The organism is bacterium (assembly GCA_024228115.1).
GTDB lineage: Bacteria > Myxococcota_A > UBA9160 > UBA9160 > UBA6930.
In genome coordinates this window covers 57672-99064 of the sequence record JAAETT010000234.1, presented here as the reverse complement: position 1 = coordinate 99064, position 41393 = coordinate 57672, and the positions used below count along the sequence as shown (strand labels likewise).

At 65.8% G+C, this 41393-nt stretch carries 32 protein-coding genes, 1 tRNA gene, 2 pseudogenes and 1 other annotated feature (1 of these 36 only partly in view); of the genes and pseudogenes, 23 read left to right on the top strand and 12 right to left on the bottom strand.

The genetic code is table 11. The features are described 5' to 3' along the window. On the bottom strand, positions 1 to 690 hold a 690-nt coding region (locus GY937_11120; protein MCP5057261.1), incomplete at its 3' end, for a transposase. Between the two features lie 1612 nt (positions 691 to 2302). Between GY937_11120 and GY937_11115 the strand changes: the two are divergent. Further along, a pseudogene (locus GY937_11115) lies at positions 2303 to 3184 on the top strand (site-specific integrase). A 185-nt stretch (positions 3185 to 3369) separates the two neighbouring features. Here the strand turns inward: GY937_11115 and GY937_11110 are convergent. Continuing rightward, positions 3370 to 3445 (bottom strand) — tRNA-Phe (locus GY937_11110). Positions 3446 to 3525: 80 nt separating this feature from the next. Beyond that, a complete protein-coding gene (locus GY937_11105; protein MCP5057260.1) occupies positions 3526 to 4089 on the bottom strand; it encodes a peptidylprolyl isomerase in 564 nt (187 codons plus the stop codon). Positions 4090 to 4301: 212 nt separating this feature from the next. On the opposite strand from GY937_11105, the gene ggt reads away from it, so the two are divergent. Continuing rightward, the gene (gene ggt, locus GY937_11100; protein MCP5057259.1) at positions 4302 to 6086 is read left to right on the top strand and encodes a gamma-glutamyltransferase; all 1785 of its coding nucleotides are present in this window, start codon (positions 4302 to 4304) and stop codon (positions 6084 to 6086) included. On the opposite strand, the gene GY937_11095 is transcribed toward ggt, so the two are convergent. From GY937_11095 to GY937_11085, 3 genes are all read right to left on the bottom strand, one after another. Next, positions 6064 to 8670, bottom strand: a complete 2607-nt coding sequence (locus tag GY937_11095) for an insulinase family protein (protein ID MCP5057258.1) — start codon at positions 8668 to 8670, stop codon at positions 6064 to 6066. The two genes, ggt and GY937_11095, sit on opposite strands and share 23 nt — an antisense overlap. An 87-nt stretch (positions 8671 to 8757) precedes the next feature. Further along, the gene (locus GY937_11090) at positions 8758 to 9591 is read right to left on the bottom strand and encodes a phytanoyl-CoA dioxygenase family protein (protein ID MCP5057257.1); all 834 of its coding nucleotides are present in this window, start codon (positions 9589 to 9591) and stop codon (positions 8758 to 8760) included. Continuing rightward, positions 9588 to 10337: a thiamine biosynthesis protein ThiJ gene (locus GY937_11085; GenBank protein ID MCP5057256.1), complete on the bottom strand. Its 750-nt coding sequence runs from the start codon at positions 10335 to 10337 to the stop codon at positions 9588 to 9590. Before GY937_11085 ends, GY937_11090 begins: the two co-directional genes overlap by 4 nt. 180 nt (positions 10338 to 10517) lie before the next feature. On the opposite strand from GY937_11085, the gene hemW reads away from it, so the two are divergent. The 15 genes from hemW (at position 10518) to GY937_11010 (ending at position 28262) form a co-directional block, all read left to right on the top strand. After that, on the top strand, positions 10518 to 11690 hold the full coding sequence (gene hemW, locus GY937_11080; GenBank protein MCP5057255.1) for a radical SAM family heme chaperone HemW: 1173 nt from the start codon (positions 10518 to 10520) through the stop codon (positions 11688 to 11690). 27 nt (positions 11691 to 11717) lie between these two features. Then, positions 11718 to 12854: a heat-inducible transcription repressor HrcA gene (gene hrcA / locus GY937_11075; protein ID MCP5057254.1), complete on the top strand. Its 1137-nt coding sequence runs from the start codon at positions 11718 to 11720 to the stop codon at positions 12852 to 12854. A gap of 5 nt (positions 12855 to 12859) precedes the next feature. Beyond that, a complete protein-coding gene (grpE, locus tag GY937_11070) occupies positions 12860 to 13543 on the top strand; it encodes a nucleotide exchange factor GrpE (GenBank protein ID MCP5057253.1) in 684 nt (227 codons plus the stop codon). A 44-nt stretch (positions 13544 to 13587) separates the two neighbouring features. After that, entirely contained in the window at positions 13588 to 15423 is a 1836-nt protein-coding gene (dnaK, locus tag GY937_11065; protein MCP5057252.1) for a molecular chaperone DnaK, read from the top strand. A gap of 71 nt (positions 15424 to 15494) precedes the next feature. Beyond that, positions 15495 to 16610 (top strand): molecular chaperone DnaJ, encoded by a 1116-nt coding sequence (gene dnaJ / locus GY937_11060; GenBank protein ID MCP5057251.1) that lies wholly within the window; start codon positions 15495 to 15497, stop codon positions 16608 to 16610. Further along, on the top strand, positions 16607 to 18715 hold the full coding sequence (locus GY937_11055; GenBank protein ID MCP5057250.1) for a tetratricopeptide repeat protein: 2109 nt from the start codon (positions 16607 to 16609) through the stop codon (positions 18713 to 18715). The genes dnaJ and GY937_11055 overlap by 4 nt, the downstream gene beginning before the upstream one ends. Before the next feature lie 32 nt (positions 18716 to 18747). Further along, on the top strand, positions 18748 to 21171 hold the full coding sequence (gene lon, locus GY937_11050) for an endopeptidase La (GenBank protein MCP5057249.1): 2424 nt from the start codon (positions 18748 to 18750) through the stop codon (positions 21169 to 21171). Positions 21172 to 21214: 43 nt separating this feature from the next. Then, positions 21215 to 22168, top strand: coding sequence for a thiamine-phosphate kinase (gene thiL / locus GY937_11045; protein MCP5057248.1), 954 nt, complete (start codon positions 21215 to 21217; stop codon positions 22166 to 22168). A 123-nt stretch (positions 22169 to 22291) separates the two neighbouring features. Then, positions 22292 to 23524: a hypothetical protein gene (locus GY937_11040; protein MCP5057247.1), complete on the top strand. Its 1233-nt coding sequence runs from the start codon at positions 22292 to 22294 to the stop codon at positions 23522 to 23524. Continuing rightward, positions 23521 to 24021, top strand: a complete 501-nt coding sequence (locus GY937_11035) for a chemotaxis protein CheW (GenBank protein MCP5057246.1) — start codon at positions 23521 to 23523, stop codon at positions 24019 to 24021. Before GY937_11040 ends, GY937_11035 begins: the two co-directional genes overlap by 4 nt. Beyond that, positions 24018 to 24386 carry a response regulator gene (locus GY937_11030; GenBank protein ID MCP5057245.1) on the top strand — a complete coding sequence of 123 codons (369 nt, stop codon included), beginning with the start codon at positions 24018 to 24020 and terminating at the stop codon, positions 24384 to 24386. The genes GY937_11035 and GY937_11030 overlap by 4 nt, the downstream gene beginning before the upstream one ends. A 2-nt stretch (positions 24387 to 24388) precedes the next feature. Then, entirely contained in the window at positions 24389 to 24880 is a 492-nt protein-coding gene (locus GY937_11025) for a hypothetical protein (GenBank protein ID MCP5057244.1), read from the top strand. Between the two features lie 71 nt (positions 24881 to 24951). After that, complete coding sequence (locus GY937_11020) at positions 24952 to 26091, top strand: hypothetical protein (GenBank protein ID MCP5057243.1); 1140 nt, start codon at positions 24952 to 24954, stop codon at positions 26089 to 26091. Continuing rightward, complete coding sequence (locus GY937_11015; GenBank protein MCP5057242.1) at positions 26088 to 26657, top strand: hypothetical protein; 570 nt, start codon at positions 26088 to 26090, stop codon at positions 26655 to 26657. The genes GY937_11020 and GY937_11015 overlap by 4 nt, the downstream gene beginning before the upstream one ends. Before the next feature lie 111 nt (positions 26658 to 26768). Next, positions 26769 to 28262, top strand: a complete 1494-nt coding sequence (locus tag GY937_11010; GenBank protein ID MCP5057241.1) for a hypothetical protein — start codon at positions 26769 to 26771, stop codon at positions 28260 to 28262. A gap of 71 nt (positions 28263 to 28333) precedes the next feature. On the opposite strand, the gene GY937_11005 is transcribed toward GY937_11010, so the two are convergent. Continuing rightward, the gene (locus tag GY937_11005) at positions 28334 to 28738 is read right to left on the bottom strand and encodes a hypothetical protein (protein ID MCP5057240.1); all 405 of its coding nucleotides are present in this window, start codon (positions 28736 to 28738) and stop codon (positions 28334 to 28336) included. A gap of 68 nt (positions 28739 to 28806) precedes the next feature. Between GY937_11005 and GY937_11000 the strand changes: the two are divergent. Then, positions 28807 to 30036: pseudogene (locus GY937_11000) on the top strand (IS3 family transposase). Further along, positions 29086 to 29202: a sequence feature (AL1L pseudoknot), on the top strand. (Overlaps the previous pseudogene by 117 nt.) Here GY937_11000 and GY937_10995 read toward each other — a convergent pair. Beyond that, positions 30029 to 32614 carry a hypothetical protein gene (locus GY937_10995; GenBank protein ID MCP5057239.1) on the bottom strand — a complete coding sequence of 862 codons (2586 nt, stop codon included), beginning with the start codon at positions 32612 to 32614 and terminating at the stop codon, positions 30029 to 30031. The pseudogene GY937_11000 and the gene GY937_10995 sit on opposite strands and share 8 nt — an antisense overlap. A 125-nt stretch (positions 32615 to 32739) precedes the next feature. Beyond that, the gene (gene lnt, locus GY937_10990; protein ID MCP5057238.1) at positions 32740 to 34275 is read right to left on the bottom strand and encodes an apolipoprotein N-acyltransferase; all 1536 of its coding nucleotides are present in this window, start codon (positions 34273 to 34275) and stop codon (positions 32740 to 32742) included. A 207-nt stretch (positions 34276 to 34482) separates the two neighbouring features. Between lnt and larB the strand changes: the two genes are divergently transcribed. The 3 genes from larB (at position 34483) to GY937_10975 (ending at position 36752) form a co-directional block, all read left to right on the top strand. Continuing rightward, on the top strand, positions 34483 to 35238 hold the full coding sequence (gene larB / locus GY937_10985) for a nickel pincer cofactor biosynthesis protein LarB (GenBank protein MCP5057237.1): 756 nt from the start codon (positions 34483 to 34485) through the stop codon (positions 35236 to 35238). Between the two features lie 2 nt (positions 35239 to 35240). Beyond that, positions 35241 to 36452, top strand: a complete 1212-nt coding sequence (gene larC, locus GY937_10980; protein MCP5057236.1) for a nickel pincer cofactor biosynthesis protein LarC — start codon at positions 35241 to 35243, stop codon at positions 36450 to 36452. Positions 36453 to 36539: 87 nt separating this feature from the next. Next, complete coding sequence (locus GY937_10975; GenBank protein ID MCP5057235.1) at positions 36540 to 36752, top strand: hypothetical protein; 213 nt, start codon at positions 36540 to 36542, stop codon at positions 36750 to 36752. A gap of 7 nt (positions 36753 to 36759) precedes the next feature. On the opposite strand, the gene GY937_10970 is transcribed toward GY937_10975, so the two are convergent. The 3 genes from GY937_10970 to GY937_10960 all read right to left on the bottom strand — a co-directional run bounded on the left by GY937_10970 (position 36760) and on the right by GY937_10960 (position 40185). Then, positions 36760 to 38121 (bottom strand): response regulator, encoded by a 1362-nt coding sequence (locus GY937_10970; GenBank protein ID MCP5057234.1) that lies wholly within the window; start codon positions 38119 to 38121, stop codon positions 36760 to 36762. A gap of 114 nt (positions 38122 to 38235) precedes the next feature. Next, positions 38236 to 39891: a chaperonin GroEL gene (gene groL, locus GY937_10965; protein MCP5057233.1), complete on the bottom strand. Its 1656-nt coding sequence runs from the start codon at positions 39889 to 39891 to the stop codon at positions 38236 to 38238. Between the two features lie 6 nt (positions 39892 to 39897). Next, the gene (locus GY937_10960) at positions 39898 to 40185 is read right to left on the bottom strand and encodes a co-chaperone GroES (protein MCP5057232.1); all 288 of its coding nucleotides are present in this window, start codon (positions 40183 to 40185) and stop codon (positions 39898 to 39900) included. Between the two features lie 244 nt (positions 40186 to 40429). Between GY937_10960 and lexA the strand changes: the two genes are divergently transcribed. Continuing rightward, on the top strand, positions 40430 to 41032 hold the full coding sequence (gene lexA / locus GY937_10955) for a transcriptional repressor LexA (protein ID MCP5057231.1): 603 nt from the start codon (positions 40430 to 40432) through the stop codon (positions 41030 to 41032). Positions 41033 to 41087: 55 nt separating this feature from the next. Then, positions 41088 to 41393: the 5' portion of a GTP cyclohydrolase I FolE gene (gene folE, locus GY937_10950; protein ID MCP5057230.1), read on the top strand. It continues 282 nt past the right edge of the window; 306 of the gene's 588 nt are visible here — the first part of the coding sequence; it begins with the start codon at positions 41088 to 41090; the stop codon falls past the right edge of the window.

Here is a 41393-nt window from a genome sequence, read left to right as displayed (position 1 = left end):
TACGCGCGCCACCTCGTCCGGGCTCGGCGGGGGGAGAGGAAGGAAACGGGTCGTGTTGCTCTCGTCGCGGGTGTAGACGCCGTCGAGCGCGAGGGTGTGGAAGTGGAGGTTGAGGTTCAGGGCCGAGCCGAAACGTTGGACGAAAGTGACAGAGCCGCACTGGCTTCGCGGTATGCCCCACTGCCTCTTTGCGCGCCGGCGAAGCGCAGCGAAGAGCGCACGGAGAAAGGCACGCAGGACTTCGCTGGTGAGTGCAGCGTCGTAGGCGCAGCGGAAGCGGAGCGCGTAGGGCAACGTGAGCACCCACTGGCGGATGGGTACTTCCGGAAGGACGCAATCGACGAGATGTGCGGCGGTGTCCGCCATGCGGCGGCCGCCGCATGACGGGCAGAAACCGCGGCGTTTACACGAGAAGGGCACGAGGCGATCGTGGCCGCAGGCGTCGCAGTGGAGCTTCAGGAAGCCGTGAGCGAGGATCCCGCATCGGAGGTACGCGCGCAGCTCCTGCTCGATGAAGCGGGGCGCGGGGTGATCGCATTCGCGGGCGCTTGCCAGGAAGCTCTCGAGCTGCTCGCGGACGACCTCGTGTAATACGGTCTCCTCGGGTCGGTGCCGCTCGTATGCCGGTGCAACACCGGAGGTGCGATGGCCCGGGTGCGAGGGGGAGCCGGTTGCGAGCTCGGTATCCACACCCGGCGAACTCTGCGAACGGTATACCGCCCCAGGAAGAGCCTGTGGAATGCGGGAATTGCCGACCGGGCCAATACGAGGACCGGGCTTCACGCCCACGGGTTTCCCTGGGTTCACGCCGACCGAGGAGGCCTCTCATCTCGGGAGTCCCCAAGAGGCCGAGCAATGCCCAGGCGGCAGCTTTCTCATTCACATCGAGCCGCACGGCGATGGCGCCTCCGGCGGGCTTCCGGTTCGGCGCGTTACTTCGGGCCCGGCGACTTCCATTGCGCCGTCAGTCGTACGCTGTCTCCCCGATACCCCTCGTTCCCGATGTCATCCGACTCCTCGAAGAAAGCGACCCTCTGACTCGCGAGCGCGCAATTTGGGAGCCAGGAGGAGCGCGGCGCGAGCACTGCCACCGCGCGATGAAGAGTGGTGAGCGCACCTTCAATCGGCCCACCGGATGGATCTGGGATGATGTTCGCTACGAGCTCGATCTTTCTAGGTGCAAGGGCACTTCCAGGCGCCGAATCTCTGCGGATTCCCCGCGTGGTGCAGCCTTCCGGGGAGGAACGCGCGGGGTTCTTTCTGGATACGCGTATGGGCGACCCGATGCACCCCATCAGGCCTCCGAAGGTTGCGGCCTCGCGGCGCTCGCGTCGAAGTCGTGGCCGACGACTGATGGGCCAGATTGGGGATTCTGGGGGTTGATGGAGGCGGCAAATCGTAATGCAAGATAAACAGATGGAGGATTCGCTGAGATCCTGAGCTGCAGCGCGGGGTTAGTGCGTGGAGACTGGAATTCCGGCGCGGTGCCGACTCCATCACGTCGGAGGGAAGAAGTGCCGAGGGATTTCGGTGGATCCCGTTGGGTGGATTGTCAACGCATCGCGGCTCTGGTACACCCGATGTGAGCCCGCCAGGAGCCCGTGTTCCGCGCCTTCTCGAGGTGGAACATGAGATCCTTCGCTCCGTCTACGATCGATCCTTCACAACCGGTTTTCCGTTGCCAGCTGGGGGCGTCGGAATGAGCGGGGATCGCGCACAGCACTCGCCCCGCCACCAGCCCGATCTGGCGAAGAGCAGCCCGCTGAATCTTGATGCTCGGCTCGCGCTTTCTCTGGCTGAAGCCGCCCGGACGCTTGGCGTATCCGAGCGTCACCTCCGGAGCATCCTCCCAGAGCTTCCTCACCTCCATCTGGGTGCCCGGGTTGTGATCCCCGTGGACGCGCTTCGCGAGTGGCTCCGGGGCAGGGCAGAAAACGAAGACGCGGCGTCGCAGGGGCTTGCGGACGAAATCCTCCGTGAGCTCGAGAGGTAGCGCGGCAATGACCGAATCCGTCACCGTGGAGTACGATGATCCCCCGCAGAGCAGGGGGGACGAACCATGGCCGCCAAGGTGCGCTGGATGCGCGAGGCCTGGTGGGTCGTCATCCACAAACAGGGGCAGCGACGGAAGAAGCGCATCGGTTCGACGAAGAGGGATCAGCGTCAGGCCCGGGAGATCGCTGAGAGGATCAACGCGGCGCTCATTCTCGGCGTTTCGCCGGGCCAGGAAGAGGAGCAGAAGCCACCGGCGCTCTCCACAGCCGAGGCTCTGGAGAGCTGGCATGCGGCCTATGCGGCGACGATGAAGCCCTCCTACCGCGTCAGCTCGAAGGCGGTGATTCGGCTCCATCTCGAGCCGTTCTTCGGGCACCTCGACGTGCGGGAGATTCGCGAGGAGCACCTGCTCGAGTTTGTGCGCGTGAAGCTCTCCGAGCCGCGCCCAACCCACGCGGAGAAGAGCGTGCCAGCGCCTCCTCTCAAGCCCGCCACGGTGAGGCTCCACCTGGCGATTCTTCGGCGCGTTCTGGGCCTGCTGGAGCGTGAGCAGGTGATCCCGAGAAACCCGGCCAGAGGCATCGGGGAGATCATGCGCCGGGTCGGGCGTGCGGCAGCCACGGAGACCGTGGAGGTCGATCACTGGACCCGCTGGGAGGTCGAGACGCTGCTCACGCTGGCGCGCCGCCGAGAGCCGGGTTTCGCGCCTCTTCTGGTTCTGCTGTTCGCGACAGGGTGTCGCCGTGGCGAGGCGCTCGGGCTTCGTTGGGCCGACGTCGATTTCGATCGCCGGCACCTGACGGTTCGGCGGGCGATCACGAAGGAGGGCACCACGACACCGAAGAGCGGCAAGGCGCGCCGCGTTCCGATGACGCAGGAGCTCGCTGAAGAGCTGTTCGATCTTCTCGCCCAACGCCGGCGGGATTCGATCACACGGGGATGGAGCGACGTTCCCTCGTGGGTCTTCTGCTCAAAGGTCGGAGGAGCTCCCGATCCGAGCAACACCGAGCGCACCTGGTTGCGGCTCCGTCGCCACGCCCAGAAGCACGGTGTGCGGCCGCTCAAGCTCCACTGCGCTCGTCACACATGGGCCACCTTCGCCTTGGCAGCAGGTCGCAACGTTCGTTGGGTGGCGGACGTTCTCGGGCACGCGGATCCCGCTCTCACGTTGCGCGTGTACGCCCACGCGATGCCGGTCGAAGCCGCCGATCTCTCGTTCGCCGAGTTCGGGCGGGGCTCGGAGCGGGAGCGTGGCGACCCCGGACGGCCCTATACGGCCCCTGCATCACAGCCGAGCAATGATGCGTCGCTCGACGAGAAGACCGCCGACGCTGGAAACCCCAACGATTCCGATCCCGTTGCCGACGTTAAGGATGGTGGCCCAGGCCAGAATCGAACTGGCGACACCCGCATTTTCAGTGCGGTGCTCTACCAACTGAGCTACCGGGCCACGGGGCCGCGTAGCGTAGCCACAAAGCTGCGGGCGAGCCAGCGGGGTGAAAGGGCACTGTCCCCTGCGAAATCAAAGGGTTACGAGCTGCCCTCGTCCCATTCGCGGCCTCCTCGGGAGGGCGCCTCGGGCTCGGTTGCTTCCTCTGGAGCGGCGCTCGCAGAGCCGCTTTTTTCGATTCTTGCGTCGAGGAGGACCACGTTGGTCTGGGGGCGGTTCCCCGTGCCGGTTGGAACCCGGCTGATTGCATCGACCACGTCGATCCCTGCCGTGACCTGGCCGATCACGCTGTACTGGCCATCGAGATGGCGGCTGTCTTCGTGGACGATGAAGAATTGGGAACCTGCACTGTTGGGCTGGGCCGTGCGCGCGAGGGCGACGATGCCTCGCACGATGGAGACCTGGCTGAACTCGTCGGGGAGTGTGTAGCCGGGGCCGCCCATTCCATCGTTGGACGGATCGTCGTCCTTGGAGTTGGGGTCGCCCCCCTGGATCATGAAGCCGGGGATCACCCGGTGGAAGAGGGTGCCGTCGTAGAAGTCAGCTTCGGCCAGGGAGATGAAGCTCTCGACGTTCTTCGGGGCGAGGCCGGGGAGGAGTTCGATCCGGATCTCACCGAGGTCGGCGATCTCGAGGATCGCGATGTCTCGAGGCGCTGCAGCTTCGGGCACGGGGATGACCGGCGCGGCGGCGCGGGGTTCCGGATGTTTCGTGGCAGCCGCGTCCGTTTCGACGTTGTCCTGACTTCCGCAGCCGATCGCAAACCCAATTGCCAACAGGCCGACAAGCGCCAAGAGGCCTCCCAGCCAACCGCGTCTTTCTCGCTTCACTCCCCACCCCCTGGTAGCGTTCCCTCATGCAAGGTCCCACGTCGAGTCTCTGGAGTGTAGGGAGGAGCGCCGCGTTTGCCGGCCTCCTGATCGCGTTGTCGTTGGCGCAGGGCGCCCAGGGGGCTGCGCCTGCGCCGACGCGTAGCCGCGGCGGAATGGTTGCAAGCCCCCAGAAGGATGCGACGCGCGCCGGGGTCGAGATGCTCGAGGCCGGCGGCAATGCGGTCGATGCCGCGGTCGCCACGGCTTTCGCGCTTTCGGTGACGGATGCCCATCACTCCGGAATCGGCGGCGGAGGCTTCCTGCTGATTCGATTGGCCGATGGACGCACCATTGCTCTCGATGCTCGCGAAACCGCGCCCGCTGCAGCCACAGCGGAGATGTATCTGGCGGAAGGTCTTCCCGAGCATGCTTCGCGCATTGGTGGGTTGGCCGTGGGCACGCCAGGACTCGTGCGCGGGTTGACTGAGGCGCTCGCTGAATACGGCACGCTGCCCCTTGCGCGGGTGATGGAGCCGGCAATCCGGCTGGCTGAGGAGGGCTTCGCGGTCGGGCCTCGCCACACCGCGAGCATCGCGTTCTGGCAAGGGCTGGGCATCGCCGCGCATTTCCCGGAGACGGCGCGCATCCAACTTCCCGCCGATGGCAGCCCGATCGAGCCTGGCTTCCGGCTGGTGCAGACCGACAAGGCGAAGACCTTGCGCGCAATCGCGGCGCGAGGAGCTGACGCGTTCTATTCCGGTGAGATTGCCGAGGCGATCGTCGCCGCCACACGCGCCTACGGCGGCATCCTCACGCTAGAGGATCTGGCGGGCTACACCACGCGCACGCGAGAACCCATTCGCGGCAGCTACCGCGGCCATGAGGTTCTCTCCTTCCCTCCGCCGTCGTCCGGCGGTGTCGCCCTCGTCGAGATGCTGAACATCGTCGAGCCCTACGATCTGGGAGCGATGGGGGCAGGGTCTTCCGCCAGCCTGCACCGGATTGCCGAAGCGATGAAACTCGCCTTCGCCGATCGGAACACCTTCCTGGGTGATGCAGATTTCGTGGACGTTCCCGTTGCCTGGCTGATCTCGAGTGAGCGGGCTGATGCGCTGCGTTCGCTCATCAATCCGGCCTGGTGGAAGCGTGCGCCCTGGACCTGGGGACGCCCGGAAAACGCGATCCAGGTCGAAGCACCTGGCGAGCCGCCCCATGGCGGAGGGACGACCCACCTCTCGGTCACCGATGCAGCGGGCAACGCAGTTTCCATCACCCAGACGATCAATCTGATCCTCGGCTCCGGGATCACCGTACCCGGCACGGGAATCCTGTTGAACGACGAGATGGATGATTTCTCGATCGCGCCCGGGACGCCCAACGCCTTCGGCTTGATCGATACCCGCGGCGCGAATGCGATCGCCCCGGGCAAGCGCCCACTCTCGAGCATGACACCGACGATCCTCGTGAAGGATGAGAAGGTCCGCATGGTCACCGGCAGTCCCGGCGGCCCCCGCATCATCACCACGACACTCCAGTCGATCGTGAATGTCATCGACTACGGAATGGACGTACAGGAGGGGCTCAATTTCCCGCGCTTCCATCACCAATGGGTACCGGACAGGCTGTTGGTCGAACCCGCGACCCCCGCCGACGTGGTAGACGCACTCCGCGACCGCGGGCATGTCGTGGAGATCTCCAAGCGCAACTGGTCCAGCGCGCAGGCGATCGTCGTGGACCCGGATGGCGTGCACCTGGGCGCAAGCGATCCCCGTGGCGACGGACGAGCCCAGGGCCCCTCCGCCCCGTCTAGCTCTCTTCGGGGCGAATGATGGCGAGGGTGGAGGCTTCGAAATCGATGACGCGTTCAGCGACGCGCCTGACGTCTTCGGCCGTGACGCTCCGGACCTGCTCCGGGTAGAGAGAATGCGCTTCGGGGCCCAGGCCGTAGCGGGTGTCGAGGGCCAGCTGGAGGGCGCGACTGCTACTGCGTTGGGCGTCGATGGCGTGGTGCCCGATCAAGTAGCGGCGTGCCCGTTCGAGTTCGGGTTCCGGCACGGGCTCGGAGGCCGCGCGACGTAACTCGTCGGCGATGCCGCTCTTGGCTTGCTCGAGCTTTTCCGGTGCGGTCGCGATGTAGACAGCGAAACTCCCGGGCGCGACGCCTTCGACATTCACGGCGGTGACCGAGTAGGCGAGGCTTTGACGGTCGCGGAGTTCGAGGAAGAGCCTTCCGCCCTGGCCGGCCAGGGCCTGGGAGAGCATTTCGAGGGCGATCCGATCCGGGTCGTGAACCGTGAGGCCGCGGAAGCCCATCACCAGATGGGCCTGGGCCCGATCCTTGAATTCCTCGGCAACGCGAATGCCGGGTGCCCGGGGTTCCTCTGCCGGAAGCGTCGCGCCGAGATCGCTTCCAGAGGGAAGCTCACCGAGACGGCGTGAGAGTTCGCCCGCCGCTTCGTCCGGGTCGATGTCCCCAGCGACCGCCACGACCAGGTTGTTGCCGCCGACGATCTCGCGATGGGCCGCCTCGAGGGCCTCTCGGTCGAAGCGCGTCACCGTCTCGACCGTACCTGAGAGTGGAAGGCGATAGGGGTGGCGTCGGAATTCGGTGCGACTGAAGAGGTCGAAGGCCCGGGCGGAGAGTCGATCCTCGCGCCTCGCAATGGCGGCCAGCGTGTCCCGCCGTTCGCGCTCGATTTCGTCAGCCGCAAAGCCCGGCGAGAGGATGGCCTCGCAGAAGAGATCGAGGACGGGCAGGAATTGCTCCCGGGTCGCGTCCATCGTCAGGCCGGAGCTGTTGCGCCCGGAGAACCCATCGACATCACCCGCCAGGTTCTCGACCTCGCGGGCGAAATCCGCGGAGGATCGGCCCTGCGTACCCCGCAGCCACATGCCCGCAAGAAAGCCCGCCAGGCCGGCGGACTCTTCGGTCTCGGAGAGTTGGCCGCCTAGCATTGCAGCGCGAACGGCAACCACGGGAACGTCCGGTCGTGGCGTTACGACGAGTCGGGCGCCACTTGCGAGGGTGTAGGTCTGGATCTCTTCGCTGCGAGCGCTTCCGGTCGATTTGGCGGCCGGGGAGCGCGCTTCGTGTTGCGGGGCGGCTGCTGCTCGTGTGGCCCGTTCTCCGGCGCGTTGCACGGCGGCACGGATGCCCTCTTCATTCACGGCGCCCGTTCCCTCCGGGAGCACGCCGGCAATCGAGAGGGATTGGCTCCCCAGGTAGGCAACGGCTACGCGTTGCAGATCCTGGGCGGTGGCCGTGCGCACGGCCTCCAGGTAGCGATCCGCCTGCCGATGATCTCCCGCCAAGACCTGGAAACTACCGAGCTTCCGCGCCATGCCCGAAACGCTTTCGCCCTCCCAGGCTTGGCTCGCCAGGAAGTTGGCGCGGGCGCGCTCGAGTTCTGCCTCGCTCACAGGCTCGTGGCGCACACGCTCGGTCTCGCGCACGATGGCCTCGACGACGTTTTCGGTTTGCTCCGGCTCGAGATCGACGGTGGAACCGAACAACCCCGGCTCGAACGGCGTGTAGCAGGAAGCGTCGATGCGATCGCAGAGCCCGGCTTCCTCTTTCACCCGCCGTACGAGGCGTGAGCTTTCTCCGCCACCCAATACGTAGGCCAACAGATCGAGGAGCGGGGTGTCCGGATGGGCCAGGTTCGTTGCGGGCCAGGAAAGGTCCAGGCAGGCGCGTTCGAAGGGGCGGCGCTCGAGCGCGACACGCAGGCCCTCTTGAGAGGACTCGGCGGCGCGCCCACGTGTTGGCGCAGGCGTTTCTGCCTTCGAGAAGGCGGCGGCGATCTGCTCGCGCATCCATCCCGTCTCGAAATCTCCCGTGGCGACCACCACGAGGTTCGTAGGCGTATACCAACGACGATAGAAGGCGCGCAGCCTCTCCGGCGTCAGAGACGCCACGCTCTCGCGACTGCCCAGGATTGGAGCCCGATAGGGATGGGTTCGATAGGCGGTGGAGAAGATGAGGTCCGACAGGACGTGGTGGGGCTCATCCTCTGAACGGCGGATCTCTTCCAGCACCACCTCGATCTCCCGACGTGTCTCCTCCGGGTCGAAGAGCGAGTGTTGGGTGGCATCCGCCAACACGTCCAGACCCACCGCGATGGCATCGCTCGGAAGTGTGGCGTGGTAGCAGGTCGTATCGAAGGAAGTCCAGGCGTTGATGCGCCCGCCTACGCCCTCGAGGGTGCCCGCGATTTCGCCGACGCCCCGGGTCTCCGTGCCCTTGAAGAGCATGTGCTCATGGAAGTGGGCGAGGCCGGCTTCGCCGGGTCCTTCGTCTGCGGCACCGACCTGCGCCAGCACCTGGATTTCCGCCACCGGGGCGACATGGGCTTCGCGCAGGAGGAGGGTAGGGCCTTCGGGCAGGGTCTCGACGTGAACGGGGGCGTGCATCGGGGCAGGATAGCGCTCGCCGGCGGGGGGCTCAGCGCCTCCGGGGGGCTCGATCTGGCCACAGGACCTCGCGGAGGGCGGGGCCCCTCAACTCCCGCCCGCGCTCGGAGGCCGGCCACCCACGAGAACCGGGAATTGTCTGCCCTCAGCGGCTGTAGGGGAATGGCTGAGTTCCCCTTGGGCGTTTTGGACAACGAGCCGAGCCCCGTCCGGCGCGAACTGGACGATGTACGCCTTTCGGATTCCGTCGCTGCGGTTGGGTCCGGTTCGGTGGGGCGTCAGGCTGGAGAAGACGACGATGCTCCCTGCCCGAGCCGGCGCGGGCAGGCCCTCGTGCTCGTCAGAAAGGCAGCGGAACCCGAGGTCGGTGAGCTCGTGGCCGAGGGTCCCTTCGCGATGCAGGCCGGGTGCGACTTCCGGGCAGCCGTTCTCCGGGGTGGCGTCGGTCAAGGCCACCCAGCAGGTCAGATATTGCTGGGGCTCGATGTACGTGTAGCCATTGTCCTGGTGCCAGGGGAAGGGATCGGCGGTGCCCGGCTTCTTGTACACCGCCTGGTCCCAGTAGAGCCGGACATCGGGGCCAATCACATCCGCCACGATGTCGCGGAACAACTCCGAACTCACGAAGTTCCTGAGCGTGTCGGACTTCGTCACGAGATGGGTCGTGAAGGTGATCTCGTTGGACCGCGCGATGAAGAGCTTGCCGTCCTTGCATGTACGAAGGAAGGCTTCCGTCTGCGCTTCGAAGGGGTCGATCTCCGAAACGACGCGTTCCAGGACGTCGGCGGGAATCACGTCCTCCATGACGAAGTAGCCCTTCTCGTTGTAGAGATCGGCCTGGGCCTGGCTGAGCGTTCGGAATGGACCCTGGATCGGATGCCAGTCGAAGCCCTGGTTGAGTTCGTGTCGGGGAAGGCTCACCCTGGCTCCAGTCGCTTCATCAAGCGTTTCGTGAAGAGGTAGGCGTCGCCGGGCCACCGAGCGGAAACATACAGGTCATCCTCGACGACGAATGCAGGGGAATCGTCCTCGTTGGTCCCCCGGGTTCCGATCGTGATCGGGCCCCTCTCGAATTGCGCGTCTGCATCATCGAGGGCCGCGCGAACTTCGGCTTCGACATAGGCAGGGTAGGTCCGGTAGTAACGCCCGAGCTTCCAGAAGGTGAGAGCGTAGGCGAGGGCTTCCATGTAGCGGGGCAGACAGGTCGTACGATGTGACGCCAGGACGCTCCGGCCGGTCGCCGGGTCTCGCGTTCGCGCCAGGACGAGGACACCGTGGCAGATGGCTCCGATCGGGCGGGCGAGGCCGCAGAAGCTGGCGACGCGCTCCTGGAGCAGCTCACTTGCCAGGAATTGGCGCATGCCGGGCGCGTGCCCGCCTGGAAGCAGGAGCGCATCGAACTCCTGCATCGCGAGATCCTTCCAGCGCAGGGGATTCCGGAAGCCGGACCCCGTTTCCATCTCGCGGTAGAACGCGCGGGCTTCCGGCTCGGCGCCGAGTTGGCCGAAGAGGACGCCCGTGAGAAGCAGGGGATCTGCTTCGGCAGCGCGGCCCTCTTCGGTCGCAAAGACGACCTCGTGCCCTGCCTCGGTGAGGAGGCGCCACGGTACAGCGACTTCGGTCACGTCGAAGTCGAGATCCGGGAGCGGGACGAGGACGCGCGCCATGGCCGGGGCGTAGCACGGCTCGAGCGCTGGCACACCAGGAGGCCGACGTCGTACCCGATGTCGTATCTGCCAGGCGGTAGCAGCGCTCTGAAGTGTGCGCGCCCGGTTGCGAGGCGTTGCCGCCCTCCCAGCCTACCTGCGGCAGGCAGAACCCGCCGAGTGGACTGATAGTATGGCAACGTGACGCAGGAGGACATCGGAGTCTACGTCCACGTGCCATTTTGTGAGCGCGTGTGTCCCTACTGTGATTTCGCGGTCGTCGCTCGGCGTGTCGTGGATCCAGCCGAGGAGGCGCGCCTGGTCGCGGCTCTCCACGCGGAGCTCGGTGCCCGGGCGCCCGCGTATGCGGGGCGCCGTCTCGTGACGCTCTACTTCGGCGGCGGGACGCCGTCACTGCTCCAACCCGCGTCGATCGCAGGCCTGATCGATGCGACCCGGGCGCAATGGAATCCGAGCGATGATCCCTTGGAGATCACGCTCGAGCTCAACCCGAGCACCATCGAGCGCGAACGGTTGCCGGCCTTTCGAGACGCCGGTGTGAATCGCCTCTCGATCGGCGTGCAGTCCTTCGACGATGGCTGCCTGCATCGGCTGGGCCGTGCCCACCGGGTGGAGGAGGCCCACCGAACGCTCGCGGCCGCCCGTGAGGCGGGCTTCACCGATCTATCCTTGGATCTGATCTTTGGCGTGCCGGGCCAGGATCTCCAGGGGGTGCGCGAGGACGTACGCGCGGCGCTTGCCTACCGGCCCGAGCATGTTTCGGCCTACGGGCTGACGGTGGAGGAGGGCACACCCTACGCAACCGCCGTGGCACGCGGCCAGCTCGAGCCGCCGGATGACGAAACCGGAGCCGCCATGATGGAGGCCGTTTCCGCGGATCTCGGAGCCGCCGGCCTGGAGCGATACGAGATTTCCAACTACGCCCGGCCGGGATACGAGGCCCGCCACAACCGGCGCTATTGGCGTCGGGAGCCGGTCTTGGGGATCGGCGTTGGCGCTCATTCCAGCGAGGCGGCGGGCCCCGGCACGCCCTTCGGGGCGCGCCGCGCCAACGAGCGCCAGTTGGCCGCCTGGTTGGCCCGGATCGAGAGCGGCGGCGGCGCCCATCCACCCGAGGTCGACGTGCTGACCGAGCGGGCGGCTCGTGCCGAGGCGGGTTTTCTTGGGCTCCGAACCCGACCGGGTCTGAATCGGCACGGTTTCGAAGAGGAATTCGGCCTGCTGCCCGATGTCTGCTGGCCGGTGCTTCGGGAACTTCGGGAGGCCGGATTGCTCGAGGAGGTCGATGACGCGTGGCGGCTCACCCTACGGGGCTGGCTGCTCTCGGATACGGTATTCGAGCGACTCGTGTAGGGCTTTCGTTGACGCTCCGACGGGCCGATGGTATGGGTCAGCTATCTGATTTCATTGGGTTTTCCGGTCCACGGGCAATCGTGGACGGACCCCGAGGGGCGATTCGTTCTGTCCGATCTTCCGCACACGCAATCCCCGCACGGCCCGCTTCTCTCGGGTCGCCAGGGCCAGGTGATGAACGTCGTGGTTTCGTCCTACGTCGGAGAGGCCGCGCCGGTGGCCTCGGACACGATTTCCGCCCTCCTGCCCGTGGCGCTCTCTTCAGCGAGTGTGCGAACGACCCTTGCTGAACTCGGCGAGCTTTCGCTCGTCATCAAACCGCACCGTTCTGCCGGAAGCATGCCGACGCTCGATGGCTTCCGCGTCTACGTGGACCAATTGCTCGAGCCGCGTGGCCTGGGCCCTTACGAAGAGCGCGACGTTGCAGGTCAGCTCGAATCGGAGGCGGCGCCGGGTCTGGCGACCGGGATTTCACGATTGCTTTCGCAACGCACTCGCCAGATGGGCTTCGTCCTCGCACCCCGTCTGGAGCGCGCCGTGATGCGGCATGTGAGCTTCGTTCGTGTCTCCTCCGAGCGTGTGCTCTGCGTGCTCGTCTCGAGCGACGGTGCGGCCTATCAACGCATCTTCGACCAGGTCGGCCGGAGGGATCAATCCCACCTGGATCGTCTGGCCGCCACGCTGAACGAGCGAATCGTCGGGGAGACGCTGCCTTCCCTCCGACGCAGGCTACTCGAAGAGGCGGACGATCTACGCGGAGAGTCGGATCTGCTGCTCGAGCGCGCCTTGCGCCTCGGTCGGTCGGCCTCCGGCTCCGAAGAGGAAGGCGAGGTGCTGGTGGCCACCTGGCTCGCATTGCTCGAACAACCCGAGTTCCATGACGTCGAGCGCGTCCGCGCACTCCACGCCGCGCTCGAGGAGAACGAGCGCCTCGTCGAGGTGATCGATCACGTTCTTCGGGATGACGGCGTGACGATCGCGTTTGGTGATGATACCGGGGAGCCGGCCCTGAAGGGCTGCGTCGTCGTCGCGGCGCCCTATGGAACGGGCGAGCACCGCAGTACGCTCGGTGTCATCGGTCCGAGCCGGCTCGACTACGCCCGGGTGGTACCGCTGGTGGATTGTGTGTCGCGTCTCGCGACGGACTGGGTGGGAGCACAATGAGTCAAGTGGGTGATGACAAGGAGCGGAGTGAAGGCTGGGAGGCCCTCACCGAAGAGCCGTCCGAGGGGACCCTCGCGCCGAGTGCCGAGCTCGAGGATGCGCTGCGCGAGGCGGCCGAGGCCGTCGAAGCCCGAGAAGAAGAACGCAACCAGCCCAAGGGCGATGGGCCCGCGTTCGCTGTGCCGAGAGAAGCACATGAGCGCGTGCTCGAAGAGCTGGAGGGCCAGAAGGAGGCCGGCCTGCGGATGCAGGCCGATTTCGAGAATCTCCGCCGTCGATCTCTCCGGGATCGACAGGACGCTCACGCGTATGGCCACGAGGGGCTGGCACGGGATCTCCTCGGCACCGTGGACGATCTCGAGCGCGCCATCGAACACGCAAAATCCAGTGGCCGCGGGGATTTCGAGAGCATCTTGCAGGGTGTCGAGCTGGTCCGGAAGGAGCTCCTGACGGCTCTCGCCCAGCACGCGGTCACCCCTGTAGAGGCAGAGGGGATGGCTTTCGACCCGAATGTGCATGAGGCCATGGCCCAGGCGGAGAGCGAAGAGGCCGAGGCAGGCACGGTTCTCCAGGTGCTTCAGCCTGGCTATCAGCTCCGCGATCGGCTTCTTCGGCCTGCCCGGGTCGTAGTTTCGCGAAAGCCCGAGGCCGAACTGGCCGAAAAGCCCGAGGACGAGAGCGAAGAGTAGGCGGGGTGGCTCGAGGGTCGCCCGGTCTGGAGGGGCGGCGTTCGATGAGCAAGGTCATTGGGATCGACCTGGGAACTACCAACTCGTGTGTCTCCTTGATGGAGGGCGGCGAGCCGCAGGTAATTCCCAATGCGGAGGGTGCGCGCACGACGCCCTCCATGGTTGCCTTTACCGAACAGGATGAAATCCTGGTTGGGCAGGTGGCGAAGCGACAGGCCGTCACGAATCCGGTGCGGACGCTCTATGCCGTGAAGCGATTGATCGGGAGCAAGTTCGATGCGGAAGTGGTCACCCGCTTCGCCGAGCATGCACCCTTTGATATCGAGGCCGCCGAGAACGGCGATGCCTGGCTGCGTATCGGCGATCGCCTCTGCTCGCCGCCCGAGATCCAGGCCATGGTGCTCGGGAAGATGAAAGAGGTCGCCGCCGAGTTTCTCGGTGAGGATGTGACGGATGCCGTGATCACGGTTCCCGCCTACTTCAACGATGCCCAGCGCCAGGCCACCAAGGACGCGGGCAAGATCGCTGGACTGAACGTCCTGCGCATCATCAACGAGCCCACCGCCGCGGCGCTTTCCTATGGCATCGGTGACGAGAGCGACGACGACAAGATCGTCGCAGTCTTCGACCTCGGCGGTGGTACCTTCGATATCTCGATCCTCGAGCTCGGGGACGGTGTCTTCGAGGTGAAGAGCACCAACGGCGATACCCACCTGGGCGGCGAAGATTTCGATCAGCGCATCGTCGACTACTTGATCGAGAGCTTCCAGGAGGCCGAGGGAATCGATCTCCGTGAGGACAAGATGGCGTTGCAGCGGCTCAAGGAAGCCGCGGAACGTGCCAAGCACGAGCTTTCCTCTTCGCCCGAGACGGATTTGAACCTGCCGTTCATTGCGGCGGATGATTCCGGGCCGAAGCATCTGAACGTGACGGTCACCCGCGAGCGCCTCGAGGCGTTGGTGGCGGATCTCGTCGACCGCCTGGTGGAGCCTTGCGAGACCGCGGTCGAGGATGCGGAAATCGCAAAGGACGGGATCGATGAGGTGATCCTGGTGGGCGGCATGACCCGCATGCCTCGCATCCAGGAGAAGGTCGCGGAGATCTTCGGCAAGAAGCCTCACAAGGGCGTGAACCCGGATGAGGTGGTTTCCTCGGGTGCTGCCATTCAGGCCGGCGTGTTGAAGGGTGAGGTCGAGGACGTACTGCTCCTCGATGTCACGCCCCTCTCTCTGGGCGTCGAGACCCAGGGCGCTGTGTTCACCAAGATCATCGAGAAGAACAGCACCATTCCCGTGAAGAAGAGCCAGGTGTTCTCGACGACCGAGGACAACCAGAACGTCGTGCGGATCCACGTGCTCCAGGGCGAGCGCGAGATGGCCGCGGACAACAAGAGCCTCGGCCGCTTCGAACTGATTGGCGTTCCGCCGGCGCCTCGGGGCGTTCCGCAGATCGAGGTCAGCTTCGAGATCGATACGGACGGCGTCGTGAGTGTTTCGGCGAAGGATCTCGGGACGAGCAAGAGTCAACAGATCCGCGTCACGGCCTCATCGGGTTTGAGCACCGATGAGATCGACCAACTCGTGGACGAGGCCAACGCGAACGCCGATGCCGACAAGGAGCGCCGCGGCATGGTCGACCTGGAGAACAAGGCCGACGGCCTTGCCTACAGCACCGAGCGGACGCTCGAAGAATATGCCGAGCACATTGCCGAGGAAGACCGGCTGGCACTCGAGGCCGCCGTCGAGAAGACCCGTGCCGCGCTGGGTGGCAACGATGTCGCCTCCCTGGAAAGCGCCATCGACGAGCTGTCGGCCCTTTCCTACCAGATGACCGAGACGCTTTACGCCACCCTCGGCGAGGAAGAGGAAGACGAAGAGTAGCGGAAAGAACGTCCTGTTCCCCGCGGGGGCGCTTGACCTTCGGGCAACAGTGACGATCTTCCCGCCCTCGCATGGCCAAGCGTGATTACTACGAGGTGCTGGGTGTCTCTCGAGGCGCCTCGGGCGAAGAGCTCAAGAGCGCATACCGCAAGCTCGCCCTGGAGAATCATCCGGATCGCAATCCCGATGACGCTGCGGCAGAGGAGCGCTTCAAGGAATCCTCCGAGGCCTACGCGGTCTTGTCCGACGACGCCAAGCGCTCCCAATACGACCAGTTCGGTCATCAGGGAATGGGAGCCGGGGGGCCTGGCGGCTTTCCCGGGGGCTTCCAGGATGTCGGGGATCTGTTCAACGATCTGTTCGGTGATCTCTTCGGCGGGCGAATGGGCGGGCGCGGCGGTCGGGGTCGCGGGCAGCGAGGGGCCGACCTCCGATACAACCTGGAGATCGATCTGCTCGACGTCCTCGAGGGCAAGGAGGTTTCCCTCGACCTCCCGAAGATGATGGTCTGCGAAACCTGTACCGGTTCAGGTGCCCAGGAGGGCTCCGAGCCGGAGCGTTGCGGGCGTTGTCAGGGCACGGGGCAGGCGATCTTCCAGCAAGGGCTCTTCCGTATCAGTCGGCCTTGTGATGCCTGTGGCGGCGAAGGCTTCGTCGTGCGCGATCCGTGCAACGATTGCCGGGGAAGTGGGCGCAACGAAGGTCAGAAGACGATCAAGGTGCGGATCCCGGCCGGCATCGAGGAAGGCATGCGTCTGCGTGTCGCCGGCGAAGGTGAAGCCGGCATTTCCGGTGGCTCGCCTGGCGATCTGTACGTGGTGGTGCACTTGACGGAGCATCCCTTCTTCGAGCGTGACGGCTCGGACCTTCTCGGCGAAGTTCCTGTTCCGCTCGTCCATGCTGCGCTCGGGACCGAGGTGGAAGTGCCGACCCTCGAGGGCAAGGTGAAGATGCGGATTCCGGAAGGCACCCAGCCCGGCAAGGTCCTTCGCCTCCGGGGGAAGGGCCTTCCGTCGCTCAATGGAAGCGCCCGCGGCGACCAATTGGTGCGCGTCTTCGTCGAGGTCCCGACGAAGCTCACCGGCCGACAGCGGGAGTTGCTCGAGCAATTCGCCGAAGAAACCGGAACCGATGTTTCGCCCGTTACCAAGGGCTTCCTCGACAAGCTCCGGGATCTCTTCGATTGAGGCGGGGGGCCTTCGGCAGCGCGGTGGTCTTGTTTGGCGCCCTGCTCCTGATCGGTTGTCAGTCGCCACTGGATCGCAGAGGCGCTCTCGGTCGAGCCGCCTACCTCGATGCCCTGGCCGTGCTGGCGGGCGACGAGGTCGCCGGCCGGGATGCCCTTGGCACGTTCCTCCAGGCGAACCCGAACAGCCTGTATGCGGATGACGCGGCGCTGCGTCTGGCCGAACTCGCGCTCGCCGAGGGCCGCTCCGCCGAGGCCCGGCGCCATCTCGAGTGGGCCGTGCAGCAACACCCCAATGGTGACAAGAGCGATGCGATCCGGTTGGAGCTGGCCGGCGTGGAACTCGACGCGGGTGAGACCGAGGCGGCAGCGCGCACGGCCGAGGCCATCCGCATCTCCCTGCTGGATGCGGAGCGAAGACGGCGCGCCCATCGCCTCAAAGCGGCCGTTGCTCGTGCGGGCGGCGACTCCGATGGGGAGCTGCGTTGGCTCGGCCGGGTTCGCGCCGATCAGGAGGAGCCCGAGGAGACGGCGCGGGTCGAGGCGCGCATCGATGAACTCCTCGCCGGTCTCGATGGCCCAGGCCTGGAGCAGGCGGGCCAGAGCCTGGGCCGTCGCCAGCCGGCTGGCCGGCTGTGGCTCTACCGGGCCGAGCGCGCCCTGGCGGAGGGCAACCGGTCGGCAGCCCAGGCTGCGTTCGCCCGAGCCGAACGGTTGCCCCTGACACCCCCCGAAGCCGGGCGCCTCGCGCATCTGAAGGCGCGCCTGGCACGGGCCAACACGCCTGGATCCAACGAACTCTCCGGCTGGAACCCGGCCGACGGCAGCGGAACCTGGGCCTTGCCTGACGAAGCCGCAACCCTCGGTGTGGTGCTCCCCCTTTCCGGGCCCTATGCCGAGTTTGGACGAGAAGCCCTTCAGGGCGTGTTGATGGCCACCGGGCTGTTCGATGACGGCCGCCCCGCGCCCTCAGCGCTTCGCCTCCTGGTTCGCGATAGTGGCGGAGACGCGGACCGTGCCGCAGCCGGTGTGGCCGAGCTCGCGGCCAATTCCGAAGTGATTGCCTGCATCGGTCCCTTGCTCGCGTCCTCGGCCGAAGCGGCCGCTCCCCTGGCCGAGGCGCGGGGGTTGCCGCTCGTCACGCTGACCCGCCGCGAGTCCGTGGCCGAGCTCGGTCTTCATGTTCTGCGCGTCGGTGCGACGCCGCGTCTCGAGGTGGAGCGGGTTGCGGCCTACGCCGCAGAGACCCTGGGTCTGCGCCGGTTCGCGATCCTCTATCCGGACGACCCGACCGGGCGGGCCCAGCGCGCTGCCTTCTGGGATGCGGTCGAAGCCCGTGGCGGTCAGGTCGTGGGCGTGGGCCGCTACGCATCCGACGCCACGGATTTCCGGGATCCCATCCGGCGCTTGATCGGTTTCGAGTTCTTGACCGGGGGCCAACAGCAGGCTCTGGCTGAGCGCGGACGATTGCGGAAGCGTGCGAAGCGGCTCCCGCCCGAGGAGGCCGCGGAGCTTCGCGCCGAAGCCGCGGAACTCGTGGCACCGGATGGTGCTCCGCTCCCGCCCTTCGTGGATTTCGAGGCGTTGTACATTCCCGACGCCCACGAAAACGTCGCCCTCATCGCGCCTCATCTGGCCTTCCATGAGGTTCGCGGTGTTCGTTTGTTGGGAACGGCGGGCTGGAACCACCCCGATCTCGTGGAAATCGGCGGCCAACACGTGAACGGCGCCGTGTTTGCGGCTCCTTTCTATGCGGCGAGCGAGAATCCCTTCACGGCCGAGTTCACCCGGCGCTTCGTGTCGACTTACGATGCGGAACCGGGCGTTCTCGCTGCCCAGGCCTTCGATGCCGCCCACCTCGTTGCCATGCAGATCACCCGCGGTTCCCATGGCCGGGAGGCCGTCTTGAACGGCATGCTCCAGGCGAAGGGAGTTGTCGGGGCATCGGGCGTTCTTTCGATGGGTAGCGATGGGTCCGCACTTCGCCGGCCGAACCTGCTGGGTGTCGAACGAGGCAAGATCATTTCCGTCGATGAGACCGGTGTTGCACCCTATTTGCGCATGCCTGAAACCGAAACCGACGGGGCAATCGACCCCGCGGCTTAAGCGTCTTCCCCGAAGCGTCGAAACGCACCGGGATGGCAACCGACACCTCCTCCTCCTTCGATTTCGGCATTCCGGACGAACTCCCGATCCTCCCGCTCCGCGAGTTCGTGGTGTTCCCCTACATGGTGCTGCCCATTTTCGTTTCGCGAGAGCGAAGCATTGCGGCGGTCGAGGACGCGCTGGCGGGCGATCGGCTCGTCCTGTTGACCGCCCAGCGCAACGCGGACATCGAGGATCCCGACGCCGACGATCTGCACCGGGTTGGCACCGTGGCCATGGTAATGCGGATCTTGCGCTTGCCGGATGGTCGCGTGAAGGCGTTGGTGCAAGGACTCACCAAGGCGCGCATCGAATCCTTCGTGGATAGTGAACCGGCCACCTGGGCCGCGGTTTCCGCTTTGCCCGAAGAGGCCGAGGGCGAGTGGTGCGTCGAAGCCGAAGCGTTGATGCGCACGGTGCGGAGCCGGGTCGAGGAATTGCTTCCCTTGAAGAACCTCCCGCCGGAGGTGCTCTCGATCACCGCCAACGTTTTCGAGCCGGGCCGCCTGGCGGATCTCGTTGCATCCAACCTGAAGCTTCGGCTGGGCGAGGCCCAGGAAGTGCTCGAAGTCGTCGATCCGATTGCGCGCCTGCGCAAGGTCGATCGCCTGCTGCGCCGCGAGCTGGATGTCACGACCATGCAGGCGGAGATCCAGAGTCAGGCCAAGGAGGAGATCAGCCGAGGTCAACGCGAGCACTACCTTCGCGAGCAGCTACGGGCGATTCAGACCGAGCTCGGCGAGGTCGATCCCCGCATGGAAGAATCCGCCGAGTACCGGATGAAGATCGAGGAGGCGGCGCTTCCGCCAGAGCCCCTCGAAGAAGCGATGAAGCAGCTTCGCCGTTTCGAGCGCATGCATCCCGACGGGCCCGAAGCCCAGGTGGTGCGCAGCTACCTCGAGTGGATGACCGATCTGCCCTGGTCGCGGACATCGCCGGATCGGCTCGATCTGGCCCAGGCCCGGGAGATCCTGGACCAGGACCACGCCCATCTGGAGGGCATCAAGGATCGTATTCTCGAGTTCCTCGGGGTGCGCAAGCTGCGCGCGGATTCACGGGGCTCGATCCTGTGTTTCGTCGGGCCGCCTGGCGTCGGCAAGACTTCCCTCGGCCGTTCGATCGCCCGGGCCATGGGACGCGAGTTCGTGCGCATTTCCCTTGGTGGTGTGCGGGACGAGGCCGAGGTGCGAGGCCATCGACGGACCTACGTCGGCGCGTTGCCCGGCCGCATCATCCAGGGCCTGAAGCAAGCCGGTACGAGCAACCCGGTCTTCATGCTCGACGAGATCGACAAGCTCGGGAACGACTACCGCGGCGATCCCTCCTCGTCGCTCCTCGAGGTGTTGGATCCGGAGCAGAACAGCAAGTTCAGTGATCATTACCTGAACGTGCCCTTCGATCTTTCCGGAGTGTTCTTCGTGGCGACGGCCAACCTTCTCGAATCGGTTCCCGGGCCGCTGCGCGATCGCATGGAAGTGATCCGGGTGCCGGGCTACACGCCGGAGGAGAAGCTCGACATCGCGCGCTCCTATCTCGTACCCCGCCAGGTCGAGGAGGCGGGCCTTCCCTCGGATCGGATCCAATGGTCCGATTCCGCACTTTCCAGGATCGTCACGGACTACACCTACGAGGCCGGCGTTCGCGGGCTCGAGCGGCAGATTGCAGGCGTTTGTCGGAAGGCGGCGCGTCGCGCGGCCGAAGGCGACGAGCGTTCGCTGCGCGCGGACAAACGTTCGCTGGTGAAGTACCTCGGCCCGCCGCGGTTCGCCCAGGACGAGATCAGCAGCGAGGGCGAGGTCGGCGTCACCAATGGTCTTGCTTGGACTGAGGCCGGTGGCGACGTGCTGAGGGTCGAAGCCGCGACGACACGGGGTCGGGGGCTGGTGCTCACCGGCCAGCTCGGCGACGTGATGAAGGAATCCGGATACGCCGCTCTCACCTGGGCGCGATCGCGGCTGACCGAGCTGGGCGCGGGCGGCACGCGGCTCGAGCGCAACGAAGTGCATGTGCACGTGCCGGCGGGAGCGATCCCGAAGGATGGTCCCTCTGCAGGCGTCACGATGGCGGCAGCGATGATCTCGCTGGCGACCGGTGTGCCCTTGCGGCCGGATGTGGCGATGACCGGAGAGGTCACCCTGGTGGGCAAGGTCCTGCCGGTGGGGGGCGTCCGGGAGAAGGCACTGGCTGCGCTTCGCGCTGGCATCAAGACCGTGATCCTTCCGGAGCGGAACCTGGCCGATGTGAAGGAGATTCCGCGAGAGGTCGCCCGCCGCATCCGCTTCGTCGGCGCCTCCCATATGAATGATGTCCTGGAGGTCGCGCTCGACGGCAAGCTCCCCGGGCGCAAGCGGGCGGTCCGAAGGAGCAGCCCCCGAACGGCTCGGAGCACCGCGGCGACGGCCAAGCCCCGAAGCTGACGCCCGAATCCCATCCAGCGCGTCTGCGCCCTACACTCGGGATGTGAAGCTCCGGCAGCTGGGAGAGTTCGGACTGATCCAGCGCATCGAGCGCGAGGCCAGGCGTATCCAGGGTGCCGGGGTCGCCCTCGGCATTGGTGACGATGCCGCGTTGCTGCGAGCCAAGACGGGCGAAGATGTTGCCGTGACGAGTGACGCTTTCGTCGAAGGCGTTCATTTTCGCTTCGATCACGAATCTCCACGTACCGCTGGTCGCCGCGCCCTGGCTGCCACGCTCTCGGATCTGGCCGCAATGGGTGCGCGGCCGCTCGGCTTCACCCTGTCACTCTCCGTCGCACCGAGCCGCGACGCGGATGTCGTGCTCGCGGTCGTCAAGGGTGGCCTGGATGTGGCGGCCGAATACGCGTGTCCACTCGTTGGCGGAAACGTCACGGCGTCGAAGGGCTTCGAGCTGCATGCGACGGCGCTAGGCGCTGTTACCCGGGGCCGTGCGTTGCAGCGCGCCGGAGGCCGGCCCGGGGATCGCCTCTTCCTTTCCGGGCCCCTGGGTCAAAGCGCGTTGGAGCGAGCGAGGGGGCGGGTCAGGCATGTGCCCGAGCCCCGCATCGCCTTGGGCCGGGCGCTTGCCTGGACCGGCCGGGTCAGCGCTTGCATCGACATCTCCGACGGTGTCCTCGCGGATCTGGCGCATCTATGCCGGGCCTCCGATGTCGGGGCGCGCCTGCGCGTCTCCGCGCTTCCGCGACCTCCTGGTTTCGAGGCCGCCTGCCAGCGTGTGAAGCGCGACCCTGAAGATCTTCTGCTCTCCGGTGGTGAGGACTACGAACTGCTCTTCAGCGTGCGGGGTTCCGCTCCCATCGATCTCCCGCCTGAGCTGCGCTCCAGGACCTCGCTGTCGCCGGTCGGTGTCCTGGCCCGAGGGGGTCTCGAGCTGGTGGGGGGCCAGGGCTGGGAAGCGGACGGTGGGCCTGAAACGGGGGGTTGGAGGCACTTCTGAGGGCCGCCTGCGATCTACTCGCACTCGGGTGTTCACACCGGCGGCGCATCAAGAAAGCGTCCGGGGGCGCCGATACCCGGGGGTGTGAGGCTCTCCCTGTCCCACAAATTTGCGATTGGTTCGGTGCTGGTCGCCTGCGTCGTGCTGCTCATCCCGTGGCTGCTCGAGCAGTGGGGTGTGCCCATGGCCGCCTGGGCCCGGCCGTTCCTGGCCCTGGGTGCGGGTGGCATCCTGGCCTGGGCCATCTCGGCGCGCATTGCCGGGGGCTATCGCCCGGTGCTGGAACTCTCAGAGCGGATCCTGGACGGAGACCTTCGGGAGGGACTGCCCGTCACCGTGGGCCGGTTCCCCGACGAGAGCAGTGAGCTTGCCCGCAACATGGCGGGGGCCGTCCAGCGCCTGCGCGAGGTGATGGCCGGAATCCAGCGCAACGCAGAGCAGGTCGATCACGGTGTCGACACCCTGCGAGGTGCGGTCAGCGGCGTGCATACCTCTGCAGAGGATACGACGAGCACGCTCTCCGAGATCTCCAAGGGAGCGACTCAACAGCAGGTGTTGATCGGCGACGTCACCCGTTTGATCAACGACATCGCCTCGGCCATCGAGGTGAATGCCTCTCGCGCTCGGGAAGCGTTCGGTTTCGCCGCGGAGGCCAACCAGAAAGCCAACGCTGGCGTCGATGTATCGCGCCTCGCCATCGAGAAGATGCGCAGCGTGTTCGAACGCGTCGAGCAAGCGGGTGGCAACGTCTTCCAACTCGAAGCGAAGACGCGCCACGTCCACCAGATCACCGAGATGATCACCAGTGTGGCCTCGCGCACGAACCTTCTCTCGCTGAACGCGTCCATCGAGGCCGCACGGGCCGGCGAGGCTGGACGTGGATTCGCGGTGGTTGCAGACGAGATCCGAAAGCTCGCGGAGAGTGCGGCACGCAGCGCCGACGAGATCTCGAAGCTCGTCGGAGAGATCGAGGCTGATACCCAGAGCGTGGCCGACGAAATGCGCGAATCCGGGCAGATGATTTCCGAGGGGCGCGAGGACGTGAATACCATCGCAGCCTCCCTGGAGCAGATCCGCTCTGCGGTCGGTGAGGCGGCAGGGCGTGCGGAGGAAATCTTCCAGGAGGCCGACGACCAGGCCCGCGATGCGGAAACCATGGTGCAATCCATGGACGAAGTGGCGAAGGTTTCCCTGGTAAACGCTTCGGCTGTCGAGGAAGTGGCCGAACTGGCGCGGCAGCAGCAAGAGGCGGTGGCCGAGATGACAGGGGCGTCCGGCTCTCTGGCGGAGCTTTCCGGCGATCTGGCCGAGATGGTAGGCCGGTTCGAAACCGGCACAGCGACGGAGGAGGGATGAGCGAGCCCGCTTCCGCATCCCTCGACGAGTTCGGAGACCGCCTGCTGGCCTTCGAACTCTGCAACGCACTCTACGCGGTGCCGATTGCCGACGTGGTCGAAGTGACCGAACTCCATCAGCTCGCGTCGGTTCCCATGGTGCACCACAAGGTTGGCGGTGTCGTGAACTACCACGGAGATGCCGTGCCGATCGTTTTCGGCGACGCGCTTCTCCAGACAGAACGACCTCAGTATGCCGAGGTTCGACCGCTCTTGATCCTGGCCAGGGATCCCGACGATCCCAATCGCTACGGCGTGCCGGTCGACAAGATCGTAGGCCTGATCGACGGCCCGGCGGCCCACGCGCTCGATGCGGAACCCATCGCAGAGCGAAGGCCCCTCGCGGGTCGCATGGTCAGCCTGCTCGATCCGAAGCGTCTGCTCGAACGAGCAACGGAAGTGATCTCGCGTTCGGTGGCGAATGGCGCTGCGGAACCAACCCACGGGGAATCAATATGAAGAGAATCCTGATTGCCGATGATGCGTCCTTCATGCGGCAGATGATCCGAGACATCATCGAGCCCGAAGGCTATGAGGTGGTGGGCGAGGCTGCGGACGGAGTCGAAGTCATCGACCAGTTCCTGGACCTCCGCCCCGATCTCGTGATGATGGACATCGTGATGCCGAAACGTTCCGGTATCGATGCGGTGAAGGCCATCAAGGTCGAGGACCCGGGCGCCACGGTGGTGATGTGCAGCGCCCTCGGCCAGGAGATGCTGGTCATGGAGGCGATCGAGGCGGGTGCCAAGGACTTCATCGTGAAGCCCTTCAAGCCCGACGCAGTGCTCACGACGCTCGGCAAGGTGCTCGAGAAGGAAGACTGAGCTTGGATCTCGCCAAGTACAGGGCCCTCTTTCTCGAAGAGGCGACGGATCACCTCGCAGAGATGAGTCGAGCGCTCCTCGTGCTCGAGAAGCGGCCGGATGCGGCCGAGGCCATCGACGAGGCCTTCCGCATGGCCCACTCGATCAAGGGCATGGCGGGATCTCTCGGCTACGACGCCATCACAGAGCTTTCTCATAGGCTCGAAGACACGATGGAGCGCTTTCGGGCGGCGGGAGTCGTGCCGGCCGGCGAGGGCGGCATGGCTCTGCTCTTCGCGGGCCTCGAAGGCCTCGAGACGATGGTGGCCGCAGTGCGCGCCAACGGCGAGGCTTCAGCGCCGGATTCCGAGCTCCTGAGTCGCCTCAAGGGTGAGTGCGATGCGCAACCCGTGGATCCGCAGCCGGCGGATCCGCGCTCCGAAGCCCCGCATTCCGGAGATCCGGGTTCGTCGCGGTCTCGGGAACCAGACCCAAAAAAAGCGGCGATGTCGTAGCACCCGAGGCCGGGGCGGGAGCTGCGGCAGGTGCGCCCAGCATCCCTATTTCCAGTGCTTCACCGCCGTCGGTGCGGGTTCGAACCGAAACCCTGGATCGTTTCCTCGCCTCGGTGGGCGAGGTGATCCTCAGCTCGAGCCATCTGCGCGGAACCGCCGAGGGAACGAACGGAGCGATCTCTCCCGGCCTCGACGCGGGCTTCGACCGGATGGAGCGGGTCGTAGGTGACCTGAAGAGGCGCGCGCTCTCACTGCGCACCGCTCCGCTGCTCCGAGTACTCGACGCGCTCCCCCGCATGGCGCGGGACATCGCCCGCGCTGCGGGCAAAGAGCTCGAGCTCGAACTCCGCGGCGCGGAGCTCGAACTCGACCGCGCGATCCTCGATCGGCTGGGGGATCCCCTCGTTCATCTGGTTCGCAATGCGGTCGATCACGGCCTGGAGATGCCGGAGGTTCGCCGCGAAGCGGGCAAGGCACCGGCTGGCCGTGTCGTGGTCGAGGCACGCCGGGAAAAGGATCAGGTGCTGATCTCGGTGGCGGACGATGGTCGTGGGATCGACCTGGCTTCCGTGAAGCAACGGGCCATCGCCGCCGGTGTTCTACACGAGGATCTGGCCGACGACCTCCCGGCTGACGAGATCGCAGCGCTCGTCTTCCGCCCCGGGGTCAGTACGGCGGTCGAAGTCTCGAAGGTCTCGGGCCGGGGCGTCGGAATGGACGCGGTCAAGGCGACCATCGAATCCCTGGGCGGCCGCGTCGAGTTGCACTCCCGTCCCGGGCTGGGAACGACCACATGCCTCATCGTTCCCATCACGGCCGCCGTTCAGCGCGTCTTGTTGATGGGCCTCGGCCCGGAGATCGTCGCCGTTCCGATCTCCAAGGTTGAACGCGTGGTCGAAGTGGACGGTGAAGCCATCGAGCAAGCCGGCAACGAGCAGTTCTGTCTGGTCGATGACGAGCCGGTGTTGGTCCTGGATCTGGCGCGGCGCATCGGCTTCTCCCGAAGCCGGGATCGTGGGGCCATTCCGCTCGTGCTGGCCCAGGTTCGTGGTGAACGGGTTGGCCTGCTGGTGGAGCACCTTGCCGGCCAGCAGGAGATCTACGTCAAGCCCGTGCCCAGGCTCTTGACCAGCGCACGTATGCTCGCTGGGCTCACCGTGCTGGCAGACGGCACACCGATCTTCCTTCTCGATGTGAATCAGCTGGCATGACCGGACTCACGACGCGAGGGCTCGACGAAGCCCAGGTGGATCGTTTTCGCGAGCTGACCAGTATCGGGGCGGGCCACGCCGCCAACGCCCTGGCCGCGATGGTCGGACGGCCGTGTGCGATGCATGTACCGACGGTCCTGGCGGTCGACACCGCATCCGCTCCCGTGGGAGACGCCCAACGAGACGATCCGATGGGCGTCTTCTTCGAGCTCCAGGGTGGGCCCGGAGGTCGCATCGCCTTGATCTTCCCCGGTGAGGTTCGGGATCTCCTGATCCGGCTGCTGGTCGGCAGCCGATCTCCGGACGCTGAGATGGCTGAGTCGGCCCTGCGCGAGTTGGGCAACATCCTGGTTTCCCACGTGGCCTCATCGATCGGCGAAACCACCGGAACGGTCGTCGTCCCTTCGGTTCCGGAACTGGTTCTTCACGACGCAGAGACGGCTTTCGCGAACCTCCTTCTCGAGGCTGGTGATCTCTCCGCCCTTCGCATCGAGACTGAACTCGGCGATCGCATCGGGGAGATTCATGCCAAGCTGGTGTTCGTCCCCGACGCTCCCGATAGGTGAATCGTTCCCGGCTGCTGATCGGGAAGTGGCTGGGGCGTGTTCGGAAGACGGTCCCAGCGGGCGAAGCCACGAAGGTCCCGTATTCTTCCGGCCTTTGCGGAGGTGTTGCTCTTGATCTGGCGGCTTTGCAGTGGGTTCGCGGGTCTCCCGGTCGGAGCGTTGGCGATCCTGGCGGTGGCCGAAGCTCCTTCGCCGGCTTGGATCGCTGCCGGAGCGTTGGCAGGCGGCCTTCTGCTCGTCGTGCTGCTCTCCCTGATCGCCCGGCGGACCGGGGAGGGCCCTCTGCGGATGCGCCACCTGGCCGATGGCGCGGTCCTGGGGCTGGCTGCACTGCCCGCCTGCTTTGCGAGTCTGGTGGAGCTTGCGCCGAGTGCGACGGTTCTCCTCTTGCTCGTCCTGCTGCTCGTCTTCGTTGGCCTGTTTCGAGCGGCGCGCCGGGACGGCCCCGGTCCGGGCCTCCTCCGTCAACTCGGGAAGGGGGCCGCTGCCGCGCTGGGGGGTACGTTAGGCATCGTCCTGCTTGCCGGGTTGGGAGCGGCCTCTACGCCCGCTGCACCGCCCCCCTCGGCCGCGATGGTATCCGAGGTCTTCGACGTCGATGCCCGGCTGGAGATGCTTCCCGCGCCGCGCTGCAAGGGCGAACTCGCCGGCTTCGAAATCCTTCCCGGGAGCGGAGCGCACCCGCGCTTCGACCCGGAAGAGAAGCGGATCTGGTTCGACGCGGCGACCGAGGCGGGGGGCCGCCAGATCTTCTGGCTCGATCTCGCCTCGGGGCGTTCGCGTTGCTGGACCTGCGGCGAAGCGGGGAACAATGTTCGCCCGGCCCTGGCGCACAGCGGCACTGGGATGGTGTTCGCCACCGATCGACACGCCAGTTGGAGGCACCCTCGCAACACGGAGCTGCATGCCATCGGAACAGAGGGCGAGGTGCCGCGTACCGGTTCGCGCAGGCTCACGGATCACCCGGGCTCCGATGACCACGCCTGGATCGGTCCGGCGTCGGGTCGGCTTCTCTGGTCTCGCGAGACGAAGGATGGCTACGCGCTGGTGACGACGACCGTCCGGACCGGCCACGGGGGACTCCAGTTGGGGGAAGCCGAGGTGATCGTGTCTGGTGGCTCCCAATGGGTGGTGCCGCTGGCCTGGTCGCCCGATGCGCGCACGTTCCTGCTGGCGCGCGGCAATCCCTACCGGCCGCTGAAGGCTCTCGCCCTTGATCTGACCACCGGAGAGGAGAAATCCCTCGGGTCTGAGGTCGTCTGGGCAGGGGGCGCTTCGTTCAACGGGGATGGTTCCTTCCTGGCGCTTGCTACGACCCGGCGGAGTCGGACCCTCGGACTGCTTCCGGGCCAGCTCGGTTTCCTGTTGGCCGCAGCTGCCGACCGTGAGGAACTCGACCGGCCGCTCTTCGACGGCACCGGCGTCGAGTTCGGTGAAGTCGGTGGAGAGCGTGTGGCTCTGGAACTCGGCGAACTCGGGAGTTGGGGAGTGCCGACCGGAATCAGCCTATCGCGAGATGCCAGGACCCTCTTGTTGGGGCAACGCCGATTCCGCGGGAGTGAGGTGGAGGAGCGGATCCTTCGCCTGTCCCTTCACTGCCCGTAGCCTGGGTGATTGCCCCGGCCACCGGCCGGTCGGGGGAGGCGGTTCCCCCGACCACCGGCCGACGATCCAGGCTATTGGACGACGAACGGGAGCTCGTTCGAGAGAAGCCCCTGATCGGTCTGGATCTGGAGCAGGTGGGTTCCGTTGGACGGTGTGCTCCCCAGATCGACCAACACCCGGTCGGTCGCGACCGTGTCATCGCCGATTGATTCACAAAGCGAGGTGCCACCGAGCATGCTGATGGAGGCGCTGCCGTCGAGCAGGCCATCCACGAATACGTGGTCCGCGGTGGTGACGTGGAGGGTTTCGAGAATCATCTCGGTTGCGCTGCCCGAGAGGACCGGAAGCGCCGGGTCCCCGGTCGTGCCCACTCCAGTTCCGCAGTTCGCACCGGGCACCGAAGCGAGGGGCTGGGGTGTGTTCTCACTCACGCCGGCGCGCAGATGGGCTGTCACGGTTGCGAGTAGATCTCCCACCTGTGCCTCGGCGAGGATTGAACCGCCCCGGGTTTGCCGGAGGCTCGATTCCTTGAGAGGATTGGGTCATGGCACGCAGGAGCAGGTTTTCGCAAGAGGTCCGGGAACGAGCGGTCCGGATGGTTCTGGAGCACAGGGCTGAGTACGGATCCGAGTGGGAGGCCGATGTGCTCGATCGCCGGGAAGATCGGCTGCTCGCCGGAATCTCTCCGCAAGTGGGTTCGGCAGACGGAGGTGGATACGGGGCACCGAGATGGCGTTTCGAGCGATGAGCAGGCTCGGGTGAAAGAGCTCGAGCGCGAGAATCGCGAGCTTCGCCGCGCCAACGAAATTCTTCGCAAGGCGTCCGCGTATTTCGCCCAGGCGGAGCTCGACCGCCGACCAAGATGATGGTGTCGTTCATCGACGAATATCGCGATGAACACGGGGTCGAGCCGATCTGCGAGCAGCTGCAGATCGCCCCGTCGACGTACTACGAGCAGAAGGCACGGGAGGCGGATGCCTCCCGCCTCCCAGCCCGGGTCGCCCGCGACGTTGGGCTTCGCGAGGAGATCGAGCGCGTGTGGAAGGAGAACTTCGGGGTCTATGGAGCCCGAAAGGTGTGGCGGCAGTTGATTCGGGAGGAGTTCGATGTGGCTCGGTGTACGGTAGAGCGCCTGATGCGCGAAATGGGCCTCCAAGGCGTAGTGCGCGGCAAGAAGGTCAAGACCACGATTCCCGACGAGCTCGCCGATCGGCCTCTTGATCTCGTCAAGCGCGACTTCACCACGACCTGCCCGAACCAGCTTTGGGTCGTCGATCTCACGTATGTGGCCACCTGGGCGGGCTTCGTTTACGTGGCCTTCATCACGGATGCCTTCTCGCGGAAGATCGTCGGATGGCGCGTATCGAACTCGCTTCGAAGCGACCTGGCACTGGATGCGTTGGAGCAAGCGCTTCATGCACGCCCGGACCACGCGGGCCTCGTTCATCACAGCGACCGTGGTGTTCAATATCTTGCCATTCGCTACACGGAGCGCTTGGCGGAAGCCGGTATTGAGCGCTCGGTTGGCAGCGTCGGGGACTCGTACGACAACGCCTTGGCCGAGACGATCAATGGCCTCTACAAGACCGAAGTCATCCGCCAGAACGGGCCCTGGCGGAACCTCGAAGAGGTCGAGTTCGCCACGCTCGAGTGGGTCGACTGGTTCAACCACCGGCGGATTCTCGAGCCGATTGGGAATATCCCGCCGGCAGAGTTCGAAGCGATGTACGATCAACAGCAGGAAGCGACCGCCACAGGGGCGGTGCTCAACTAACTGGGTCTCCGGAGAACCCGGGGCGGTTCAGATCTGCGCTCGGGTCAACTGGTTGGGCCCCACCTGGTATTTCCCATTGTCGAGAAATGGGAACGTCCTGGATTCCGAAGCGGATCCCAAAGCCTCGGAGGTTCACCACGCCCTGGACGTCGGCGGCTTCGAGATCGACCAGGACCTCCTCCGCCGGCGAGAGCGAGGGGCCGGGCGGGTCGATCGTCGTCACGTTGTTCAACGTCACCTGGCGCCCGAGCGCGCCGGGATGCCCGTTGCTGGCCTCTTCGAACATCTGGAAGATGGTTCCGGCATCGACGTTGTAGACCGGGTTGAAGACCGCGAAGGCGACGCCGAACGTGGTTTCCTCTTCGAGCCCGCCGGCCGGGTCGTAGGGGAAGTCGTTCGGCGGGCCCGTGCCGAAGAGCGGCGTCGAGATGCCGCTATTCGACGCGAGCATGATCTCCTCGGTGCTGGTGAATCCGGAGGAGAACTGCACGTAGCGATCCGTCAGCCCGCGTTGGGTCGGAGAGTCGAATCCACCCAGCGATTCGGAGGCCGTCGCGGTTCCGAGCGGAAGTTCGTGGCAGCCCCCGTCGGAATCGGCGCAGGTCGTCGGTGCTGCAACGCCCCCCTGATCCATGAAGAAATCCTCGAAACCGGTCAGGGCCGAGACCGAGAGGCTGTCATCGACCCGCCGCGAACGCGCCGGCGGGTAGGAAACGACTGCAAGAAAGTCTGCCATGTCGTCGCGTTCCGCCGTCGTCAGCTGCGGACTGGGGCAACCGCTGGCCTGATCGCACATCACGCCGGTAAGGCCACCGTCGACCAGGTCGCGGAAGCAATCATGTTCGGTGGCACAGTTGGGCCCGGAGGAGCCGGAGAGCCCCACCTCACCGTTCGGTCCACCGAAGGGATCACCCGGAACTCCGTCCCAATGCAACGGCAAGGTGTCGCGGAGTCCACGAATCGGCATGGTGCTACGAGGCTCCTTCTGGGCACAGAGCGCCGTCCACGTGCATTGCGCGCCGAGGTTCCACAACAACTGGTCGGTGTTGCCATCCGGGTGGCAGCTGCCGCAGGAGAAGGTGCCGGTGGTCGAGCCGTTGGCGTTGTTGAGCGCGATACGTCCCCTGCGAACTGCGGCGGGCGTCGGATCCGCTCCGACGTTGATCTTGCTGCCGCCGGTCGAGATGGCCGAGGGATTGCTGACGTCGATCACCGAGACAGTATTTTCGAGCGTATTCAGCACATAGGCCGTTTCCGGGGCGCCTGTGGTGGCATTCGACCGGAGCACGACGCCGCGCGGGATCTGCTGGAACTCGCTCGCGCCGCTCCCGAGATCGGCAATGTCGAGCGCCGTGCCGCTGCTGGTGTCGACCGTGAAGACGCGACTCGATCCGGCGGCGGTCATGACCAGGGTCGAATCGTCATCGCTGATGGCGATGCCGTAGGGGGTGGCGAGCTGGTTCCCTGCCGTCGGGTGGGAGGGGGGAAGCGGTTCGAGTTCGATCAGCCCGGGCGATCCGCAGCCGCCCGCCGTGCAGCTGAGGGTGCCGATCTGGTTGAGGAAGAGCCGGTTGTCGAGGTCGACGAGATCTTCGGTATTCCCTTCGGGCGGCAGGGCGGCGAGGCCATTGGCAGCATTCCGCGCCTCGGTCTGTGCCACGAAGGCGTTGCCGGAGCTGTCGACCGCGATGCCGTAGAGCAGTGAGCCGACGTGCTCGACCGCGCCTCCCGAAACCAGGGTGTCGGTGGAGGTGTTGTAGACGAAGACATCCCGGTCCGGGACGTCCGGGTCGACCACGATGTTATGCGGAAGGCCGGCAAGGGCGGGGCCAATGGCAAGGAGGTTGACGGCGAACTGTCCGAAGTCCATCGTGCATTGGCTGCCGGGTGAAACGCTTCCGCAGAGCGAGAGCTCCGTCTGGTTGCCCGATTCGAAGGCGGCGACGTAGAGCAGTTCCGGGTCGCCCTGGTTGGGTCCCAGGCGACGAACCGTCAGCGCTCGCGGGTCCTGGTTGGTGATGTGCAGGCGAGACGTCACGGCGTAGGTGGTGGTGTCGATCACGGCAACATCGTTGCGGGAAGAGAGAGCCACGTAGGCCTTGTTGGAGTTCAGGCTGAACGCGATCCCGACCGGCTCATCGAACTGGCTCACGCCGTTGGAATCGACTTCCTGGATGGTTTCGACGATCTGCAGGAAGCTGGCGCTGCTCGGGTCGATATCGACCACGCTGACCGAGTCGGAGATGTGGTTGGAGACCCAGAGTTCGCGACCGGCGCAGGTTGCCGTCGGCTTGACCGCCAGGGCGACGGGGTCCATGCCGACCCGGACGTGATCGGACCAGGTGTTCGTAGCCGCGTTGATCACGTCCACCCGGTTGCTGGTGGTGCTGACGGCGAAGACCCAGGAACTGGTTGCGCACTCGGAGAACGCAATCGGGTTCGACTGGGGGCTCAGGTAGCTTTGGTGTCCGAAGGCCTCATGGGAGGCGCGCGGCCGGCCGGCTTCGGAGGCAGAGGGGGCCAAAAGGGCCACTGCGCAGAGAACGACGACGAGGTGCCGCAGCTTCGGGATGCACATGCAGGTCTCCTAGGAGCTTTTCGTGAGCGCGGGATCGGACCTCTCCAACTCCTCCCGTTGGGAGCAGTTCCGGAGGTCCCAAGACGGGTCAATTTCCGGTTCCGAGTGGTTTCTCGAGGTTCCGGCTAAGAAACCCCACACTCATCTTGCGGGGAATCAGCGGGGTTGGGTGAACAATCTGCCGTTCGATGCCTGTCCCGGAAGTATGCGAGGGTGGGTAGGGCGACCAGGATCACCAGCAGCGGTAGATCGCCGGCCCATGCATAGAGCGTCTGCTCTTCGGAGTTCTGCACGGACCCGGTGAGCGTCCCCTCATCGAAGCTACCGATCGAGGCGACGATGCGACCGGCCGGATCGATGAAGCCGGAAATCCCGGTGTTGGCGGCCCGCACCACCCAGCTCCGATGCTCGACGGCTCGGAAGATGGCATGCCGGAACTGCATCTCCATACCGCTCCGGCTTCCGAACCAGACATCGTTCGAGAGGTTGATGAGATAGCCCGCGCCCTCTCGGACGAACTCCCGGATCGTTCCCGGGAATACGGTCTCGAAGCATATGGGAGTGGAGAAACGTCCCGGGCCGGATGCGAAGACGGTGGGCACGCGGCCCGGGACGTAGGGGACCCCGACTGCCAACTCGCCTAGCAGTGGTTGCCAGATCGGCCGCAGCGGTGGGTCGGATTCCGCGAACGGGACCAGCACTTGTTTGTCGTAGCTCTCCCCGATTCCGGAGTCGGGCTGGATCAGGACCACCGAGTTGGTGGGCGATCCCTCTTTCGAGCGGGGTGCGCCCGTCAGGATCGGAACGCCGAGATCCTTCGCGAACGCCTCGACCTCCTGCCGAAGCCTCGGTGTCTGGTCCAGGTCGGTGTCGATGGTCGTCTCGGACCAGATGACGAGATCCAGCTCCCGGCCCTCCGCCAGCGCCCGGGTCAGCTGCTGGTGGCGGCGGGTATTTCGCAGGGCCGAGCCGGGTTGGAAGCGCTGCGACTGCGGAACCGCCGCCTGTACCAGCCCGATGCTCCATGCATCACCAGAGCCGGCAGGGCTGCTGAGCCTCCAGGCTCCGTAGCCGGCCGCCAGCACGGCGAGCAGCAGGGGAACGAGTGCGGGCCGAAGCGAGCGGCGAAGCAGGGCGATGGCGAGCCCCGCATTCAGGGAGACCAACAAGAAGCTCACCGCGTAGGCGCCAAACAGGTCGGCCGTCTGGAGCGCCAGCGGCACGCGCGCCAGGGTGTGGGACGAGAGCAACCACGGCAAGCGGAGTGCCTCGACCTGGAACCACTCGGCAAGTACCCAGAACGCCGCGAAGACCAGGGGAGCTGAGCTGGCTCGAAGCTTCGGGCGAAGCCGCCCGTAGGCGCCTGCGGCCAGGGCTGGGGGGATCGCACCGACCAGGCCGACGAGCAGCAGGACGATCCAGGCAAGCGGGGCGGGTACAGGGAACTCGACGGAAAGGATGTGGATGGCCGATCGCCACACGACGACGACGACCGCAATCCAGGTGAGCCACACGAACCCGATCGCCCGCAGCACGGAGAGGTGCTCCAATGCGAGCAACATCGGGACCAGCATCGCGAATGCAAGCGGCCAGTAGCCGAGTGGCGGGAAGCTGAGCGCCACCAGAATCAGCGTGGCAATCCCTGCCACCACTCTGCTCATCCGACTCATGTTCCTCATGTTCGGGGGGGCGCCTCGACCGGTCAATGCGGCTCTGGGAAAGTCAACCAGTGGGGACGGAGTTTACAATTGACTTGTTGAAGAGGGGCAGCGCCCCTCTTCAACAAGTCAATTGTAAACTCCGTCCCCACTGGTTGACTTTCCGATGCCTCATTACTTGGTGCCTGGGGAGTCGGCTACTCTCGCGCGGTGGAACGCGAACAAGCAAGGGCTTTGCTCGAAGCGGTACGGAGCGGGGAGCTGGACACGGACGAGGCTCTCGAAGCGCTCGCCCAGCCGCCTGCGATCGAGACGCCATCGGGGGCGGCTCGCGTCGATGTCCACCGGGCGCTTCGTCAGGGTCTCCCCGAGGTGATCTTCGGGCTCGGCAAGGAGCCGGGACAGATCGCGGAGATCGCGCGGGCGTTGGTGGAGGCGGGCCAATCGCCGCTCGCGACGCGGATCGAGCCGGCGGCTGCCCAGCAAATCCTGGCTCTACTGCCTGGCGGAGAATACGACGAGGCCTCTCGGTTGCTCTGGTTCGGGCCGGCCGAGGTCGAGATTCGTGGCAAGGGAACGATCGCCGTGGTCTGCGCGGGAACGTCGGATCTCCCGGTCGCGCGAGAAGCAGCCGGCGTGGCCAGGCGCTTCGGGAACAAGGTGGAGCTACTCGCTGACGTCGGCGTTGCCGGCCTGCACCGTCTGTTAGGCGAGAGCCGATTGCTTCGGAGCGCTCGTGTGGTGATCGCAGTCGCTGGCATGGAGGGAGCCCTGGCCTCGGTGGTCGGAGGGCTGATCGACAAGCCGGTGATCGCCGTGCCCACCAGCGTCGGTTACGGCGCTTCGTTCGGTGGCCTCGCGGCGCTACTCGCCATGTTGAACAGCTGCGCATCGAATGTGACAGTGGTGAACATCGACAACGGTTTTGGCGCTGCGACCGTGGCGACCCTCATCAACAGGCTCTGAGCGTGGCGAAACCCAAGCCGAAGGCGCCCGCGGGGGGGCGTCGCGTTCTCCATCTGGATCCGTTCTCTGGCGCTGCTGGCAATATGTTCCTGGGTGCGATGCTCGACGCGGGCTTGCCGCGTCGAAAGCTCACGGAGGCGCTCGGCGGCCTCGGTGTGGATCATCGCCTGGTCGTCCGCCGCGCGAAGCGAGGCGCCCTGGCCGCGCCCTATGTGGATGTGAAGGTGCCGAAGCCCCGGCATGGTCATCACCATCCCCACCGTCACTTCGATACGATTCGTCGTCTGCTCGACGCTGCAAAGCTCGACGCGCAGGTGCGTGACCAGGCCCAGGCGATCTTCGCCGTCCTGGCCCGGGCGGAGGCACGCGTGCATGGCATTCCGATCGAGAAGGTCCACTTCCACGAGGTGGGCGCCGTGGACGCCATCGTCGATATCACGGGTGCTGCCATTGCGGTGAACGCGATGGGGATCGAGCGTGTCACGGTAGGGCCGGTGGCGTTGGGCGAAGGTGTCGTAGAAACCGAGCACGGCCGACTTCCTCTTCCGGCACCGGCCACGTTCGAGTTGTTGCGTGGGGTGCCGACCGTGCCCGCCCACGTGAACTGGGAGACGATCACCCCCACCGGCGCGGCGATCTTGCGCACACTCGCCGACGAGTTCACCGGGCTCCCGGCGATGACCATCGAGGCGATTGGCCACGGCGCCGGGAACGATCGGCCGGGTCCTCTCCCGAATGTGTTGCGTGTGGTGATCGGGCGGGAGAGCGGCGGTGGCGCGGATCGGGTCGTCTGTCTCGAGGCGAATCTGGATGATCTGGTTCCCGAGCATTTCGATCACGTGATGGAGCAGCTGCTCGAGGCGGGTGCGCTCGACGTCTCGCTCCAGCATGTGCAGACGAAGAAGAATCGGCCGGGTTTTCTCCTGCGCGTGCTCACGACCCCGGCCGATCGCATTCCGATGGCAACGCGCTTGCTCTCCGTGACGGGCAGTCTCGGCGTCCGCTGCCTGGAAGCGGATCGCCTGATCCTGCCGCGTGAAGTGCGCCGAGTGGACACCGATTTCGGGAAGATCCGCGTGAAGTTCGTCACCGCTCCCGACGGCCAACTCGAAGTGTCCGCCGAGTACGACGATTGCAAGCGTGCGGCCCGTCGCGAGAACCGGTCTCTTGGCGAGGTGGTGAGAGCGGCTGAGGAAGCGGCTCGAAATAGCTGAGGGTAGAACACTACAATCGACGGGTTTGACAATCCCCCTCGGCCGCTGTTTGTTTCACACCAGCGAGACACCACGCAGGAGGTACGAATGGCAGACTTGCCGAACGCGGTCGTGAAGCGGCTCATCACCAAACATGGCGACGGGCTCAGGGTTTCTGGATCGGCGATCGACCGAGCGGTCGAAGCCACGGAAGATTTTCTTGCGCGGCTTGCGCGTGAGGCTCACGCCTCTGCGATCGCCGACAAGCGCAAGACGATCATGGACAGCGATATCGACAAGGCCCGCGCAAAGCTGGGCTGAGCCAGCGCTAGCCAGTCGCACCTTCGAGGGCCGTCAGATAGTCGATCCATAGGCTCTCGTGATCGTCCGAGAAGGCGCGGATGCGCACGCCGATGCCGGGATCGCGTCCGCCGCGGGGATCCACGCGGTAGAGGGTTTCGACGTCCATGGAAACGCGCTCCCCCGTTTCGGGGAGCGCGAGTTCCACGCTCTCGAGGGCACCCGGGGAGCTCTGTCGCCCCGTCGAGACGAACATTCCGAGCCGGCCGACGACGGTCGTGAACCCGTCGCAGCCGTCTGTCCACGCCACAGCCAGTTTGCGTGCGAAGCGGTCGAAGCGGCGGCGCGGGCGTTCGACCAGCATGCGCTCCAGGCCCGCGGCCAGGCGCTGGGGGTCGAGTGGGCGCACGAGGTATCCGGCGGCGCCGAGGGCCCGAGCGGCCTCCCTTCGGCCTTCGCGGGCCCGGTCGTCGATCAGGACGACCGGCAGCTGCCCGATGCCAGGTACGTCGGCCAGGGTCGGAATCAGCTCGAGGCCTTCGGCCCGGTCCAGAACCGCGTCGGTCACGACCACTTCGAATGAGCTCTCGTCGAACGCCCGGCGCGCGCTGTCCGCACCGCGAGCCTGGGTCGTGCGAAAGCCCCGTTGGCGCAGTGCTGCGTCGAGCGCCGCATCCTCGGCGAGCTGCGGACCGACCAGCAGGATCTGGCGGTCGCGACCCCGGAAGACCGGGTGCAGAGGCTCGGCCGGGCTTTCATCACCCTCCAGGGCGCTGCGGCGCCGGCGTCGGGCTTCACGTTGGTCGAGCTGTCGCGTGAGTTCATCCAGGCATGAGGTGATGGCGATCTCGATCTCCGAAGCAGAGCGAGCCTCGGCCGGTAGGTCGATGACCCGGTCGGAGGCTCTCGCCAGGGCATGGCCGGCAAGTGGGCCCGGCGAGGGGAGGGCGAACGTTCGTCCCTCGATCCAACGGGCCCGGGCGCCGGGATCATCCTGGCCGACCGAGAGTGCCAGGCCGGCCTCGTCCCATTCGCTCTCATGGGCGAGCTGCGATTCCACGAGTTGGCTTCGCAGGTTCCGCTGGCCCGCCATGTGATCGATCCAGGCCGCGCGGATGCGTCCCTCCAGCTCGGAGGCTTCTCCGCAGCCGGCGATCGAGATGATGGGCAGCTGGAAGAAGGAAGCGGGCCTCAGGCATTTGATGCGCTGGGGGCCCACACTGGCAAACTCGATGCTGGAGACCGTGAGGGGCCCAGAGGGCGTCAAGAACGGTTCGTGAGCGAGCGACAAGACGCCGCGCAGACAGCGGCCACCGGCCAGGATCTCGACCTCGAGTCCCATCGCAGTCAGCCGTTTCGCGAGCCGCTCCTGGCTCTGACGCTCGTCCACACGGGTCGTTTCGGCCCGACCCCCCGGAGCCTTGAGCGGCCGGCATGCGCCTCAAAAAAGAACCGCCCCGGAGCGGAAGCTCCGGGGCGGTGGGATGAGCACGTCCGAGGACGCCTACATCATGCCGGGCATACCGCCCATGCCGCCCATATCGGGCATGCCGCCGCCACCACCACCGCCGGCGCCCTTTTCTTCGGGCTTGTCGGCGATCATGGCTTCGGTCGTCAGCAGGAGTGAGGCCACGCTGGCCGCGTTCTGCAGGGCTGCGCGAACGACCTTGGTGGGGTCGATGACGCCGGCCTTCAGCAGGTCCTCGTACTCCTCGGTCGCGGCGTTGAAGCCGTTGGCGCCCTTCGCGTTCTTGACCTTGTCGATCACGATCGAGCCCTCGACGCCAGCGTTCTCCGCGATCCGCCGCAGCGGCTCCTCGATGGCCCGGCGAATGATCGAGACACCCGCAGCCTGCTCGTCGTTCAGGTCCTTCTCCGCGCCGTCGAGCGACTTCTGGCTCCGCAGCAACGCCACGCCACCGCCGGGGACGATGCCCTCCTCGACTGCAGCACGGGTTGCGTGGAGTGCGTCCTCGACGCGGGCCTTCTTCTCCTTCATCTCCGCTTCGGTCGCGGCGCCCACCTTCACGACGGCCACACCACCGGCCAGCTTCGCGAGCCGCTCCTGGAGCTTCTCCCGATCGTAGTCGGAGGAGGTCGATTCGATCTGACCTCGAATCTCCGCACAGCGGCCCTCGATCGACTTCTTGCTTCCGGCGCCATCGATGATCGTCGTGTTGTCCTTGTCGATCAGCACGCGCTTGGCCTTGCCGAGATCCTTGAGGGTCACGTTCTCGAGCTTGAGACCGAGCTCCTCGGCGATCACCTGGCCACCGGTCAGGACAGCCATGTCCTGCAGCATGGCCTTGCGGCGGTCACCGAAGCCCGGGGCCTTCACGGCGGCCACGTTCAGCGTTCCACGGATCTTGTTGACCACGAGCGTGGCGAGAGCCTCGCCGTCGATGTCTTCGGCCACGATGATCAGCGGCTTGCCCTGGCGAGCGACCTGCTCGAGGACGGGAAGCAGATCCTTCATGTTCGAGATCTTCTTCTCGTGGAGCAGGATCATCGGCTCGTCGTGGGCCGCTTCCATGCGGTCCGGGTCGGTCACGAAGTACGGCGACAGGTAGCCGCGATCGAACTGCATGCCCTCGACCACCTCGAGGACCGAGTCCATGGACTTGGCTTCCTCGACCGTGATCACACCCTCGTTGCCGACCTTCTGCATGGCCTCGGCCAGCATCGCACCGATCGTCTCGTCGCTATTCGCCGAGATGGTGCCCACCTGAGCGATCTCTTCCGAGTCGCGGGTCGGCTTCGAGAGCTTCTGGAGCTCGCCCACAATGGATTCGACGGCCTTCTCGATGCCGCGCTTCAGCTCCATCGGGTTCATGCCGGCCACCACGAGCTTGCTGCCCTCGCGGTAGATGGCCTGAGCCAGGACGGTGGCGGTCGTGGTGCCGTCACCGGCCACGTCGGAAGTCTTCGATGCGACCTCCTTCACCATCTGCGCGCCCATGTTCTCGAACCGGTCGTCGAACTCGACTTCCTTGGCCACGGTGACGCCGTCCTTGGTGACGGTCGGAGAGCCGAAGCTCTTCTCGATGATCACATTGCGGCCCTTGGGTCCGAGCGTCACGCGCACGGCGTTGGCCAGGCCATTGACGCCGCTCAGGAGCTTCTGCCGCGCTTCCTGATCGAATTTGATTTCTTTTGCCATTACCAGTTACTCCAGAACCCCGAGGACGTCGTCCTCGCGGATGATCAGGTGCTCTTCGCCGTCCAGGTTGACTTCAGTGCCCGCATATTTGCTGAACAGCACCTTGTCGCCCTTCTTCACGTCCAAGGGTTGAACGGTGCCGTCTTCGCGGACCTTGCCTCCTCCTGCGCCGATGACGACGCCTTCCTGGGGCTTCTCCTTGGCCGAATCGGGGATGATGATTCCCCCGGCGGTCTTCTCTTCTTCGTCCAGGCGCTTGACCAGGATCCTGTCCTGGAGCGGTCGGATCTTCATACCAGCGAACTCCTCCGAGACCCTCACCCGGGATGGGGGTGGGGCGGGCGTTGGGGATGACTCGGATCGGAACGATCCGAGCGGGTCGAGTTAGCACTCGACGCGAGTGTTTGCCAAACCAGCCCGGACGGTATGCACGAGTTTTTCAAGGTCAAGTCAGCACCCTGTTTTTCTTGGGTTCTTGCTTGACCTTCGCCTTCTGTTCGGCGAATCTCCGGCGAAATCACCGTTTGGAGGCCGTTTCGTGGCCCTGACCCGTCGCCAGCGAGAAATCTACGATTTCATTCGCCAATTCGTAGATGAGAAGGGCTATTCGCCGAGCCTGGAGGAGATCGGACAAGCGTTCGGGCTCTCCTCCGTGGCGACGGTCCACAAGCACGTCCAGCACCTGGTGGAGAAGGGCTTCCTGAAGAAGGCCTGGAATCGCTCCCGCTCGGTCGAGCCCATGGACGAGGAGCGGACCGGCCTCGTGGAACTCCCGCTGCTCGGCACGGTCGCGGCAGGCGCCCCGATCGAGGCCTTCGAGGTGGACGAGCGCGTCGCGGTGCCTCAGGAAATGGTGCGTCGGCGCGGCGAGAGCTTCGTTCTCCAGGTGCGCGGCGATTCGATGATCGATGAGCACATCCAGGACGGTGACCTCGTCGTCATCGAGAGCCGCCCAGAGGCCCGCAACGGAGAGACGGTCGTCGCACTGGTGCGCGGCTCCGAAGCGACGCTCAAGAAGTTCTACAAGAAGGGCCCCAAAGTGATCCTGGAGCCTGCCAACCAGACGCTCCGGCCGATCGAAGTTCCCGCCGAGGATGTCCAGATCCGCGGCGTCGTGCGAGGGCTCCTGCGCAGCTACTGATCGGGCCTTGAGGGGCGTTGGGCTAGAGTCCGCGTTTGCCCGACGGAGGCCCTCAATGAGCGACGCCCACGACGCCGATCCCATCGAACCCCTGATTCGGGGACTGCTCGCCGAACTCGGCCAGGATCCCGAGCGGGATGGTCTCGACCGGACGCCGGCGCGGGTGGCGAAGGCCATGCGTTTCCTGACCAAGGGCTACGAGGAAGATCCGGTCGAAATCCTCAATGGCGCCATGTTCGATGTGAGCTACGACGAGATGGTCGTCGTCAAAGACATCGAGTTCTACAGCCTCTGCGAACACCACATGCTGCCTTTCTTCGGGCGCGTCCACGTGGCGTACATCCCGGACGGCAAGGTCGTC

What these genes read in the sequence shown, in the direction of transcription:
- GY937_10975 (MCP5057235.1), top strand. Translation starts at nt 36,540, where the DNA reads ATGGCAGACTTGCCGAACGCGGTCGTGAAGCGGCTCATCACCAAACAT.
- groL (MCP5057233.1), bottom strand. Translation starts at nt 39,891, where the DNA reads ATGGCAAAAGAAATCAAATTCGATCAGGAAGCGCGGCAGAAGCTCCTG.
- GY937_11095 (MCP5057258.1), bottom strand. Translation starts at nt 8,670, where the DNA reads ATGCACGCCCCCGTTCACGTCGAGACCCTGCCCGAAGGCCCTACCCTC.
- dnaJ (MCP5057251.1), top strand. Translation starts at nt 15,495, where the DNA reads ATGGCCAAGCGTGATTACTACGAGGTGCTGGGTGTCTCTCGAGGCGCC.
- GY937_10960 (MCP5057232.1), bottom strand. Translation starts at nt 40,185, where the DNA reads ATGAAGATCCGACCGCTCCAGGACAGGATCCTGGTCAAGCGCCTGGAC.
- lnt (MCP5057238.1), bottom strand. Translation starts at nt 34,275, where the DNA reads ATGAGCAGAGTGGTGGCAGGGATTGCCACGCTGATTCTGGTGGCGCTC.
- hrcA (MCP5057254.1), top strand. Translation starts at nt 11,718, where the DNA reads ATGGTATGGGTCAGCTATCTGATTTCATTGGGTTTTCCGGTCCACGGG.
- GY937_11015 (MCP5057242.1), top strand. Translation starts at nt 26,088, where the DNA reads ATGACCGGACTCACGACGCGAGGGCTCGACGAAGCCCAGGTGGATCGT.
- GY937_11035 (MCP5057246.1), top strand. Translation starts at nt 23,521, where the DNA reads ATGAGCGAGCCCGCTTCCGCATCCCTCGACGAGTTCGGAGACCGCCTG.
- GY937_10995 (MCP5057239.1), bottom strand. Translation starts at nt 32,614, where the DNA reads ATGTGCATCCCGAAGCTGCGGCACCTCGTCGTCGTTCTCTGCGCAGTG.
- dnaK (MCP5057252.1), top strand. Translation starts at nt 13,588, where the DNA reads ATGAGCAAGGTCATTGGGATCGACCTGGGAACTACCAACTCGTGTGTC.
- GY937_11085 (MCP5057256.1), bottom strand. Translation starts at nt 10,337, where the DNA reads ATGGCGCGCGTCCTCGTCCCGCTCCCGGATCTCGACTTCGACGTGACC.
- lon (MCP5057249.1), top strand. Translation starts at nt 18,748, where the DNA reads ATGGCAACCGACACCTCCTCCTCCTTCGATTTCGGCATTCCGGACGAA.
- GY937_11030 (MCP5057245.1), top strand. Translation starts at nt 24,018, where the DNA reads ATGAAGAGAATCCTGATTGCCGATGATGCGTCCTTCATGCGGCAGATG.
- ggt (MCP5057259.1), top strand. Translation starts at nt 4,302, where the DNA reads ATGCAAGGTCCCACGTCGAGTCTCTGGAGTGTAGGGAGGAGCGCCGCG.